Raw genomic sequence first — 56,080 nt, 5'->3', positions numbered from 1 at the left:
GGTCTTCAACGACACCCGCGTGATCAAGGCGCGCTTCTTCGGCCAGAAGCCGAGCGGCGGCAAGGTCGAGGTGCTGGTCGAGCGCGTGCTCGACACGCACACCGTGCTGGCCCAGGTACGCGCCTCGAAAACGCCTGCCGAGGGCAGCCTGCTGCACCTCGCCGAGGACGCCTTTGCCGTTACCGTCGGCCCGCGCGTCGACCAGTTCTTCACGCTGCGCTTCCCGGAGCCCGCGCTGGACCTGATCGAGCAGTACGGCCGCCTGCCGCTGCCGCCGTACATCACGCACGATCCCGACGCCTACGACGAAACCCGCTACCAGACCGTCTACGCGCGCAATCCCGGCGCCGTGGCCGCGCCGACCGCGGGCCTGCATTTCGACGATGCACTGTTTGCCCGGCTCGACGCCGCCGGCGTGCGCCGCGCGTTCCTGACGCTGCATGTCGGCGCGGGCACCTTCCAGCCGGTACGCACCGAGAACATCGCCGAACACAAGATGCACTCCGAGTGGTACGCGATCTCGCCGGAGCTGGCCAATGCCGTGCGCGAAACGCGCAAGCGCGGCGGCCGCGTCATTGCCGTAGGCACGACCTCGCTGCGAGCGCTGGAATCCGCCGCAAAGCCCGACGGCACGCTCGAGGCCGGCAATGGCGACACCGACATCTTCATCACGCCCGGCTACCAGTTCCGCCTCGTTGATGCCCTGATCACCAACTTCCACCTGCCCAAGTCGACGCTGCTGATGCTGGTATCGGCGCTGGCCGGCGTGGAAGCCATCCGCGCCGCCTACCGCCATGCAGTCGAGGCGCGCTATCGTTTCTTCAGCTATGGCGACGCGATGTTCCTGACCCGCCAGTAACGCCTGAAGCCCGCACCGAATTCCGCCATGCTCAATTTCGAACTCATCACCACTGACGGCAACGCACGACGCGGCCGGGTCACGCTGAACCACGGCGTGGTCGAAACGCCCATCTTCATGCCGGTCGGCACCTATGGCTCGGTCAAGGCCATGTCGCCGCTGGAACTCAACGAGATCGGCGCGGAGATCATCCTCGGCAACACCTTTCACCTGTGGCTGCGCCCGGGGCTCGATGTCGTGAATACGCACGAGGGGCTGCACCGCTTCATCGGCTGGGACAAGCCGATTCTGACCGATTCCGGCGGGTTCCAGGTGTTTTCGCTAGGCGATCTGCGCAAGATCACCGAAGATGGCGTCACGTTCGCGTCACCTGTGAATGGCGACAAGCTGTTTCTGTCGCCCGAGATCTCGATGCAGATCCAGCGCACGCTGAACTCCGACATCGTCATGCAGTTCGACGAATGCACCCCGTACGAGATCGAAGGCCGTCCCGCCACGCACGAAGAGGCAGCCAAGTCGATGCGCATGAGCCTGCGCTGGGCCAAGCGCTCGCGCGACGAGTTCGAGCGGCTGGCCAACCCGAACGCGCTGTTCGGCATCGTCCAGGGCGGCATGTTCGAGGACCTGCGCGATGAATCGCTGGCGGGCCTGTCCGAGCTGGATTTCCACGGCTTCGCGATCGGCGGCCTGTCGGTGGGCGAACCCAAGGAAGACATGATGCGCGTGCTCGAGCACGTGGCGCCGCGCCTGCCGGCCGACAAGCCGCATTACCTGATGGGCGTCGGCACCCCCGAAGACCTCGTGGCCGGCGTGGCCGCGGGCGTCGACATGTTCGACTGCGTGATGCCGACCCGCAACGCGCGCAACGGCTGGCTCTTTACGCGCTATGGCGACGTCAAGATCCGGAACGCCGCGCACCGCAATGACCCGCGCCCGCTCGACGAAAGCTGCGCGTGCTACACCTGCCGCAATTTCTCGCGCGCGTACCTGCATCACCTGCACCGTGTCGGCGAGATCCTGGGCGCGCGCCTGAACACGATCCACAACCTGCACTACTACCTGCAGCTCATGCGCGAGATGCGCGAGTCCATCGAAAAGCACCGCTTCAGCGACTTCCGGCGCCAGTTCGCCAGCGACCGCGCACGCGGCACGCGCTGAGCCGCGAACTTTCCGGCGTGGCGCGGTCGAATACCGGGGCGTCGCCGGTCTGGTAGGCATCTGCGCCAAGTCGCGCGCAACGCACCCCGAACAAACCCGGATTCCCGCCCTAGAATGCCAGGGCGGGCCTTGCACGGGTGATAGAATGGTCGATTACTTGAATGACTTTTGTGACGGAGAATCAACGTGCTGATTTCTAACGCATTCGCCCAGACCGCCGGTGTTGGCGGCGCAGCGGGTGGCCTGATGAGCTTCCTGCCCATCATCCTCATGTTCGCGGTGCTGTGGTTCATCATGATCCGCCCGCAGATGAAGCGCCAGAAGGAAGCCAAGGCGATGATGGAAGCACTGGCCAAGAACGACGAAGTCGTCACGGCCGGTGGCATTCTGGGCCGGGTCACCAAGGTGACCGACCAGTACGTCAGCCTGGAAATCGCCGCAGGCACCGAAATCACCGTGCAGAAGAACGCCGTGACCACGGTGCTGCCGAAGGGCTCGCTGAAGTCGCTCTGATTCTCGTTCGCGACACTGCCCTTTGTCTTGTTCCGGCGTGCCGACTTGCGCATGCCCTGGCAGCCGCCTGATCAGCCCGATGGCCTGTAAAGGACCTTCGCGGCGGCCAGGCGGCTGTTTGCCAACCGGTCCGGCCCTGACGGCGCCCTTCCCGGGCTCCCGACGGATCCGCTAACCGCAGAATGACTGGCCAGAGATGAATCGTTATCCGCTTTGGAAATATCTCGTGATCCTGGTGGCCCTGGCCATCGGCATCATCTATACCCTGCCGAACTTCTTCGGCGAGGCGCCTGCCGTACAGGTCTCCTCGGGCAAGGCCACGGTCAAGGTGGACCTCTCCATGCAGAAGCATGTGGAAGAGATCCTGGCCCAGAACCAGCTTCAGCCTGACGGCGTGTTCTTCGATGTTTCCGGCCAGTCCGGCTCCGTCAAGGCGCGCTTCCGCACCACCGACGACCAGCTCAAGGCCAAGGACGTGCTGTCGCGCGCGCTCAACCCGGACGCAGCCGACCCGACCTACGTGGTCGCGCTGAACCTGCTCTCGGGCTCGCCGCGCTGGCTGACCGCGATGCACGCGCTGCCGATGTACCTCGGCCTGGACCTGCGCGGCGGCGTGCACTTCCTGCTGCAGGTGGACATGAAGGGCGCCGTCGACAAGAAGCTGGACAGCCTGTCGGGCGATGCCCGCACCCTGCTGCGCGACAAGAACGTTCGCCACGGCGGCATCGACCGCGACGGCGACAAGCTGACCGTGCGCTTCAACAATGCCGACGACGCCAACCGCGCGCGCGGCATCCTGACCGAGAATCTGCGCGAACTGTCCTTTGCCATGGACGGCAACAACGTGGTCGGCACCTTCACCGAAGCCGCCCGCAAGGCCGTGCAGGATGCCGCGGTCAAGCAGAACATCACCACGCTGCACAACCGCGTGAACGAGCTCGGCGTGGCCGAGCCTGTGATCCAGCAGCAAGGCGCGGACCGCATCGTGGTCCAGTTGCCCGGCGTGCAAGACACCGCCAAGGCCAAGGACATCATCGGCCGCACCGCCACGCTGGAAGCCCGCCTGGCCGATCCGGACGCACCGCGCAACCCGCGCGCCGGCGACCCGGTTCCGTTCGGCAGCGAGCTGTTCACGCAAGGCAACGGCGCCCCGGTCGTGCTGAAGAAGCAGGTCATCTTCACCGGCGATCGCATCGAAAGCGCATCGGCCGGCTTCGACCAGAACCAGCGCCCGTCGGTCAACATCAAGCTCGACGCCCAGGGCGGCCGCGTGCTGCGCGACGTCTCGCGCGAGAACATCGGCAAGCCGATGGGCATCGTGCTGTTCGAAAAGGGCAAGGGCGAAGTGCTGACGGTCGCGACGATCCAGTCCGAACTCGGTTCGAGCTTCCAGATCACCGGCTCCTACTCGACCGAAGCCGCCAACGACCTCGCGCTGCTGCTGCGCGCCGGCTCGCTGGCCGCGCCGATGGAGATCATCGAGGAGCGCACGATCGGCCCGTCGCTCGGCGCGGACAACATCCAGAAGGGCTTTGACTCGGTAGCCTATGGCTTCGGTGCCATCGCCGTGTTCATGGTGCTGTACTACATGCTGTTCGGCGTGTTCTCGGTGGCGGCGCTGGGTATCAACCTGCTGCTGCTGATCGCGGTGCTGTCGATGCTGCAGGCCACGCTGACGCTGCCGGGCATTGCCGCTATCGCACTGGTGCTTGGTATGGCCATCGACGCGAACGTGCTGATCAACGAGCGTATCCGCGAGGAACTGCGCGCCGGTGCTTCGCCGCAGATGGCTATCGCCGTCGGCTTCGAACGCGCCTGGGCCACCATCCTTGACTCCAACGTCACCACGCTGATCGCGGGCCTGGCGCTGCTGGCCTTCGGCTCGGGCCCGGTGCGCGGCTTTGCCGTGGTGCACTGCCTGGGCATCCTGACCTCGATGTTCTCGGCGGTGTTCTTCAACCGCGGCCTGGTCAACCTCTGGTACGGCCGCAAGAAGAAGCTGCAGAGCGTGGCCATTGGCCAGATCTGGAAACCGGGTGCGGACACCCCGGTCGCCAAGTAAGCACGGATTCATCAGGACAACATCATGGAATTCTTCCGCATCCGGCGCGACATTCCGTTCATGAAGCACGCGTTGATCTTCAACGTGGTCTCCTTCCTGACGTTTGCCGCCGCCGTATTCTTCCTGTGGCACAAGGGCCTGCACCTGTCGATCGAGTTCACCGGCGGCACGGTGATGGAGGTCAACTACCAGCAGGCCGCCGATCTCGAAAAGATCCGCGGCCAGGTGGGCAAGCTCGGCTATACCGATGTGCAGGTGCAGAACTTCGGCACCTCGCGCGACGTCATGATCCGCCTGCCGCTGCAGAAGGGCCCGGACGGCAAGCAGGTGACTTCGGCCCAGCAGAGCGAGCAGGTCATGGGCGCGCTGCAGGCCGCCACGCCTGACGTGAAGCTGCAACGCGTCGAGTTCGTCGGCCCGCAGGTCGGCAAGGAACTGGCGACCGATGGCCTGCTGGCGCTGCTGTGCGTGGTCATCGGCATCGTGATCTACCTGTCGTTCCGCTTCGAGTGGAAGTTCGCGGTGGCGGGCATCATCGCCAACCTGCACGACGTGGTGATCATCCTGGGCTTCTTCGCGTTCTTCCAGTGGGAATTCTCGCTGTCGGTGCTGGCGGCCATCCTGGCGGTGCTCGGCTACTCGGTGAACGAGTCGGTCGTGATCTTCGACCGGATCCGCGAGGCCTTCCGCAAGTACCGCAAGATGACCACGCATGAAGTCATCGACCACGCGATCACGAGCACGATGTCGCGGACCATCATCACCCACGGCTCGACCGAAATGATGGTGCTGTCGATGTTCTTCTTCGGCGGCCCCACCCTGCACTACTTCGCCCTGGCACTGACGGTCGGTATCCTGTTCGGTATCTACTCGTCGGTGTTCGTCGCCGCGGCGCTGGCCATGTGGTTCGGCGTCAAGCGCGAGGACCTGGTCAAGGGTGACAAGAAGGCGGGTGGTACGGATCGCGATGATCCGAACTTTGGGGCGCAGGCCTAGACAGCCAGATAGCACCACACTCAATCGACGGGGGCAAATATGCCCCCGTTTTTTTTGCCCGCGAGCAGTCCACATCACCAACGGCAGTCACGTCCTGTCGCTGACTGGACGCCCTGGGGAGTCAGGGAGTAGGATTAAATCCTACCCGCGCACGGAGGCCACCATGCGAACCACCCAGCAACTAAGCGTCACACTACCCAATGAAATGGCAAACGCCGTGAAGGAAAAGGTGCGTAGCGGCGAGTACGCCAGTGAAAGCGAGGTGATTCGCGATGGCCTTCGCACGCTCTTCGCACGCGATCGAGCCGTCGAGAACTGGCTGCGCGAAGAGGTTGTGCCGGCCTATCAGGCCATCAAGGCCGATCCCTCCCGAGGCCGGACTGCCGAGGACCTCCGCGCCCGCCTGGCAGAAGAACTTGCCAGGAAGACTCACACTGGATGAGCGCCTGCCAGGTCGTCTTTACCCCTGAGTTCGAGGAGCAGCTGGCAGAGCTGTTCCACTACATTGCCGAAGAAGCCGGCTCGCCAGTGGTCGCGGCGCGGTACACCGATGCGATCGTCAGCTACTGCGAGAGCCTTGGCGCGTTTCCGTATCGAGGGACAATGCGCAATGACTTGCAGCCAGGCTTGCGCATCACCCACTACAAGGGTCGCGCCATGATTGCATTCGTCGTGGAGGAAGGCCGCGTACTCATTACCGGGCTTTTCTACGGTGGCCAGGACTATGAAGGGATCCTGGGAGACGCCGACTGATTCCGCGGCCGCGGAACATGGACTGAGGCGTACCAAAGAAAACGGGACCAGCCACCGGCTGATCCCGCAATTTCATCGCATCTCGTTTTGGCAGCGACTTCATCCGCCGCATGTTGTCGGCGGGCAGAAAGCCGCCACTCAAGCCAGTTCAAAAAACCGCTCGATCCAGATCGCCAATCGGTCCGTCGAAAAGCTGGCCGCACGTTCGCCGACACGGCACGCAATGGCATCGCCCTCGCGCGCGAAGCGCAGCGCCCCGCCGGCTTCTTCGAGCCACAGCAGGCATGCCAGCCATGTTGCATGCTGCGCCGACACGGCTTCGCCGACAGGCTTCGCCACGAACTCGCTGAGCGCAGACGGCGAGGTCCACACCACCGCTTCGCCGTCGCGGCGCACGGTGCCGTCGCCGAGCGACTCGGCAATGACCTGTACCGCATCCGCGGCGCCGCGCCCCGCATAGCTTGCGCGCAAGCCCGCAAGCTGCGTCCCTACCGCATGGCCGAAGCTGCCGCTGCGCTCGCTCTCGGCGCGCACCAGGTCGGCGTAGTCCATACGTTGCCAGTCAGGCTCGGCGTTACGCGCGCCAGCCAATTCGGTGGCTGCCAGGTAAGTTTCCACGGGCTGGAAGCGGCCGGGGCCGATCAGGCTTGCGCAAAGCGCATGGACCATGCCGATCCGCGTGGCCACGGTCTGTGTCTGCAGCACGCTCAACTTCTCGCGGACCAGCTGGTCGCGCTCCTTGCGCAGGCCGGCCATCTCCAGCGCCTGCTTCAGCTCCATGCGCAGCGCGGTGATGTCCCACGGCTTCTTGATGTAGCGGTGGATCTGGCCCTGGTTCACCGCTTCGACAGTCTGGTCAAGTTCGGAGTACGCCGTGGTCAGGATCCGCACGATATGCGGATAGCGCTCGCGCGCATGGCGCAGCAGCTCATTGCCGTACTCGCCGGGCATGCGCTGGTCCGACACCAGCACCGCGAGACTGTCGGCGTGCGCTTCCAGCAGCGTCTTGCCCTCCTCCACGGAGCCGGCGGTCACCACCGGAGCCAGTGCACCGATCGCGCGCTGGAAGTATTTGACGGCTGTCGCTTCGTCGTCGACGAACAGAATCGCCGGGGGTGGTGCCTGGGTGGCATTCGGTTCGCTCATCGGTCACTCCTGTGCATTCGATTCTTGAAATTTGGGAAGTCCAGCGTCACCGTCGTGCCGGCTCCGGACGCTGAGGCGATCCGGATGCCGCCGCCAAACGACTGCATGACGCGGTTGCAGAAAATCATGCCGAGGCCGCTGCCGCCGGCCCCGGCGTGAGTGGTGACAGGATCCACAAGCAGGCGGTCCATGACTTCGGGCGGAATCCCGGGGCCGTTGTCGCAGATGCGGATCTCCTGCCGCGGCTGTGCGACCACGACAAAGCGCAGGTTTGGCACAGCGGTGTCGCCAAGTGCGCGCAGCGCATTGCTCATCACCGACGACAGCACCAGCGCGACGCAGTTGGGCAAGGTCTGTACGGGAAAATCGCCGTGCATCTCGACCTGGACCCAGTTGCGCTGCTCGCCGGTGAACGGGTAAGTATCGATCAGCGATGCGACCAGCGCGCCCGCGCTCACCTCGGCGCCGGACTCCTGGCGCGTCGGCGCGCTGCCCGCGCTGCTGCGCACGGATTGCAGGAACGACGACAACACCGCGAGGCAATACTGCGCGTTGTCGTGCATCGCGCTGGCAGCCTGTCCGATCTCGCCCTGGCGCTGGGCACTGTATTCGCCGGCCACGCGGCCTTCGATACCGCGCGCGAAATTGGCGATGGCCGCCAGCGGCGTGTTCAGTTCGTGGGCCAGGAATGCCAGCGTCTCGTCGATGGCCATCAGGCGCTGCTGCCGCAGGGCCCGCTCGCGCGAGCGCTCCACGGCCAGACGCAGCACGTTGCGCACATCGCCGACGCTGAGCGGCTTCTCCAGGATGCGGAACACCTCGCCGGAATTGACAGTCTGCAGCAGCACGTCCTTGTCGGCATAAGCCGTGACGAGGATGCGCACGATCTGCGGGAATTCCTCCGCCACCTGGCGCAGCAGGTCACCGCCGTCGCGCCCGGGCATGCGGAAGTCGGTCACCAGGATGACCGTGCGCGTGCCGGCGGCACGCAGCATGCCGACTGCTTCATCGGCGCCGGCGGCGGTCAGCACTTCGTACTCGTTGCCGACGGCGCGCGCAAAGTACTTGCGCGCCATGTCTTCATCGTCGACGTAGAGCACGGTGGGCCGTGCCTGCTGGGCTTCTGTCATGGCCGTGTCACTCCGCGCGCGGCAGGTCGAAGCGGAAGGCGGCCCAGTGGCCGAAATCGCTTTCGGCAATGAGTTGGCCGCCATGCCGTTCGATCACCGCGTAGCTGATCGACAGGCCGAGGCCCAGTCCCTGCCCCACGTCGCGTGTCGTAAAGAACGGCTCGAACACCCGTGCGATATTCTCTGCCGCGATGCCCGGGCCGTTGTCCTGCACGCGCACATGCAGCCGGTTCTCCATCCACTTGACCGTGGTATGGATCGCTGGCGCCACCGTGCCTGCCTTGCGCATCGCCAGCGCGGCGTTGGAGAACAGGTTGATCAGCACGCCGATGACTGCGGCTTCGTCGCCGAGCACGAGGGTGTCGTCCGGCAGTTCGCGCGTCACCTTTACGCCGCGCAGTTCGTGGGCCGTGAGGCGGATCGACGAATCCAGCGCCTTCTCGAACAGGAACGGCGTACCTTCGACCTCGGCACCAGGCTTGCGGTACGCAAAAGTCTTCAGGTCGGACACGATATGCTGGATGCGCTGCATGCCCTGCTTGGCATCGACCAGGCACTCCTCGAGCGAGGGATTTTCCTTGGCTTGCGGCTCTTCCATGGCCACCTCGATCGCCATCAGGCAGAAGTTGACCGGGTTGTTGACCTCGTGCAGCAGGCCGGCCGCGAGCGTACCGATGGCAGCCATTTTCTCCTGCTGCAGCATCTGGCCCTTGATGTCGACGAGCTTGCGGTTGATGACTTCGAGCTCCGCGTTCTTCTCTGCCACCTCGGCCTTGAGCCGGAACAGCATGAAACGCGCGCGCTCGTTGAAAAAGGTATAGACCCCGCTGGCCGCCGCCGCAAACAGCAGGAACAGCGAATTGACGATGAAGGTACCGACCGGTTCGATGCCACCGTGGTGCAGCAGGCAGGCCGCCGCGTACAGCAGGTACGAAAGCAGGCCGAACACCAGGTTTTGCCATAGCCCGAACGGCAGCGCGATGCCCGAGGCGAAGATCGCGAGGTTGAGGCCCACGTAGTAAGGCGATTCCACGCCCTCGGTCTGCGAGATCATCCACGCGATCATGATCTGCGGCAGCAGCAGCCAGGTCAACGTGAGCCACGGCGCGAAACGCCGGCCCGCGGCGCTGTAGAGCATGACCACCACGCCGGCAATCAGCAGCGACACCACCACGCGGGCCAGGCCAAAGGCGAGCTGCTGCTGCGGATATTGTCCGTAGTCCAGCCCTACGCCGAGCAGGACGAGCGCGATGGCGGTGTAAGCCCCCCCGCGGCTGAACGCCAGCCGGAAATCCGCGAGTTCGGACTGGTAGCCTGCATATAGTTGGTTCGTACTCATGACCTGGTCCGTTGGTGCCCCACCGCGCCAGCCCGCTGGCGCGGAACATGCACGGTCAGTGCCTCATTGAATGGTCGCTTCGGCGAATACGTTGACGCCGGTGGCATCGACATAAATCCGATGGCCATGCGAATTCTCGGGCAACAGTGCCTCCATGCCCGCGTCGTCCCGATAGATCAGGTACCACTCGAGCAAGTGCTCCATGCCGAATTTCTCCGGGTTGTCCGCATGCACGTTGGTCACGAGGATCTGCCCGCCGGGCCGGGTGCGCGACGCGAAGTACGAAAGCAGGCGCGAGCACACTTTGTCCGACAGGTAGTCGAAGAGACCCGCGCAGTAGACGGCATCGAACTCCCTGGCTTCGATATCGTCCGGGGAGATGCGGCGCTTGAGCAGTTCGTGCACAGACTGGTGAACCATCTCCACCGAGACCTTGTGTCCAGCCTGCGCGGCGGCGCGTTCGATGGATCCCTTCGTGTAATCGAGCGTCTCTTCGCTGAAGTCGACGAGCTGGAACGACAGCATTTCCGGATGCTGGTACTCGTGGACAAAACGCTGGATCTCGAAAGCCGGGCCGCAGCCCACATTGAGCACGCGGAACGGGCGCCCGGCCTGGCGCGCGCGCTCGGCCTGCCGCGTCAGGAACTCGATCAGCAGGTCGATGCGGTTGCGGTGCGCCGTCGCCACCGCCGCCTTGAGGAAGGCGGTATTGACGATCTGGAAGTAGGTGGTCGGCCCCTGCTGCGGATCGCTCAGGATCTGGTTCACCATCTCGTAGTCGCCGGCGTAGCCAAGCGGCTTGGTGAAGGTCCGGTAGACGAACGGCGCGCGCAGCAGCAGCGGATGCAGGGCCGCCTGGGCATAGGTGCGGTGCACCGGGGCGATTTCCGGGTCGACGCTCTGGGCCTCGCCCTCGAGCCAGTCGAGGTAGCGCTTGGTGCGGCCCATGATCGGCGTGGCGAGTTCGTAGAACACGTCCTCGCGCAGGCGGCCTTCCACCTTGGGCAGCGTCTCGGTCAGGTCGACCTGCTCCACCCAGCGCGACACCTCGGACAGGAACGCGCGCATCTCGTTGACCACGATCTGGTAGTCGCGCCGGATATTGAAGCGGGCATCCCAGTCCTGCACGAACAGCTCGGCCTCGCGGGCCACCGACTTGGGCTCGTTGTTCAGGTCGGTCAGTTCGCGCCATTCGTCGATCAGCGTCAGCGACACCACCGCGGTCAGGCCGGTATTCACCAGGCTCATGACCACGGCCTTGCCAAGGTAGGCGTTCTTTGCCCCCATCCGGACACTGAGCTCGCTCAGCACCTCGCTGACCTGCACGATCGAATATGGATTGTAGATTTCCATCACCAGAGACTTTCTCTGGAGATTGATGATCGTGCCCCGCACCTGCTCACCCTGCGAGTTGCGGAAACTGACCACCGGATCGATTTGCGTTTTGGAATACACGGTATTGCGCCAGGGGAAATCCGAGAAACGCTGCGGCCATGCCGCCCGGGCAAATTGGCCGGGCAAGACACGCAGGGGCGAGTGGAACGCGGGAGTGGCTACCGGAACGGGCTACGACAGCGAATGCTCATAGTAATGCGCGATTGCCTGAGTTGGATGCGAGGACTGGCTCGCCCTCGCAGAGGGCGGGAAATGCCGCGGACCATTGTACTGTGGCTGCCGCATGCCGTACAACCAAGTGCATAGTACGCCCTCTTCGCGATGACCGCCCAAGAAAAAAGCCGGCGGATGCCGGCTTTTCGGGTGCAGCGGGGTGGCGGCGAAGATCAGCCGCGGCGCACGATGTTTACTCGGCGCGGATGCCTTCGACCTGGATCGCCAGCTTGACTTCGGGCTTGAAGCCCATCTTCACGCCGTAGTCGAGACCGAAATCGGCGCGATTGAACGTACCGACCGCGTCGGCACCGCAGGCCTCGCGCTTGAGCATCGGGTGCTGGATGCACTTGAAGTCGCGAATTTCCAGCTTCACGGGCTTGGACACGCCGCGCAGGGTCAGCACGCCTTCCACTTCGGTCGGGACGTCGCCCTGGAACTTGCTGAACTTGCCCTTGTAGCTGGCTTCGGGGAAGGCCTCGACGTCGAACATGTCAGGGCTCTTGGCATGCTGGTTCAGCTTGGCATTGCCGAAGTCGATCGACGCCGGATCGATCTTCACGTCCACCGTGCCGCTCTTGGCGGCGCGGTCCAGCGTGACGACGCCGGTGGACTTGTCGAACTTGCCGCGCCACTTCGACAGGCCGCCCAGGTGGTCGGCCTCGAAGCTCGGGTACGTATGGGTCGGATCGAGGTTATAGGTCACCGTGTTGGCCGAAGCCACGCCGAAGGCGGCGGTTGCGGCAATGGCTGCCACGGCGGTCATGAGGGTACGCAGTTTCATGGTATCTCCCGACAAAAGGTTGGAGAGGAACATCAATGGGAATGGCAGCAGCTGTTCAGCGCGTGAAATCCGGCAATGCGGACTTCACGTCTTTCACTTCTTTGCTGCCGTCACGATATGGAATTTGATCTGCACGTCGTCGGCCACCACGGAAGTGTCCTTCCATTCGCCATCGCCGATATTGAAGACCGTGCGCTTGATCGGCAGCACGCCGTCGAACACCTGGGCACCACCTTCCTGGCGATAGGTTGCCGGCACCACGACGTCCTGGGTCTTGCCCTTGATGGTCAGCTTGCCGGCGACTTCGTACTTGCCCGGCGTGCCGTTCTTGATGCCGGTGGACTGGAACACAGCCTTCGGATACTTCGCCGCATCGAACCAGTCCTTGCCCTTCACTTCCTTGGTGGTCTCGGCATCGGCAATCTCGAAGCTCGACACATCGATTTCGATCTTGGCCGACGACGTTGCCAGCTTGGCCGGGTCGAAGTCGACGTTGGCATCGAACTTCTTGAACTTGCCCTCCATGGGCACGCCGATCTGGCGCGCCACTGCGGTCACCGAGCTCTTCGCGGCGTCGATCTGCGCCCAGGCGAGGTTCGCGGCAAAACCGGTAGTGGCCAGCACGGCGGCCAGCAGCAGCGAACCGGGGCGGGGAATGCGTTTCATCAATGACTCCTGTCAGTGGGCGGCGCCCTGCGCCGCGCATCAGAACCGAAAAAGGGACTTCCCGAATAACGTCAACTGCCGCAGTGCGCGGCCTGGCGGACTAGCGCAGGAACGGCAGCATGCGGCCCAGCGTGCCGTCGCGATCGACCACCTGGTGCTTGATGGCCGCGGCCGCATGCACGGCCACCACGGACGCCATCAGGTAATTCAGCCAGACGTGCACAGCCTTGAAGACTTCCTTGAGTGCATCGTTGGGTTCGATCAGCACAGGCATCTTCCACAAGCCCAGGTAGACCACGGGTACACCCGCTGCCAGGCTGTACAGATAGCCGGTGATGGGGACCACGATAATCAGGACGTAAAGCAAGTGGTGAGCGCCCGCAGCCGCCTTCGCCTGCCACGCCGGCGTGCCGGCGGCCACCGGCGGCGCAGCGTGCGTGGCTCGCCAGAGCACGCGCAGCACGGCAATGCCGAACACGGTCACGCCGAGCCATTTGTGCCATGAAAACAGCTTGAGCTTGGTCGGCGTCAGACCCGGGATGCCGGTCATGTACCAGCCGAGCCCGAAGGCGGCAAAAATCAGCAAGGCAATGATCCAGTGCAGGCCGATGGCCGTGGCACCGTAGCCTGCAGCATTAGCGTTAGAACGCATCAAATTCCTCCGCCCGAGTCGCGGGCGTTTCACAATCTTTGGGTAAGTCCGCAACGGGTGATCTGGCCCCGCGCTTACGATTCTCGCATTATTGCGACGGATTGTGCGCAGATGAAGGACAGTCCTTAATTAAGTTATTCAAATGATTTGAAGCGACATTCTGCCGCACGGAAAAGCCTGGCCATCATTTCGATAGGCACAAAAAAAGCCACCCCTCGGGGTGGCTTTCTCATTGCCGGCTGGAACAGCGGCAGATCAGATCCGCTCGGCCAGCACCACTGCCTTGCCGATGTAGCTGGCCGGCGTCATCGCCAGCAGCAGGTCCTTGGCATCCTGCGGAATGGCCAGGCCGGTAATGAACGTCTGCAGCGCTTCGCGCGAAATGCCCTTGCCGCGGGTCAGCTCCTTGAGCTGCTCGTACGGGTTCGGCACGCCGAAGCGGCGCATCACGGTCTGCACCGGCTCGGCCAGCACTTCCCAGCAGTTGTCGAGGTCTTCGTTCAGGCGCTCGGGGTTGGTTTCCAGCTTGCCCAGGCCGCGCAGGCAGGCCTCGTAGGCCAGCAGGCTGTAGCCGAACGCCACGCCGATGTTGCGCAGTACGGTCGAGTCGGTCAGGTCACGCTGCCAGCGCGACACCGGCAGCTTCTCGGACAGGTGGCGCAGCACCGCGTTGGCCAGGCCCAGGTTGCCTTCCGAGTTCTCGAAGTCGATCGGGTTGACCTTGTGCGGCATGGTCGACGAACCGATCTCGCCGGCCTTGGTCTTCTGCTTGAAATAGCCCACCGAGATATAGCCCCAGATATCGCGGTTCAGGTCCAGCAGGATGGTGTTGGCGCGCGCCACGGCATCGAACAGCTCGGCCATGTAGTCGTGCGGCTCGATCTGGATGGTGTACGGGTTGAAGGTCAGGCCCAGGCGGGTTTCGATGACCTGCTTCGAGAACGCTTCCCAGTCGAACGTCGGGTAAGCCGACAGGTGGGCGTTGTAGTTGCCGACTGCGCCATTCATCTTGCCGAGCAGTTCCACGCGCTCGATACGTTCGATCGCACGGGCCAGGCGCGCGGCCACGTTGGCCATTTCCTTGCCGAGCGTGGTCGGGCTGGCCGGCTGGCCGTGGGTGCGCGACAGCATCGGCTGCGTGGCATTGAGCTTCGCCAGTTCGACCAGGCGGGCCTGCACACGCTTGAGCGCCGGCACGACGACACCCTCGCGCGCGCCCTTGAGCATCATGCCGTGCGAAGTGTTGTTGATGTCTTCCGAGGTGCAGGCGAAGTGGATGAATTCGCTCGCCGCTTCGAGTTCGGCGTTGCCCTTGACCTGCTCCTTGAGCCAGTACTCGACGGCCTTCACGTCATGGTTGGTGACGGCTTCGATTTCCTTGATGCGGGCGGCATCGGCCTCGCTGAACTTGTCCACGAGTGCCAGCAGTGCGGCTTCCGAGGCCGCCGAGAACTTCGGCATATCGGGCAGGCCAGCCTGGGCCAGCGCGATCAGCCAGTGCACCTCGACCTTGACGCGGTTACGCATGAAGGCCGCTTCGGACAGCCATTCGCGCAGCGCATCGGCCTTGGAGGCATAGCGACCATCGATGGGGGACAGGGCGGTGAGCGGCGAAAGCGAAGAGGTGGACATGCTGGCAACCGGGGAGAATGGGGGTACGGGATGGATCGCAGGCGCGCGCCATGCGCGGGGAGCGCCCCGCGGGCAGTTGGCAAGCGGCCGATACGCCGCACCGCGGATGTCCTGCGGCTGACGGCGCTGACGGGCCGGCGCCGCGCAACGGGCGATTTTACCACCCATGCCCCGATACCGGGGTAACGCTGCAGCATCGCCATGGGACATCCGTTCGGGAGGACTCATTCGCCATGCGGCGCGGGTATACTCGCGCTCGCCGTTCCGCTAGCCTGTTATGAAGTGCATCGGGCAAGCATGGCCCCGAGGCTCCTGCGCAGCTTGCCGCCGAGCGTCGATGCACTTCATAACAAGCTCGAGGGGAGAAAATGAAGCTGTTCGCGTCCCAAACCAGTCCCTACGCGCGCAAGGTGCGCGTAGTGATGGCGGAAAAGAAGATCGACTACCAGTTGATCGAAGAGAACGTCTGGTCAGCCGACACGGTGATCGGCCAATACAATCCGCTCGGCAAGGTGCCTTGCCTGGTCATGGAAGACGGCAGTTCGATCTATGACTCGCGCGTGATTGTCGAATACGTGGACACGCTGACCCCGGTCAGCCGCCTGATTCCGCAGGGCGGCCGGGAACGCCTCGAAGTGCGCTGCTGGGAAGCGCTGGCCGACGGCCTGCTCGATGCCGCGCTGCTCGCGCGCCTGGAGAACACCCAACGCGAACCGCACGAGCGCAGCGAGCGCTGGGTGCAGCGTCAGCTGGGCAAGATCAACGCCGCGCTGGTCGCCATGTCGAACAACCTGGCGGATCGTCAGTGGTGCAGCGGCAACCACTATTCGCTGGCCGATGTGGCCGTGGGCTGCGCGCTGTCCTATCTGGACTTCCGCTTCCCGGAAATCAACTGGCGCGAGCGCCATCCGAACCTGGCGACGTACCACGAAAAACTGGCCAAGCGCCAGTCGTTCATCGACACCGAACCACCGCAGGCCTGAGCCAGGCCCCGGAAGCAGAAACGCCCGCGAATGCGGGCGTTTCTGCTTTCTGACGGCACAACCTGCTTACTGCGCCGACTGGATGATGCCGCCACCGAGGCAGATATCGCCGTCGTACAGCACTGCCGACTGGCCCGGCGTGACGGCCCACTGCGCTTCAGCAAACGCAAGCTTCAGCGTATTGACATCGACCGCATCGACCACGCAGGGCGCATCGCTCTGGCGATAGCGCGTCTTGGCTGCCATCGATGCTCCGGCAATTGGCGGCTCGCCCGCCACCCATGACAGATCGGCGGCGACCAGCGTGGGCGTGAGCAGCCACGGATGGTCATGTCCCTGCACGACATAAAGCGTGTTCGCCGCCATGTCCTTGCGCGCCACGTACCACGCGTCGCCACTGCCCTCGCGGCTGCCGCCGAGGCCGATGCCCTTGCGCTGGCCCAGCGTGTAGAACGCCAGCCCGATGTGCTCGCCGACCACCTTGCCATCCGGCGTCTTCATCGGTCCCGGCTTGGTCGGCAGGTAGCGATTCAGGAAATCGCGGAATGGCCGCTCGCCGATGAAACAGATGCCGGTCGAGTCCTTTTTCTTCGCGTTTGGCAGGCCGATTTCCGCAGCGATCTCGCGCACGCGCGTCTTCGGAATCTCTCCGAGCGGGAACAGCGTGCGCGAGAGCTGCGCCTGATTCAGTCGATGCAGGAAGTAACTCTGATCCTTGGTGTGATCGAGCGCCTTGAGCAGCTCGAAACGGCCGGCCGCGTTCTGCCGCACGCGCGCATAGTGGCCCGTGGCGATGGTCTCTGCACCAAGCGACATGGCGTGGTCGAGGAACGCCTTGAATTTGATCTCGGCATTGCACAGCACGTCCGGGTTCGGCGTACGGCCCGCCGAATACTCGCGCAGGAAATCGGCGAACACGCGGTCCTTGTACTCGGCCGCGAAGTTGACCGCTTCGACGTCGACGCCGATCAGGTCGGCCACCGACACCACGTCGAGCCAGTCCTGTCGCGTGGAGCAGTACTCGCTGTCGTCATCGTCTTCCCAGTTCTTCATGAACAGGCCGATGACCTCGTAGCCCTGCTGCTTGAGCAGCCATGCGGTGACCGACGAATCGACCCCGCCCGACATGCCCACTACGACACGCTTGCCGCTCACGATGCCGCTCCGGTGGCGAGTACCGACGGGTGCGTGTAGAGCGCGTCGAGCGCAAAGCGCTTGCCGGCCAGATAGTCTTCCACGCAAGCGAGAACCAGCGGCGTGCGGTGGCGTTCCGGGCAGGCGCGAATTTCATCGGCGCTCATCCACACGGTGCGCACGATGCCGGTATCGAGCTGGCGGCCGGCGTCGAGCGAACCCAGGTCGCCCGTGAACGCGAAGCGCACATAGGTCACGTCCGTATCGGTGCGCGACGATAGCGCCCGGCCCATGTAGCAGCCGAGCAGCGCGCGCGGCTCGAACGTGTGCGCGGTCTCTTCCAGCGTTTCGCGGATGACGGCGCGGATCAGGCTTTCGCCGGGATCGAGATGGCCCGCCGGCTGGTTCAGCCGCAGGCCGTCACGGGTTTCTTCTTCCACCAGCAGAAAGCGGCCGCCGCGCTCGATGACCGCGGCAACCGTCACGCTGGCATTCCAGTCAGTGGGCATGGTGCACATTTTTTAGGCAATCCGGCATTTTACCGGTTGCACGGGCATTGTGCAGCGCGGCGACGGGCGCCGAGGCAGTCACGTGGCGCTTCGCCAAAACCCGACCGGTCGGTCACCAACAAACGTCAGATTCCTGTAAGCTGCGTGAAAAATTGTGCGCTGCGGCTGTCAACAGTTGGGAGCGTACAACGGGCCAGACGTCGGCTCGCCCACCAGATATGACGCCAGCAAAAGGAGAAATTGACGATGTACATCGGCATCCCGCAGGAGACGCGGGCCGGCGAGACTCGCGTCGCCGCCACCCCGGAGACCGTCAAGAAGTACGTTGCGCAAGGCCATAAGGTCGTGGTGCAGGCGGGCGCCGGCGTACGGGCCAGCCAGCCTGACAGCGCCTATGAGGCTGTCGGCGCGACCATCGGCACGGTGGCCGACGCATTCGGCGCCGATCTGGTTCTGAAAGTGCGCGCCCCGGAAGCCGCGGAGCTGGCGCTGATGAAGCCCGGCTCGGCACTGGTGGGCATGCTCAACCCGTTCGATGCGGAGAACAACGCGCGCATGGCCGCCGCTTCGGTCACCGCGTTCGCACTCGAAGCCGCGCCGCGCACCACGCGTGCGCAAAGCATGGACGTACTGTCCTCGCAGGCGAACATCGCCGGCTACAAGGCCGTGCTGGTCGCCGCGCATCACTACCAGCGCTTCATGCCGATGCTGATGACCGCTGCGGGTACGGTCAAGGCCGCACGCGTGCTGATCCTCGGCGCCGGTGTGGCGGGCTTGCAGGCCATCGCCACGGCCAAGCGCCTCGGTGCGGTGATCGAGGCCTCGGACGTGCGCCCGGCCGTGAAGGAGCAGATCGAATCGCTCGGCGGCAAGTTCCTGGACGTGCCGTTCGTCACCGACGAGGAGCGCGAGATCGCGCAGGGCGTGGGCGGCTATGCGCGCCCGATGCCGCCCGACTGGATGAAGCGCCAGGCCGAACTGGTGCACCAGCGCGCGATCCAGGCCGACATCATCATCACCACCGCACTGATTCCGGGCCGCAAGGCACCCGTGCTGCTGCAGGAAGAAACTGTGCGCCAGATGAAGCCGGGCTCGGTGGTGGTCGACCTTGCCGCCGCGCAAGGCGGCAATTGCCCGCTGACGGTGGCCGACGAAGTGGTCGAGCGCCATGGCGTGATCTTCGTGGGCCATACCAACCTCGCCAGCATGGTCGCGGCCGACGCCTCGGCGCTGTACGCACGCAACGTCCTGGACTTCCTCAAGCTGGTCATCGACAAGGACGGCCAGTTCACGCTCAACCTTGAAGACGACATCGTCGCTGCCTGCCTGATGTGCAACGGCGGCGAAGTCGTGCGCAAGGCGGCGTGAGACTTCCTGGCACCCAGGTCTAAGCGCATGGCGGCCAGCCTGTGTTGGGATTCCGCAGCGAAGGCGGCACCATGGGGTGCCCGCCTTGGCATGCGGTTCGCGCAGGCCGCCGGCATCGGACTGCTGGCGCTGTGCGCGGCCTGCAGTACATCTGGCGGCGGCAAGACCGATACCGCCAGCACTGCGGCCACCAGCGGCCCGAAGCTGCTTGACCCCCTGCCCGCCTGGCGCGACGGCGCCGCCAAGCAATCCGTCCTGAATTTCGTCAGCAAGACCACTACGCCGGGCAGCCCCGAATTCGTTGCGCCCGAGGACCGCATCGCCGTGTTCGATAACGACGGCACGCTGTGGCGCGAAGATCCGGTGGTCGAACTGCTGTTCGTGATCAACCGTGCGCAGGAGCGTGCGCGGGCCGAGCCGGCACTGGCCGGACGATCGCCCTACAAGGAATTCCTGGCCGACCCCGCGGCCTATTTCAAATCCACCGGGGAAGCGGGCGCCGTGCGCCTGCTCAACGAGCTTTACGGCAACACCTCCCTCGATAGCTTCCAGGAAGACGCGCGGCGCTACTTCGCCAATGCGCGTCACCCGAAAACGAAGGCCTCGCTGCGCGAAGGCACTTACCAGCCGATGCTGGAACTGCTGGCGCTGCTGCGCGCGCACGGCTACCAGACCTGGATCTGCTCGGGCGGCACGACGGACTTCATGCGCGTCGTCTCGCAGTCCTACTATGGTATCCCCCCGCAACAGGTCATCGGCTCACGGGTCGCCGCGCAGTTCCGTGAAAGCGGCCGCGACAACGAGATCTGGCGCGAACCGAAGATCGAAAGCTTCAACGACAAACAGATGAAGCCGGTGAACATTGCGCTGCAGATCGGCAAGCGGCCAGTGTTCGCGGCGGGCAATGTCGGCGGCAAGGGCGATATCGCCATGCTGTCGTACTCGCAGGCACGCAAGGGACCGTCGTTCCAGCTGCTGGTCAACCATGACGACGCCGAACGCGAATCGGCGTATGCGGAAAGCGACGGCGCGTCGCTGCGCGCGGCATCCGAGCGCGGCTGGACCGTAGTCAGCATGAAGCGCGACTGGGCCCGGGTGTTCCCGGCTCCGGGCGCGGCGGCGGCATTGCAGGGACCGGCGCTGGCACAGTCGCCGTAGCGGGGCGACGCCATCCCGGTCGTTCGCATTCCAGACAAAGAACACAAGCGGCATCCAGGATTCAATGCAAGGGAGGAGAAGTCGATGGAGATGGTGAACCACACGGTGATCAACCTGATCATCTTTGTGCTGGCGATCTACGTGGGTTACCACGTGGTGTGGACGGTAACGCCCGCGCTGCACACCCCGCTGATGGCCGTGACGAATGCGATCTCGGCCATCATCATCGTCGGCGCCATGCTGGCCGCCGGCCTGACCGAGGGCGCCACGGGCCGCATCATGGGCACGCTGGCAGTGGCCCTGGCTGCCGTCAACGTGTTCGGCGGCTTCCTGGTCACGCAGCGCATGCTGGAGATGTTCAAGAAGAAAGAGCCGAAGGCCAAGGCCGGCGCGAAGGGAGGTGCGTGATGACCGAACTCGTCAGCATGAACCTTGTCACCCTGCTCTACCTGATCGCCTCGGTCTGCTTCATCCAGGCGCTCAAGGGGCTTTCGCACCCGGCATCGGCCCGCAAAGGCAATGCCTTCGGCATGATCGGCATGGCCATTGCCGTGGTTACGACGCTGGTGCTGATCATCAAGCTCAAGAACGAATTCCTCGCGGCCGGCACGGCGCAGTCTTCGGTCGCTTCGGGCCTGGCGCTGATCTTCGGCGCGCTGGTGGTGGGCGGCGGCATCGGCGCCTACGTGGCGAAGAAGGTCGAGATGACCAAGATGCCCGAACTGGTCGCGGCAATGCACTCGCTGATCGGTCTCGCGGCGGTGTTCATCGCCGTGGCCGCGGTGGCCGAGCCTTCGGCCTTCGGCATCGCGCCCGCGGGGTCGCATGAGATCCCGCTGGGCAACCGCATCGAACTGTTCATCGGCTGCTTCGTCGGTGCGATTACGTTCTCCGGTTCGGTGATCGCCTTCGGCAAGCTGGCCGGGCGCTACAAGTTCCGCCTGTTCCAGGGCGCGCCGGTGGTGTTCGCGGGCCAGCACATGCTGAACCTGGCGCTGGCCGTCGCCATGGTCGGCTTCGGCATTGCGTTCTTCATGACGCAGGACTGGCTGCCGTTCCTGGTGATGCTGGCCATCGCCTTCGTGCTCGGCGTGCTGATCATCATCCCGATCGGCGGCGCCGATATGCCGGTGGTGGTCTCGATGCTGAACTCGTACTCGGGCTGGGCGGCGGCTGGCATCGGCTTCTCGCTGAACAACCCGATGCTGATCATCGCCGGCTCGCTGGTGGGTTCGTCCGGTGCCATCCTCTCGTACATCATGTGCAAGGCGATGAACCGCTCGTTCTTCAACGTGATCCTGGGCGGCTTCGGCGGCGAAGCGGCCGCGGCCGGCGCGGCCGGTGCGCAGGCCCAGCGCAACGTGAAGTCGGGCTCCGCCGACGATGCGGCCTTTCTGATGGGCAATGCCGAGACCGTGATCATCGTGCCGGGCTATGGCCTGGCGGTGGCACGCGCCCAGCATGCGCTCAAGGAACTGACCGAGAAGCTGACCGAGAAGGGCGTGACGGTGAAGTACGCGATCCACCCGGTGGCGGGCCGCATGCCGGGCCACATGAACGTGCTGCTGGCGGAAGCCGAAGTGCCGTACGACATGGTCTTCGAGATGGAAGACATCAACAGCGAGTTCGGCCAGGCCGACGTGGTGCTGGTGCTCGGCGCCAACGACGTGGTGAACCCGTCGGCCAAGACGGACCCGAAGTCGCCGATCGCGGGCATGCCGATCCTGGAAGCGTACAAGGCCAAGACCATCATCGTGAACAAGCGTTCGATGGCGGCCGGCTACGCGGGCCTGGACAACGAGCTGTTCTACATGGACAAGACCATGATGGTGTTCGGCGACGCCAAGAAGGTGGTCGAGGACATGTTCAAGGCCGTGGAATAACCACGGGCGCTACAGGCGAATCGCGAATTCGTGCCTGATGCGCCACGCTGCCGCCCTTCGGGGCGGCAGCGCGTTATACTGGCCTGCGCTGAATTCCCAGCGTTGCTGCATGGCCCGAACGCACCATGACATTCAACCCGCACGACAGGAACCTGTCGGTTTTCCATCACCCGATCCTGACCGTCCTGGTCGATGACAGCAAGTCGTTCATCGACAGCCTGGCGTTCCAGATGGACGCCTCGCGCGCGGTGGTTACCTTCACCGACCCGCGCGAAGCGCTGCAGTGGATCCGTGAAGCCTACGCCACGCGCTTTCCCGCCTTCCTGCCGGTCCGGGTCACTCACGACGACCTGACCTTCCTGACCGAGCGGCGCACCGTGCAGCTCGACATCGACCGCATCCACCGCCAGATCCACGATATCAACCGCTTCCTGCAGCCGGGCGTGATCGTGGTGGACTATTCGATGCCGCAGATGGACGGCCTGGAGTTCTGCCAGGCGCTGCAGGACCTGCCGTGCAAGACTATCCTGCTGACCGGCACCGCCGACGAAAGCATCGCCGTACAGGGCTTCAATCATGGCCTGATCGACCGCTACGTGAAGAAACACGAAGCCAATATGGTCGAGCGCCTGGGCCAGGAAATCGATTCCCTGCAGCAGCAGTACTTCACCACGCTGTCGCGCACCTTGCGCGAGCTGCTGACGCGGCATTCGTACTCGTTCCTGTCGGATCCGGCCATGACCGAACGCGTGCGCCAGATCACCGCGCGCTATGGCTTTGTCGAGTACTACCTGTACCCCAATCCGGTCGGCATCCTGATGCTGACGGCGCAGGGCCATGCCACGCTGATGGTGATCGAAACCCGCGCCGGGCTGATGAGCCAGGTCGAATCGGCCGAGGCCTACGACGCGCCGGCGGCGCTGATCGAAGGCCTGCGCGAAGGCCGCCTGGTGCCCTTCTTCTGGCCTGGCAATGGCATGTACACGCCGGCCTGCGTCGACTGGGAGCAATATTGCCTGCCGGCCGAACGCTGCGAGGGACGAGAGGAATATGTCTACGCCCTGTTTGACCTGCCGCGCCACCTGCTGGAGGAGCCTGTGGTCAGCCAGCAAACCTTCCTGGCCGACTTCGCGCGCAATCCCGAGACGCTGACGGGCCGCAAGCGGCCCTGACGTTCAGACGGCCGTCCTGCCGGCCGCTCAGGCCGGCTGCGGCCCGCGGTTGCCGCCCCGCACCATGTCAAAGCGGAACAGGCGGCACTCGATGTTGCCGTTGTAGAGCGGCGTGCGGCGCGACTCCTTGAGCCGCAGGCGCTTGGGCATCGACAGATCCCCCGTAAAGACCCAGGCCTGCCAGCCCGCGAAGTTTTGCTTGAGCGTGGTGGCAAATGCGCTGGCGAACTGGTTGGCAGCGGCCTCCTCGGCCTCGTCGCGCGGCATTTCGTCCTGGGCCATGCGGCGCTCGCCGCGCACCACGATCCGCTCGCCGTACGGCGGGTTCATCAGCATCAGGCCCGGCTCGGCAAACGGCGGCTGGGCGAAGCGCGCATCCACCTGCTTGGTACGTACTTCGTCGGGCAATCCGGCACGCGTCCAGTTGGCATGTGCCATGGCCAGCATGTCAGTGGAAATATCCGATCCGGCAATCTGCAGGCCATCCGTCGACGCGAGCATGCGCGCGCGCTGGGCGTCCGACTTGAGCTTCTGCCAGGCCTTGGTATCCGCACCCTTGAGCCATTCAAAGGCAAAGCTGCGGCTGCCGCCCGGCGCGATATCCAGCGCCACCTGCGCCGCTTCGATCAGAAACGTGCCGCTGCCGCACATCGGGTCATAGAACGGGCGGTTGGTCTGGCCCTTCACCCAGCCAGCCAGGCGCAGGATGCCCGCCGCCAGGTTCTCCTTCAGCGGGGCCTCGCCCTTCTCCATGCGCCAGCCGCGTTTGAACAGCGGCTCGCCAGTGGTATCGATGTACAGCGTGCAGTCGTGTTCCGTCAGGTGGGCATAAATGCGCACATCCGGGCTCACGGTGTCCACGCTGGGCCGCGCGCCCAGGCGTTCGCGCATGCCATCGCAAACGCCGTCCTTGATGCGCAGCGCCGTGAAATTCAAGCTGCGCAACTGGGACTTGGTGGAGGTCAGATCGACGCGGATCGACTCATCGGGCGAGAACCATTGCTCCCAGCGCTGGCTGCGCACCAGTGCGTAGATATCGTCCTCGTGCCGGTAGCCGCGCGCGGCCACGCGCATCAGCACGCGGCTGGCAATGCGCGAATGCAGGTTGACGGCGTACGCAGCCGCCAGTTCGCCCGAAAAACTGACGCCGCCCGGCACCTCGCGATGCACCTCAAACGGGGCCAGCGACGCCATTCCGGGCCGCGCGGCGATCTCGCGCAGTTCTTCGGCCAGCGCGCCCTCGAGGCCGCGCGGGCAGGGAGCAAAGAAAGCTTGGGTCATGGATTCAGGTTCCTGCAAACAAAAACGTCCGCCGTGGCGGACGGGAGATCAGATTAGCCTAGCCGACGGTTCAGCCTGCCGCCAGTGCCCGGTCAAGGAAGTCCAGCCGGTCCTGGCCCCAGAAGGGCTGGCCATCGTAAATAAACCACGGGGCGCCGAAGACGCCGGCGGAGATCGCATCTTGCGTGTTCTGCGCATAGGCGTCCTGCACGGCCTTCCCTTCGCTGGCCTTGAGCAGACTGGCGCCATCCAGGCCGGCTTCATCGGCAAGCTGGGCCAGCGTGGCGGCGTCGGCGATATTGCGCTGCTGCGCCCACACCGCCGCGCCGATGGCGCCGGTGAGTTGCATGGCCCGCGCGGTGCCGTGGGCAAGCTGGGCAGCGATGATCAGCTTGCTGGCCGCATCGCCGGACACCGGAAAATAGGTCGGATGGAGATTCAGCGGCAGCCCGAGGTATTCGCTCCAGCGCGCAAGCTCGACCAGACGGTAGGCCTGCCGCTGCGGCGGACGCTGCGCGAGCGGCAAACCGCCCGACACGGAGAACACCTTGCCGAGGTCGCACGGCTTCAGGTTGACCTGGACACCATGCCTGGCCGCGATGGCGGCAAAGCGCTCATGGCCGAGGTACACGAACGGGGACGGCGGCGTGAGATAGTAGTCGACCTGCTTGCTCATGTTGCACTCATCAAGGACATCCGGAGGAACCGGGGTTCAGAACGGCTTGACTACCACCAGGATCACCACTGCCAGCAGCACCAGCACAGGCAGTTCGTTGAACCAGCGGTAGAAGGTATGCGAGCGGGTATTGCTGCCCGCCTCGAACTTCTTGAGCAGCCGGCCGCAGCCATGGTGGTAGCCGATCAGCACCAGCACCAGCGCCAGCTTGGCATGCATCCAGCCCTGCCCCGGCCCGCGGCCAATGCCGTAGCCGAGGTACAGCCACAGCCCGAACACCACGGCCGGCACCGCCAGCATGGTCATGAAGCGGTACAGCTTGCGCGCCATCAGCAGCAGACGCTGCGTGCTCGCGGCCTCGGTCTCCATGGCCAGGTTGACGAAGATGCGCGGCAGGTAGAACAAGCCAGCGAACCAGGACACGACGAAGACGATGTGAAGCGCTTTGACCCAGAGCATTCAGCGAAGCGTTTGCGGCAGCAGTTGTTGTTGTTTGCGGCGGGCATGATCGCCCGCCGGCGCGTTCTCAGGTACGGATCTCGCCGTGGCCGAACACCACATACTTCAGCGACGTCAGCCCTTCCAGTCCGACCGGGCCACGTGCGTGCAGCTTGTCGTTGGAGATGCCAATCTCCGCGCCAAGGCCGTATTCGAAGCCATCGGCAAAGCGCGTCGACGCGTTGATCATCACGCTCGCCGAATCGACTTCGCGGATAAAGCGCATGCCGGTCGAGTAGTTCTCGGTGATGATCGAATCGGTATGGTGCGAGCCGTACTCGTTGATATGCGCGATGGCCTCGTCGAGTCCGGTCACCGTTTTGATGGCGAGGATCGGGGCCAGGTATTCCAGGCGCCAGTCTTCTTCGTGCGCATCGACGAGCCCGCTGAAACCCGCGGCTTCCAGCGTGGCGCGCGTAGCCGGGCAAACGCGCAGCTCGACGCCCTTCTCCTGGTAGATGCGGCACAGCGGCGGCAGCGCGCGCGCGGCGATGTCCTGCGACACCAGCAGCGTTTCCATCGTGTTGCACGGCGCGTAGCGCTGAGTCTTGGCGTTGTCGCAAACGCGCACGGCCTTGTCGAGGTCGGCGTCGGCGTCGATGAACACGTGGCAGATGCCGTCGAGATGCTTGATCATCGGCACGCGCGCCTCTTCCATCAGACGCGCGATCAGGCTCTTGCCGCCGCGCGGCACGATCACGTCGACGTACTCGGTCATCGTGATCAGTCGGCCAACCGCAGCGCGGTCCGTGGTTTCGATGACCTGCACGGCCTCGGGCGGCAGGCCGGCGGCTGCCAGGCCTTCAGCGACAAGCGCGGCCAGCGCGGTGTTCGATTCGATGGCCTCGGAGCCGCCGCGCAGGATCGTGGCATTGCCCGACTTCAGGCACAGCGCCGCCGCGTCGATGGTCACGTTCGGCCGCGACTCGTAGATGATGCCGATCACGCCGAGCGGCACGCGCATCTGGCCGACCTGGATGCCGGTCGGGCGGAACTTCATGTTCGAGATCTCGCCGATCGGATCGGCCAGCGCGGCGATCTGCTCGAGGCCTTCGGCCATGGTCTTGATCGCCTTGTCCGACAGGGTCAGGCGGTCGACGAAGGCGGCGTCCTGGCCGTTGGCGCGGGCGCGCTCGACGTCACGCGCGTTGACAGCCTTGAGCTTGTCGGCATCGCGGCGGATCGCCGTGGCAATGGTCAGCAGCGCGCGGTTCTTGTCCGCGGTGGAGGCACGCGCCATCGCGCGCGATGCCGCGCGTGCCTGGCGGCCGACGCGGTCCATGTATTGGTTGAGGTCGAGCTCGGTCATGTTCGTGGCCGGGAGGACGGCTGTCAGTATGTGTTCCTCCCCTCTCCCGAGCGCGGGAGAGGGGTTGGGGGAGAGGGCCGGAGCATCTCGTGGCGATATCGCCAGGACCACTGCCTGCCCTCTCCCCCGGCCCCTCTCCCGCAGGCGGGAGAGGGGAGCAAACCGTCGGGAGAGCAAACCCTCAGCGCGCAATCATCAGCGCCAACTGCTGCAAGCCATCCCATGGCTCTGCCGGCAGCGGCGCGCTGCCCGGTGGCGGCAGGTCGTGCAAACCCTTCACTTGCCGGTCCAGCCGTGCGGCCATTGCCAGCGCCGCATCGAGCTTACCCTGCGTGAGCCGCTGCGCGGCCTGCGGTACCAGCCGTTCGCGCGCGCCCCAGACCCGCAGTTCGCGCATCAGCACGGCGGCGGGCTTGCCGGCCGCAATCCCTTGCCGGACCTTGGATAATACGCGAATTTCCTCGGTCAGCGCCCACAGCACCAGCACCGTGGCCTCGCCCTCGCCGCGCAGCCCTTCGAGCATGCGCACCAGGCGCGGCACGTCGCTGCCGAGCATCGCTTCGGACAGCTTGAAGACGTCGTAGCGGGCGACATTGAGCACCGCATCGTGCACCTGGTCGAACGTCAGTTCGCCGGGCGGGTACAGCAAACCCAGCTTCTGGATTTCCTGGTGGGCAGCCAGCAGGTTGCCTTCGACCTTGTCGGCAATGAACTGCAGCGCACGCCGGCCAGGCTCGCCGCCTTCCACGCGCTGCTGCTGCAGAGCCAGGCGTTCGCCGACCCAGGCCGGCAGCCGGATACGGTCCACGGAGTCGACCTTGATCGATACGCCCGCGCCTTCCAGCGCCTGGAACCACGCGGACTTCGACGTCGCGAAATCCAGCCGCGGCAGCGTGACGAGCATCACCACGTCGGGCGACGGCTGAGCCGCCACGGCGCGCAGCGCCTCGCCGCCCTCCTTGCCCGGCTTGCCGGACGGAATGCGCAGTTCGACGATCTTGCGGTCGCCGAACAGCGACATCGACTGCTGCGCCTCGACGAGCTGGCTCCAGTGGAAATTGCGCTCGGCCACGAGCACGTCTCGCTCGGAGAAACCGGCCTCGCGCGCGGTCTGGCGCAGGCGGTCCACCGCTTCGAGCACCAGCAGGTGCTCGTCACCATGGACGACATAAAGCGGCGCCAGGCCCTTGGCCTTGGCCTGCCGCAAATGGGCGTCGAGTCCGTCGAGCTTGAGCTGCATGCCGGTGCGGGACGTCGAATCGCTCAGATGGCCTTGACCGCGGCCAGCCGGCGCATGAGCTGCTGCACGATATCGCGCTGCATGTCGCGATAAAGCTGCTGCTCTTCGTAGTCCTTGGCCAGCGTATTGGCTTCGTTGTACGTGAGGTCGCGCGTGAGGATCAGCTGCGACGGCGCGATCAGTTCCTTGCCCGCGGCATCGCGCAGGCGGAAGCTGAAGCGCTGCGTCAGGCGGTATTCGCGCACCACGCCTTCGGTCGTGATCGACAGGATGGTCTTGGTACGCGTGTCCTGCAGCACGTCCAGCAGCGCGTCGGCCTCTTTCTGGTCGGCCACGACCACGGTGTCCGAACCGCCGCGGATCGCGCGGCGCAGGTCCGAACCCATCAGCGTATTGGGCGGAATGCCGATATAGAGCCGCTTGAACGCAAAGTCGGCATTGCCGCGCATATGGAAGCCGCAGCCCGCCAGCAGGCCCGTGGCCAGCATCGCGGCGAGCAGCTTGCGGCGGCCCTTGTCCAGTCGATCCATTCTCGGCGATTCCTTCATCCGCTTATCGGTTCCGATCCCTGTGCTTACAGCACCACGTTGACCAGGCGGCCGGGCACGACCACGATCTTCTTCGGCGCCTTGCCCTCGGCAAACTTGGCCACGGTCTCGCTGGCGGCGGCCGCGGCCTCGATTGCGGCGCGGTCGGCATCGGCCGGCACGGTCACGCTGCCGCGCACCTTGCCGTTGATCTGCAGCACCATTTCGATCTCGGTGCGCACCAGCGCGCCTTCATCGACCTGCGGCCACGGGGCGTCGAGCAGGTCGCCGTACTGCGTGGCGTAGCCCAGCGCATCCCACAGGCCGTGCGTGATGTGCGGCACCACCGGGTACAGCACGCGCAGCAGAATGCCGAAGCACTCGCGGCGCGCGGCCGGCGAGGCGTTCTTGGCGTCTTCGAGCGCGTTCAGCATCTTCATCGTGGCGGACACCACGGTGTTGTACTGAATGCGCTGGTAGTCGTAGTTGGCCTGCTTGAGCACGCCGTGGATCTCGCGGCGCAGGTCCGCGTCGTCCGCGGTCGGTGCGGCACCGGCGCCATCACGTACGGCAGCGCCATTGGCAAAGCCGTAATTCCACACGCGGCGCAGGAAGCGCGACGCGCCTTCCACGCCCGAGCCGCTCCATTCGAGCTGCTGCTCCGGCGGCGCGGCGAACATCACGAACAGGCGCGCGGTGTCGGCGCCGTGCTGGTCGATCAGGGCCTGCGGGTCGATGCCGTTGTTCTTCGACTTCGACATCTTCTCGACGCCGCCGATCACCACCGGCTGGCCGTCGGCGATCAACGTGGCGCCCACCGGGCGGCCGCGCTCGTCGGTCTGCAAGTTGACCTCGGCCGGGTTGTACCAGTGCTTCTTGCCCGAAGCGTCTTCACGGTAGTAGGTCTCGTTGAGCACCATGCCCTGCGTCAGCAGGTTGGTGAACGGCTCGTCGAACTTGACCAGGCCCAGATCGCGCATGACCTTGGTCCAGAAGCGCGCGTACAGCAGGTGCAGGATCGCGTGCTCGATGCCACCGATGTACTGGTCCATCGGCATCCAGTAGTCGTTGCGCGCATCGACCATGGTGGCCGCGTCCGGGCACGTATAGCGCATGTAGTACCAGCACGAATCGATGAACGTATCCATCGTGTCGGTCTCACGGCGCGCGGGCTTGCCACAGGACGGGCAGGTGCACTGCAGGAAACGCGGGTCCTTGTTCAGCGGGTTGCCCGTGCCGTCCGGCACGAGATCCTCGGGCAGCACCACGGGCAGGTCCTGCTCGGGCACCGGCACCACGCCGCAGCTGTCGCAGTGGATCAGCGGGATCGGCGTGCCCCAGTAGCGCTGGCGCGAGATGCCCCAGTCGCGCAGGCGCCAGGTGATCTTCTTCTCGCCCAGGCCCATCGCGCCCAAGTCAGCGGCGATCGCCTCGACCGCGGCCTGGTAGCCGAGGCCGTTGTACTTGCCACTCTCGATGCAGACGCCGTTTTCCTTGTCGCCGTACCACTCCTGCCAGGCTTCGGTCGAATACGGCTGGCCCTTGACGTCGATGACCTGCCTGATCGGCAGCTTGTACTTGTTGGCGAACGCGAAGTCGCGCTCGTCGTGCGCGGGCACGCCCATCACGGCGCCGTCGCCATAGCTCATCAGCACGTAGTTGCCGACCCACACGTCGACCTGCTCGCCGGTCAGCGGGTGCGTGACCTGCAGGCCCGTCGGCATGCCCTTCTTCTCCATGGTCGCCATGTCGGCTTCCATGACCGAACCATGCTTGCATTCGTCGATGAAGGCGGCCAGTTCGGGGTTGTTCGCGGCGGCGTGCGTGGCCAGCGGGTGCTCGGCGGCGACCGCGCAGAAGGTCACGCCCATGATGGTGTCGGCGCGCGTGGTGAACACGTACAGCTTGCCATCGTTGATCGGCTGGCCGTCGTCGCCCTGGATGTCATGCTTGAACGCGAAGCGCACGCCCACGCTCTTGCCGATCCAGTTCTGCTGCATGATCTTGACGCGCTCGGGCCAGCCCAGGCCGTCCAGGTCACCCAGCAGTTCCTCTGCGTATTCGGTGATACGCAGGTAGTACATCGGGATCTCGCGCTTTTCAACGATCGCGCCCGAGCGCCAGCCGCGGCCGTCAATGACCTGCTCGTTGGCCAGCACGGTCTGGTCGACCGGGTCCCAGTTCACGGTGCCGGTCTTGCGGTAGGCAATGCCCTTCTCGAGCATCTTCAGGAACAGCCACTGATTCCAGCGGTAGTAGTCCGGGCTGCAGGTCGCGACTTCGCGCGACCAGTCGATCGCCAGGCCCATCGACTGCATCTGCTTCTTCATGTAAGCGATGTTGTCGTAGGTCCAGGCGGCCGGGGCCACGCCGTTGTTAAGCGCGGCGTTTTCCGCCGGCATGCCGAAGGCGTCCCAGCCCATCGGCATCAGCACGTTGTTGCCGTTCATGCGCAGGTAGCGCGCCATCACGTCATTGATGGTGTAGTTGCGCACGTGTCCCATGTGCAGCTTGCCCGACGGGTACGGCAGCATCGAGCAGGCGTAGAACTTGGGCTTTTCCTTGCCGTCGGGCCCAGTGGCATGCTCGGGCACGCGGTAGGCGTCGATCGCCTGCCAGTGTTGCTGGGCGGCTTGTTCAACGGCGGAAGGAAGATATTTGTCTTGCATGGTCGGGACAACGTTCAGGACAACGGTCTGCGCGGCGTCAGGCATGCCCGCATCCGGGGGACAGGAAGGCAGATGGCGGGCAACCACTGGTGCGGCGTCCGCCTGTCGTGCAATGCGAAAGAAGCTGATTATAACCGTGCGGCAAGGCCGTCACGGCCTTGCCCGCCCGGGGGCCGCCTTACTTCAGGCCCAGCACGTCCTGCATGTCGAACAGGCCGTTCGGCTTGTCGGCGAGGAAGCGGGCCGCGCGCACGGCGCCGTCGGCATACGACTGACGGCTCGACGACTTGTGGCTGATCTCGATGCGCTCGCCGATGCCGGCGAACATCACGGTGTGGTCGCCGACGATATCGCCGCCGCGCACGGTGGCAAAGCCGATCGAATTCGGATCGCGCTCGCCCGTGTGACCTTCGCGCGCATAGACGGCACAGGTCTTCAGGTCACGGCCCAGGGCCTCCGCCACCACTTCGCCCATCTTCAGTGCCGTACCCGACGGGGCATCGACCTTGAATCGGTGGTGGGCTTCGATGATTTCGATATCGTAGCCGGTGGAAAGCAGCTTTGCCGCCACTTCCAGCAGCTTGAAGGTCGCGTTGACGCCCACACTCATGTTCGCGGCGAAGACGATGCCGATCGACTTGGCCGCTTCGGCCAGCGCGGCCTTGCCCGCGTCGTCGAAGCCCGTGGTGCCGATCACCATCTTGACGCCCAGCCGCTTGGCCGCAGCCAGGTGAGCCAACGTGCCCTCGGGGCGCGTGAAATCGATCAGGCAGTCGGCGCCGGCCAGGCCGGCGTCCAGGTCAGCCGTGATCGCCACACCCGTCTGGCGGCCCAGCAGCAGGCCGGCATCCTGGCCCAGCGCCGGCGAGCCCGGCACGTCGAGCGCGCCTGACAGCGAGACGCCTTCGGTGGCGAGAATGTGTTCGATCAGCATGCGGCCCATGCGGCCGGAGGCGCCGGCAATGGCAATGTTCATGGTGTTTTACCTGGCGATATCGGAAAACGGCCGGTCGCAAAGCGCCGGCCGGGAATCATGGTGGCAGCCGATCCGGGCTGCCGCGGGGCGTCTGCAGCGCGCCTCAGTTGGACTGTGCAGCGGCTTCGGGCTGCGTACCGGCGGCGGGCGTAGCGGCGGAAGGCTCCGGTGTGGCTGCCTGCGGCTGCGCGGGTGCCGCCGGAGCGTCTTGCGCGGCTGCGGGCGCTGCGGCGGGCGCCGCTGCCGCTGCCTGGCTGCTCGAACTGCCGCCGATGCCCGGCTTCTGGTCTTTCAACGCCTTCTTCATGCCGTCGATTTCGGCAATCAGCTCATACTCGGACGGCAGTTCGTCGCCACCAAACTTCGTCAGCTTGTCGCCGTCAAAGTAAACAGTGAAGCGACGCTGCTGGACGACTGCGGCATTGCCGCGGCGGAACGAGAACACGTAGTCCCAGCGGTCCGCATGGAAGACGTCGGTCAGCAGCGGCGTGCCGAGCAGGAACTTGACCTGGTCGCGGGTCATGCCCTCGTGCAGTTGCGAAGCCGCCTCACGCGAGACGAAGTTGCCCTGCACGATATTGATCCGATACGGCGTAATGGCGTTTGTGAGCTTGCGCGAAGTGGAGTCGTAGGTCGAGCAAGCACCGGCCAGAAGCGCCACGGCCAGCAGGGAAAACACCAGCGTCGGACGCATGGCAGACGAACGGGATGAACGCATGTATCTCGCTTCCAGAGGGAAAGGAAAGTGCCGACAGGGACATTTCCGCCGCGCGGCGGCTGCCTGGACTGCCGTGGCATCCGGCGGGCAGAGGCCGCCTTCGCTGGCATTGGCACCGGGCGACTTTTGTCGCCAAAACCCTTATGATTCAACTATCCAGACATTGTACTCTAGGGAGTCACGCCCATGCCGAGTCCGGCAGACCTCAAGAATATCGGCCTGAAGGCGACCGTGCCGCGGCTGAAAATCCTTGAGATTTTTCAGACCAGTGAACAGCGCCACCTGAGCGCTGAAGACGTCTACCGAATCCTGCTCAACGAGCATATGGATATCGGCCTGGCGACCGTTTACCGCGTGCTCACGCAATTCGAGCAAGCGGGCCTGCTGTCGCGCAACAACTTCGAATCCGGCAAAGCCATTTTCGAGCTCAACGAAGGCAAGCACCACGATCACCTGGTATGCCTCGATTGCGGCCGCGTGGAAGAGTTCTTCGACGGCGAGATCGAGCAACGCCAGCAAAGCATTGCGCGCGAACGCGGCTTTGCGCTGCAGGAACACGCATTGTCGCTGTACGGCAACTGCACCAAGACTGACTGTCCCCACAGACCAAAACGATAAGCCGCCCGCCGCCTGTGTGCGGCGGTACGGCAGCAAGAAAAGAAAAAACCGGCGCCTTTGCGCCGGTTTTTTCTTGGATCCGAATACCGAGTACGGGCAGCGATCAGGGCGTTTCGACGTCCTGCTCGGCGACTACGCGCAGCTGCCTTGCGGCGGGCATGCCAACAAATTCGCCCACCACCTGGCGGAACAGTCCACGCGCCCACACCAGCATCGGGTGTGTGTTGCGGCTGCGGTGCCAGAACATGTTCAGGCCAACCGTGGTATTGAGCTCCGCCGGCAGGGGGAACGCCTTGAGGCCATAGGTCTCGCAGGCCATGTCCTTGGTCAGCGCATTGACCGTGAAGATCATGTCGGTCTGCGCCGCCAGCTCGGCCTGCGCGCGCCATGAATGCACGGTCAGCGTGGCGTTGCGCTTGAGCCCCCGCTGCTGCAGCGCGTAGTCGAGCGGGATCAGCGACGGCGCCGGCCGGCCGGCACCGCCTGAATGGGCCATGAAGATGTGGCCGCAGTCGAGATACTGCTCCAGCGTGCACTGGCCCTTCAGCACGGGATGGTTCTTGCGCGCGCACACCCAAAGGCTCAGCGACGTGACCATCTCCTCGACGATTTCCGGATGCCGCGTCGGGAAAGGTGAAAAAGCCAGGTCAAGCTCGTTCGCACGCATCGACGCGACGTCGGCTTCCCAGGAATGGGACTCGACCAGCTTGATGTGGAGTTCCGGCGCCAGTTGCTTGATGCGCAGCACGAAGCGGTTGAACACCGTGTCGCCAAGTTCCGCGGCAAAGCCAATGCTCAGCGTGCCTGTGGCGATCGCCGGATCGAAATTGTCGGCATCGCCTTCATTGATGGACGACCACAGGTCCAGCATGTCGCGGATCTTGGGGCCCAGTTCGAGCGCGCGCGGCGTCGGGGTCAGCCCGTGCGGCACGCGAATGAAAAGCGGATCGTCGAAGATCTCGCGCAGCCGGCCAAGCGAATGCGACACGGCCGGAGCCGTCATGTGCATTTTCTCCGCGACATAGGTCGCGTTCCGCTTGCTCAGCAGTTCGGTGAAAATCACAAGAAGCTTGGTGTCCACGTTCACCATGATCAGGCCCTGTTCCGATTTATTCCGATCTTAGATGGCCCCGCGACTTGCACTGGCTGCACATCAGATATCAACGGCTCGTTATTAGTGTAAGTGGAAAAAACGCCATCGGAAAGCAGATTCAGCATTTCACTCCGGGCAATGGTCTGCATTTTTCGCGACCGTATGAGGAAATTCAGGCCCATTTCGTGAAAATGGGCTCGCGCCGTCGGACAACAATCACATGAAGGTCGGCGTATAGTCGGGTTTCCCCCGATCCAACTTTTGCGCCTATGTCATCACACCGCCAAGCGGTCGAACTCGTGAAAGCCTACCGGTTGCTGAACCACGGCCCGACCGTACTGGTCAGCGCGGCCGCCGGCGGGCAACGCAACATCATGGCGGCCGCGTGGGCGATGCCGCTGGATTTCTCGCCGCCCAAGGTCGCGGTGGTGCTGGACAAGAGCACGTGGACCCGCCGGCTGCTCGAACAGAGCGGCGAATTCGTGCTCCAGGTGCCGACCGTGAGCCAGGTCGACCTGACCGAAGCGCTCGGGTCTAGCTCCGGACAATCGCTCGCCGAACAGCAAAGCACGGACAAGTTCGAAGCCTTCGGCCTTGCGACATTTGCCGGCGACGTCGTCGGCGCGCCACTGCTGGACGGCTGCGCCGCCTGGCTGGAATGCCGGCTGCTGCCCGAACCGCCGATCCAGCAGACCTACGACTTGTTCCTCGGCGAAGTAGTGGCGGCGCATGCCGACGCGCGCGTATTCAGCAACGGCCGGTGGCATTTCGAAGGACACGACGCCCTGCGCACGATCCACCACGTCGCCGGCGGCCATTTCCTCGTGGATGGCGCCGCCGTGGACGCGCGGCCGCTCGCGGCACGGCCCGCCAGCTGACGCGTAGCTTGACGCCCGCCCAAAGAAAAACGCGCCCGAAGGCGCGTTTTTCACGACAGGCAAGCCGGATTACTTGGCCACCACGCGTGCCATTTCCAGGCACTTGTTCGAGTAGCCCCACTCGTTGTCGTACCAGCTCACGACCTTGATGAAGGTGCCGTCCAGCGCGATGCCGGCTTCAGCGTCGAAGATCGAGGTGCGTGCATCGCCGCGGAAGTCTGTGGCGACAACCTTGTCTTCGGTGTAGCCCAGCACGCCCTTCAGCGCGCCCTGGCTCTGGGCCTTCATCTCGGCGCAGATTTCTTCGTACGACGCCGACTTTTCCAGTTCGACGGTCAGGTCGACCACGGACACGTCCGAGGTCGGCACGCGGAACGACATGCCGGTCAGCTTCTTGTTCAGCTGCGGAATCACCACGCCCACGGCCTTGGCGGCGCCCGTCGACGACGGGATGATGTTTTCCAGGATGCCGCGGCCGCCGCGCCAGTCCTTGTTGGACGGGCCGTCAACGGTCTTCTGCGTGGCGGTAGCTGCGTGCACGGTGGTCATCAGGCCGCGCTTGATGCCCCACTTGTCGTTCAGCACCTTGGCAACCGGTGCCAGGCAGTTCGTGGTGCACGAAGCGTTCGAGATGATCGCTTCGCCCTTGTACGTCTCGTGGTTCACGCCGTACACGAACATCGGGGTGTCGTCCTTCGACGGTGCCGACATGATCACCTTCTTGGCGCCCGCGTCGATGTGCTTCTGCGCGCCTTCCTTGGTCAGGAAGATGCCGGTCGATTCGATCACCACGTCGGCGCCGACTTCGCCCCACTTCAGCTCGGACGGATCCTTGACCGCGGTCAGGCGGATCTTCTTGCCGTTGACGACCAGCGTGTTGCCGTCGACCGACACTTCACCGTCGAAACGGCCGTGCACCGAGTCGTACTTCAGCATGTACGCGAGGTAGTCGGGCTCGAGCAGGTCGTTGATGGCAACAACTTCGATGTCCTTGAAGTTGGCGGCGGCTGCACGGAATACCATGCGCCCGATGCGGCCGAAGCCGTTGATGCCGATCTTGATGGTCATGTCTATCTCCTGAAATGCCTGATGCTAGAAAACTGGGGCGCCGGGTTGTCCGCCGCGAACCTTATTACAGCGTGTCCTTGACGGTCCGGACGACGTTCTCGACCGTGAAGCCGAAGTGCTTGAACAGCACGCCGGCCGGCGCCGATTCGCCGAAGGTGTCGATGCCCACAACAGCCTGGACCTGATATTTCCACCAGAAATCCGTCACACCGGCCTCGACCGCCACGCGCGGCACGCCTGCGGGCAACACGCTGGCCTTGTAGGCTGCGTCCTGCTTGTCGAACACGGAAGTCGACGGGATCGACACCACACGCACGTGCACGCCTTCGGCGGCGAGCTGGTCGGCGGCGCCGACCGCCAGGCCGACTTCAGAGCCAGTGGCCAGGATCGCGGCGTCAGGACGGCCGGTCTTCGGGTTGCTGCCGTCGCGCAGCACATAGCCGCCGCGCGCGATGTTGGCGCGGGTGGCGTCGTCACGCTGCTGGAACGGCAGGTTCTGGCGGCTGAAGATCAGGCAGCTCGGGCCGTTCTCGCGGCGGATCGCCTCGGCCCAGGCCACGGCGGTCTCGGTGGTGTCGGCAGTACGCCAGACGTCCATGTTCGGGATCAGGCGCAGGCTGGCGACGTGTTCGATCGACTGGTGCGTCGGGCCGTCTTCACCCAGGCCGATCGAGTCATGGGTGAACACGAACAGCGAGCGGATCTTCATCAGCGCTGCCATGCGCAGCGCGTTGCGGCTGTAGTCCGAGAAGGTCAGGAACGTGGCGCCGTAGGGAATGTAGCCGCCATGCAGCGTAATACCGTTCAGGATGGCGCTCATGCCGAACTCGCGCACACCGTAGTTGATGTGGTTGCCCCAGGCATCCACACGCACGGCCTGGCTGCCCGACCAGTTGGTCAGGTTCGAGCCGGTCAGGTCGGCCGAACCGCCGAGGAACTCGGGCAGCACCGGGCCGAAAGCCTCGATGGTGTTCTGGCTCGCCTTGCGGGTCGCGATGGTCTCGGCCTTTTCCTCGCACTTGGCAATGAAGGCGTCGACGGCGGCGTCGAAGCTGCCCGGCAGTTCGCCGCGCATGCGGCGCTGGAATTCACCAGCTTCATACGGGTGGCGGTCGGCGTAGCCTTCGAACAGCGCGTTCCAGGCCTTCTCCAGGGCCAGGCCGTTGGCCTTGGCATCCCAGGCGTCGTAGACATCGGCCGGCACTTCGAACGGGGCGTGGGCCCAGCCCAGCGCTTCGCGCGTGGCCAGCACTTCCGCGCCGCCCAGCGGGGCACCGTGCACGTCGTGGCCGCCTTCCTTGTTGGGCGCGCCCTTGCCGATCTTGGTGCGGCAGCAGATCAGGGTCGGCTTGTCGCTGGCCTTGGCCTGCGAAATGGCCAGGTCGATGGCGGTCACGTCATGGCCGTCGATGCCGCGGATCACGTTCCAGCCGTAGGCCTCGAAGCGCTTCGGCGTGTCATCGTTGAACCAGTGCACGACGTCGCCGTCGATCGAGATGCCGTTGTCGTCCCACAGCGCGATCAGCTTGTTCAGCTTCAGCGTGCCGGCCAGCGAGCAGGCCTCGTGGCTGATGCCTTCCATCAGGCAGCCATCGCCGAGGAACACATAGGTGTAGTGGTTGACGATGTCGAAGCCCGGGCGGTTGAATTCTTCGCCAAGCAGGCGTTCGGCCAGCGCCATGCCGACGGCGTTGGTAATGCCCTGGCCCAGCGGGCCGGTAGTGGTTTCCACACCGGGGGTGATGCCGTATTCCGGGTGGCCGGCGGTCTTGCTGTGGAGCTGGCGGAAGTTCTTCAGCTCTTCGACCGGCAGGTCATAGCCGGTCAGGTGCAGCAGCGCGTAAATCAGCATCGAGCCGTGGCCGTTCGACAGCACGAAGCGGTCGCGGTCCGCCCAGTGCGGATTGGCCGGGTTGTGCTTCAGGTGGCGGCCCCACAGTGCCACTGCGATATCGGCCATGCCCATCGGCGCGCCAGGATGACCGGAATTGGCTTGCTGGACGGCGTCCATGGCAAGCACGCGGATGGCATCGGCCATCAGCTTGGCAGGCTGGGAAGCAAAGGGACTTGTGGCGGGATGAGCAAGGGCGGACATGCGGGCGTAAGGGCGCTGGGCCTGGCGGCAGGAAAACAGCAATTTTAGCAGAAGCTAGGGGTAAATCCGGCTGTAACGGTGCCGGCGGACGGGTCAGGCGAGAGTCGGTAATCGCACAGGCACTTGGCCGGCGGCGGCCGCAGATTGCCGTTAATGCACTTTGGAACGCGGGGCGAGGGCTTCGACAGCGCCGGCGCGCACGCGTAAGATGCACACTCGCACCGCGCTCCCGCATCCTTAAGGAACGCGAGGTTTCCCCGACAGGAGACGACCATGACGAGACCGGCCAACACCCCGAGGCTCACTCCCTACCTGACCGTCAGCAACGGGCGCGCCGCCCTGGACTTCTACCAGCGCGCCTTCGGCTTCGCGGCCGGCCACGTGGTCGACGAAAACGGCGTGCCGACGCATGCCGAGATGTCCTATCAAGGCGAGCTGATCGTGATGTTTGCGCCCGAAGGCGCCTGGGGCAGCACCGCGCGCACGCCGCGCTCGCTCGGTGTGGAGTGCCCGCAAACGTTCTACGTCTATTGCGACGACGTCGACGCCATGCATGCGCAAGCCGTGGCGGCCGGCGCGGTCAGCCTGATGGAGCCAGCCGACCAGTTCTGGGGCGACCGCTACTGCATGGTCGAAGACCCGGACGGCTACCGCTGGGGTTTCGGCAAACCCGTAGCGGGCAACCAGGAAGACAAGACCAGCTGATGCCACCGCGTTTCTTTGTCGGCAGCGCCGACGCGGCACTTGCCGCCGGTACCGATTTCGACCTCCCCGAAGCCGTCGTCCGCCATGTGCAGGTGCTGCGCCTGGCGCCGGGCGACGCCATCACGCTGTTCGACGGCCGCGGCGGCAGCCACGCCGCGACGCTGCTCGACCTGGGCAAACGCCATGCGCTCGCGCGCGTGGGAGAGCGCAACACCACGGAAACGGAACCGCCATTCCGCGTCACGCTGGCCCAGGGCCTGGCCGGCGGCGACAAGATGGACTGGCTGATCGAAAAGGCCGTCGAACTGGGCGTGACTGGCATCCAGCCACTGCAGGCCGCGCGTTCGGTCGTACGGCTCAGCGGCGACCGCGCGCAGAAGCGCCAGAGCCACTGGCAGGCGCTCGTCGAAGCCGCCTGCGAGCAATGCGGACGCAATCGCTTGCCGGCCGTCGCGCCGGTAACTAACTTGGATATGTGGCTGCGTGCCTCGGGCGAAGGCAACCGGCTCCTGGTGTCGCCACGTGCCGACCAGTCGCTGCCGGCGTATGCCACGGCGAACAAGGAAAGCCTGCTGGCAAGCGGCGTCACGCTGCTGATCGGGCCGGAAGGCGGCCTGGCGCCGGAAGAGGAAGATGCCGCACTGCGCGCGGGCTTCACCGCCGTGTCACTCGGCCCACGCATCCTGCGCACCGAAACCGCCGGGCTTGCCTGCCTGGCAACGCTGAACGCCTTGCTGGGCGGATTCTGATGGCGGCGCACGCCATCCTTCATGACAAAGGAGTCGACCATGGGACTACTCGATAGCGTGCTGGGCGGGGTGCTCGGGCAACTCGGCGGCGCGCGCCAGGGGGAAGGTGAAGCCGCCGCAGGCGGGCTGAACCCGAAGCTGATGATGGCGCTGGGCCTGCTGGCGATGATGGCCATGCGCCACAAGAGCGGCGCTGCGGGAGATCCTGCGCCAGCCACCACGGACGACGGACTCGGCGGACTGGGCAGCCTTGGCGGCTTGCTGGGCGGCCTGACGGGCGGCTCGGGCGCGGCCCCCGGTGGTGGCCTGGACCTTGGCTCGCTGCTCGGCGGCTTGCTGGGCGGACAAGGTGGTGCCCCGGCGAACAGTCAGGCACTCGGCGCTGCGGCCGGCGGCATCGGCGCGCTGCGCAACGTGCTCGCGCAAGCAGGCCTCGGCGAGCAGGTAGATTCGTGGATCGGCTCCGGCGCCAACCAGCCGGTCACGCCTTCTGCCCTGAGCGATGCGCTGGGCAACACAGGCGCACTCGACTCGCTGGCCAGTTCCACGGGCATGTCGCAGGAAGACGTCGCAGCGCAGCTAAGCGAAGGCCTGCCCGAACTGATCGATCGCCTGACCCCGCACGGCCACGTGCCGTCACAATCCTGATCGGCCTGCCATCAAGCAAAAGCCCGCGCCGTCATGGACGGTCGCGGGCTGTTTGATTTCTGTCCCGTCAGGCATTCAGCCCGGCAGGCTGTCAGGAATTAGCCATCAACGATCAGGCAAACGAATAGAACACCCGGAACTGGACCTTGCGCTCGCCCCAGAATTCGGCGGCGTCGCGGAAGACGTCCAGCAGCACTTCGCGCCCTTCCTTGTCAAATTTCTGTGCGATCGGCAGGCCTTCGAGCACGATCACGAAGCCCGGCTGCTGGCCGGCCTTGTAGATCATGTCGGTCAGGCAGTCCGCCAGCGCATCGAAATTCTTGCCGAAATGCTTGGGGAACGTGAACGACGTGGCGATCGTTTCCAGAACTTCTGCCTTGCTCGCGCAATGGGCACAGTTTGCGTACAGGAAATGCTGGCCAAGGTCGGCCGCCGCCTGGGCAAGATCGGGCACGCGGAATGCGCGGATCGACTGGACAATGTTCGGTCGCACCGACTTGAACAGGTTCATGGCTCCCTCGGCCCCGTCGGCCCAGCTTGCGATAGCCGGCACGGCGGCCGGGGCAGCGGGCGGAAGTCTGTGCGTGAGCTCTTGGCGCGGCATCATCAGCACGTTGTCGTAAAGGTTCTGGGCCTGATGCTGCGCCCGCTGCCAGCCATCTCCGGCGCCGCGCTCTTCGCGGGCGGCAAGGGCGTCGCCCAATCCGAAAATGTCAGTCATCATTTGGTTATCCGTTTGAAGCTGTTGTAGTGGTCTTCTGTGTAGTAGCAGTCGTTCGCCGCGCGCTGGTCGCCACCGCAAACGATCCGCTTTGCTCCCCGGTTCCGGCTATTCTGGCTCTTGACCGTATATTCACGGTAGTAACCGCGTTGTTGTTGAGGGAGGGCGCGTTCATAGTTGCCGAACCGCGTACCGTCCTTCTCATAGGGAAACGGGCCGCCGGCCTCGATACGCTCCAGCGTCTGCCGTGCCTCATTGGGCAATTGCTGCACGGCAATGGTTCCCGCCAGTCCCTCGGCCTGTTGTTGCCTGGCCAGCGACGGCTGCATGAACGCCAATGCCAGGACCATGCCTGACAACGCCTGCGCCAGCAAGCGCCGGCCGCGCACGGGCAGCGGTTGCCGCTGCTGTATCACGGGAATCTGGAAACCCACGTTGGTCTGTCTTGGTTGAACCGGAAATCGAGCCTGCCGCCTGCTGGGTAGACAAGTATCCGGGCCACCCTGGCCGGCTTACCTGCCGCCGACCGCACCGGAGCGCCCGTGGCGAGCGCCTGTATCAAGGGCGTAAGGGTACGCGTATGCAAGCAATTAATCAATCCCGGCTCAGCGCCAGCGCGAAATCCTCAATTGTTTCAATGTGTTAATAGGATGTGTGCGCATACTAACGGCCAGCCGCAAAGCGAAAAAAAGCCGGGCAAGCCCGGCTTTTCCGCGACATGGAACCGTACTGCGGCTTAGCGCTTGGCAGCAGCGTCGACCACGACCAGCGACGTCATGTTGACGATGCGTCGCACCGTTGCCGACGGGGTCAGGATGTGCACCGGCGCCTTCACGCCGAGCAAAATCGGACCGATGGCGACGTTGTTGCCCGCCGCAACCTTCAGCAGGTTGTACGAGATATTGGCCGCGTCAATGTTCGGGCAGACCAGCAGGTTCGCCTCGCCCTTGAGCGTGCCGTCCGGCACCAGGGTATTGCGCAGCTTCTCGTCCAGCGCGCTGTCGCCGTGCATTTCACCGTCGACTTCGAGCTCCGGTGCGCGTTCGCGCAGGATCGCGAGCGTATCGCGCATCTTGCGGGCCGAAGGCGCTTCGGACGACCCGAAGTTCGAGTGCGACAGCAGCCCCACCTTGGGCTCGATGCCGAAGCGCTTGAGCTCTTCGGCCGCCATCAGCGTGATCTCGGCCAGTTCGTCGGCGGTCGGATCCACGTTCACGTGGGTATCCACCAGGAAAATCTGGCGGCCCGGCAGCACGAGGCCGTTCATGGCCGCGTAGACCTTGTTGGTCCCGCCCAGCACCTGGTCGATGTAGCGCAGGTGCGCCGCCGTATTGCTGACGGTGCCGCAGATCATGCCGTCGGCCTCGCCCTGCTTGACCAGCATGGCGCCGATCAGCGTGGTGCGGCGGCGCAGTTCGAGCTTGGCGTACTGCGGCGTAACGCCTTCGCGCGCCATCATGCGGTAATACGTATCCGAATAATCGCGGAAGCGCTCGTCGTGCTCGGGGTTGACCACGGCGAAGTCCACGCCCGGACGCAGGCGCAGGCCAAAGCGCTCGATGCGATGCTGCAGCACCGCCGGGCGGCCGATCAGGATCGGGTTGGCCAGCTTTTCATCGACGACCACCTGCACGGCGCGCAGCACGCGCTCTTCCTCGCCCTCGGCGAAGACGATGCGCTTCTTCGCCATCTCGACCTTGCGGGCGGCGGCGTAGATCGGCTTCATCAGCGTGCCCGAGTGGTACACGAACTGCTGCAGCTGCAGGCGGTACGCGTCCATGTCCTCGATCGGACGCGAGGCCACGCCGGACTTCATGGCGGCTTCCGCCACGGCCGGGGCCACCCACACGATCAGGCGCGGATCGAACGGCTTCGGGATCAGGTATTCCGGACCAAACGCCAGGTCCTGGATGCCGTAGGCCGTGGCCACGATATCGCTCTGCTCCTGGCGAGCCAGTTCGGCGATCGCATTCGCCGCGGCGATTTCCATCTCACGCGTGATAGTGGTCGCACCGCAATCGAGCGCACCGCGGAAGATGAACGGGAAGCACAGGACGTTGTTGACCTGGTTCGGGTAGTCGGTACGGCCGGTCGCCATAATGGCGTCCGGGCGGACTTCCTTGACCAGTTCCGGCGCGATTTCCGGGTTCGGGTTGGCCAGGGCCAGCACCAGCGGCTTCTCGCCCATGCGCTGGACCATGTCCTGCTTGAGCACGCCAGCAGCGGACAGGCCGAGGAAAATGTCGGCGCCGTCGATCACTTCACCGAGCTTGCGCTTGTCGGTCTTCTGGCAGAAGCGGGCCTTTTCGGGGTCCATCAGCTCGGTACGGCCTTCGTAGACCACGCCGGCCAGATCCGTCACCCAGACGTTCTCGATCGGCAGGCCCAGGTCGACCAGCAGGTCCAGGCAGGCCAGCGCGGCGGCGCCGGCGCCCGAAGCCACCAGCTTGACGCTCTTGATGTCCTTGCCGACGACCTTCAGGCCATTGATGACGGCGGCGGCCACGACGATGGCGGTACCGTGCTGGTCATCGTGGAAGACCGGGATCTTCATCTTCTCGCGCAGCTTGCGCTCGACGTAGAAGCATTCCGGTGCCTTGATGTCTTCGAGGTTGATGCCGCCGAAGGTCGGCTCCAGCGCAGCAATCACCTGCACGAGCTTTTCGGGGTCTTTTTCGTCGACTTCGATGTCAAAGACGTCGATGCCGGCGAACTTCTTGAACAGGCCGGCCTTGCCTTCCATGACCGGCTTGGACGCCGCGGCGCCAATGTCGCCCAGGCCCAGCACGGCGGTGCCGTTGGTGATCACGGCCACCAGGTTGCCGCGCGCGGTGTAGCGGAAGGAGTTGGCGGGGTCGGCGACGATCTCCTCGCAGGCAGCAGCCACGCCCGGCGAATAGGCCAGGGCCAGGTCGCGCTGGTTCGACAGCGGCTTGGTCGGCGTGACGGAGATCTTCCCGGGAGTCGGAAACTCGTGATACTCGAGCGCCGCTTTGCGCAGCGCCTCACGCTGCTGCTGTTTCAGATCGTCTTGGGACGGGGACTGCTGAGGGCTGGTCATCGGCGCATATTCCAATCGGTGGAACCGTCATTTGACAGGGCTTCGGATGATCGGCGGACCGGCTCCACGTGCCCACCCATCTCTTCCTCTGGACCCGGCATTTTATATTGTGAAATACTATTTCACAATAAGCATTTGACGAAGACCAGCATTGTGTTTCGGTACAATATGCCCCAAGCCGCTGGCCTTGAACAGCAAGCAACAGTCAATGCTGCCGCCCGCTGCAGTATCTTGCCGAGCCGCGAGCACGGCACCATCCTTGTCCCGATCCGCCTTTTTTGCGCCGGCGCCGCCCTGGCCCGGTTAGTCCCATGTCTACGATCCGCCGCGCGCAGCTCTCCGAGTTCGACCTGATCCGCCGTTTCTTTACGCGTCCGGTACGCAAAGCCGTGCTCGGCGTGGGCGACGATTGCGCGCTGATCGACCCGCGGCCCGGCCATCATCTGGCCATCAGCACCGACATGCTGGTCAGCGGCCGCCATTTCTTTGCCGATGTCCCGCCCCGCGCGCTCGGCCACAAGGCGCTGGCGGTCAACTTGTCGGACCTGGCGGCCATGGGCGCCGAGCCGCGCGCGTTCACGCTCGCGCTGGCCCTGCCCGAAGCCGATCCCGCATGGCTTGAAGAACTAGCCGCCGGCATGCTGGCGCTTGCCGACGAGCACGGGTGCGAACTGATCGGCGGCGACACCACGCGCGGCCCGCTCACGCTGAGCCTGACCGTATTCGGCGACGTGCCGACACGCGCCGCCCTGCGACGCGATGCCGCACGTCCCGGCGACGATATCTGGGTGTCGGGCACGCTCGGCGACGCGCGCCTCGCGCTCGGCGACTGCCGCGGCGAATGGCTCTTGCCTGAACCCGAATTCAGCCGCGTGCGCCCCCGCATGGAAATGCCGACGCCGCGCGTCGCGCTGGGCATGGCACTGCGTGGGGTAGCACATGCAGCACTCGACATTTCGGATGGCCTGATCGGCGATCTCGGCCATATCCTGGCCCGCTCGCAGGTGGGCGCACTGCTCGACGTGGACACGCTGCCGCGTTCGGCTGTGCTGGCGGCCCAGCCGGACTCCCTGCAACGCGAATGCGTGCTCGCCGGCGGCGACGACTACGAACTCTGCTTCACCGCGCCGATTGGCAACCGTGAAACTATTGCCGCGATCTCGGATCGCCTGGAACTGCCACTGACACGCGTCGGCACGATCACACCGGAGCCCGGCTTGCGACTGGTCGACCAACATGGCAGCCCCGTGACCTATGCCGGCGCAAGCTTCGACCACTTCGCGTCGCCCTGACAGCCTGCGCGCGGGCGTGTCATGATGCCGGCTTGCAGCGCCGGCATCATGACTTGACCGGGAGGGAACCCGGGAAACTGGCAGGCCGGGCGCCGCGGACATAAAACATAAGTACACGAGCCGAATCCGATGTCGACCTCTCCGCCCGCGGCCGCGCCGCGCGACCCCGCCATGACCCTCGAAGCCGGGCAGACCGTCAAGGTCACGCGCCCGACGGCCCGCTTCATGCTCGCGCACCCCGCGCACCTGATCGCCCTCGGCTTCGGTTCCGGCCTGTCGCCGGTCAGCCCGGGCACCGTAGGCACGCTCTATGGGTGGCTCTCGTTCGTCGTGATTTCCCTGTGGATCGAGCCGACGACGTGGCTGTGGATCATCGGCGCGGGCTTCCTGATCGGCATGTGGGCCTGTGGACGCACGGCGCGCGACATGGGCGTGGACGACCACGGCAGCATGGTGTGGGACGAGATCATTGCGTTCTGGCTGGTGCTGACCTTCGTCATGCCCACTGGCCTGTGGGGCCAGTTCGCGGCCTTCCTGTGGTTCCGGCTGTTCGATATCGCCAAGCCGGCACCGATCGCCTACTACGATCGCACGCTGAAAGGCCCGGGATTGCGCGGCGCATTCGGCGTGATGTTCGACGACATCTTCGCGGCGTTCTACACCTTGCTGGTGTTCGCGCTGTGGCGCTCGTTCTGACGCTTTCGCCACGCTTACCGCGACGTTCACCCGCCGAATTTCCTTAAACGCCACGCACTTTTCACCCATGTCCATCAGCCGCTTGCTCGACCAACTGGCCATCCAGGCCGGCGTAGCCCTCGCCGAAACATCGCTGATGCTGGCCACGGCCGAGTCCTGCACGGGCGGGCTCGTCGCTGCGGCCATCACCGATGTATCAGGCTCATCCGGATGGTTCGAGCGCGGCTTTGTCACGTACTCGAACGAGGCCAAGAGCACGATGCTCGGCGTGCCCGCCAAGATGATTCGCGACTACGGCGCGGTCAGCGAGGAAGTGGCCCGTGCCATGGCAGAGGGCGCGCTGCTCAACAGCCGCGCTCAGGTATCGCTGTCCATCACGGGTGTGGCCGGCCCCAACGGCGGCACGCCCGAGAAGCCGGTCGGCATGGTCTGCTTCGGCTGGAGCAACCGCATCACCACGCGCACCGAGACCCAGCGTTTCAAGGGCGACCGCGCACAGATCCGCCGCCAGGCGGCCGAGCATGCGATGCGCGGGCTGCTGGAACTGGTACGCAACGAGGCCTGAAACGACGAAGGCCGCACCCGGTCGGGCGCGGCCTCTTGCTATGCGGGCGCTATTTGCAGCGCCGGTACCGCTTAGCCGTGCCGGTAACGGTTGATGGTATCCCGCGTCTGCATCGCCACATGGCGCGCCGCGGTGGCGAAATCCTTCTCGCCGCTGGCATAGAGGATCGCGCGCGACGAGTTGATCATCATGCCGGTGCCGTCAGCGGTGCGGCCAGCCTTCACCGTTGCCTCGATATCGCCGCCCTGGGCGCCGATGCCCGGAATCAGCAGCGGCATGTCGCCGACGATCTGGCGCACCCGGGCAATCTCGTTCGGGAACGTGGCGCCGACTACCAAACCCATCTGCCCTGTGGTGTTCCAGCGTTCCTTCGCAGCCTCGGCCACGAGCTGGTAAAGCGGCTTGCCATCCACCTGCAGGAACTGCACATCCGATCCGCCCGGGTTGGACGTGCGGCACAGCACGATCACGCCGCGGTCCGGGTAGGCCAGGTACGGCTGCATCGAATCGAAGCCCATATAGGGGCTCACGGTCACCGCGTCGGCCTTGTAGCGCTCGAATGCCTCGGTCGCGTAGTGCTCGGCGGTCGAGCCGATGTCGCCGCGCTTCGCGTCCAGGATCACCGGAATACCCGGGTGGGCGTCATGGATATAGTGGATCAGCTGTTCGAGCTGGTCCTCGGCGCGCTGCGAATGGAAGTAGGCGATCTGCGGCTTGAACGCGCAGACCAGGTCGGCGGTGGCGTCGACGATCTCGCGGCAGAACGAAAAGATCGCGCCGCCCGCCCCGGTCAGGGACAGCGGCAGCTTCTGCGGATCCGGGTCGAGTCCGACGCAGAGTAGGGAATCGTTGCGCTGCCAGGCGGCAGACAGCTGCTCGATGAAGGTCATGGGTGACTCGATATCCTGGTTGCTCCGGCGCCGCCGGCGTATGGCGGGCGACCCGGTTGCTGCGGGCTGGGACGGATAGGCCCCCTCATATCGCAGCATATGTCGTTTCCGGCAATTTTACCCGCTGCGTGCTATCGTTTTGCGCTCAAAGTCAAAACAAAGAGCGGCGTAGTTCACAGCCGCCATCCACGACATGTCTCTCGATCGTCGCGGCCTCGTCCTGCTGGTCATCCTGACCATCGCATGGGGCATCAACTGGCCCATCATGAAAATCGGCGTGGCGCACTTCCCGGCCATGGGTTTCCGGCTGCTGTGCATGGCCGGCGGCGTCGCCGCACTGGGGATTGCGCTGACCGTGCGCGGCGAATCGCTGCGCGTGCCGCGCGCGCAATGGGCCACGGTGGTCAAGCTCGCCATCCCGAACATGGTGTTCTGGCACCTGCTGGCGATCTGCGCGGTCAAGATGCTGTCCTCGGGACGCGCCGCGATCCTCGGCTACACCATGCCGATCTGGGCTGTGGTGTGGGGCCTGGTGCTGTATCGCGACCGTATCGGCGTATCGGCCTGGATCGGCATCAGCTGCGCGCTGACCGGCACCGTCCTGCTGCTGTCGGGCGAGATCCGCGCGCTGACCGGCAGCCCGGCCGGCACGTTGCTGATGCTCGCGGCGGCCGCCGGATGGGGCTTTGGCACCCAGCTCATGAAGCGCACCCAGATCGACATCCCGATCGGCACGCTCACGTTCTGGATGCTGGCGGTCACCCTGCCCTTCCTGGCCGCCGGCACGCTGCTGCTCGAGACTGGCTGGCGCATGCCGAACGCCGCCGAATGGGGCGCGATCGTCTACAACGCCGTCGTGGTGTTCGCCTACTGCCACCTGGTCTGGTTCGCGCTCGCGCGCAACCTGCCGCCGGTGGTGTCGAGCCTGTCGGTCATGTTCATCCCCGTGGTCGGCGTGTTCTCGGGCATGTGGATGCTCGGCGAGCAGCCGCACTGGCAGGACTACGCGGCGATTGCGCTGATGTTCGCGGCGCTGTCCTCGGTAATGCTGGTGCCACTGTTGCGGCGGCGACTGCGGGCCGGCATGGCGCGTGGAGATTTCACTTAACAAGCCCCCCTGCGTTGGGCTACACTCGCGCCCATCACAATCCCGGAGAAACTACGTGGGCAGTAGCATCGGGTGTTCGAGTTGCCGCGATAACGTAGTTAGCGCAGCGTCGTCGGATGCCATGTCACTGCGGGCTGCGTAGACGAACCGCCGGAGCCGCCAAGCGCTCTCGCCTCGTCGCATCGCCCGCAGAATCCATGCGGGCGAGTGTTTTTCCGTATCGCCGACGGCCGCCGAAGCGCGTGCCGTGCCATTGCGGATCTTCCCTCTCCCGGCTTGCCAGCCACCCCAGGCAAACGCCATCGCCTTGCGCCCGTCGGCCCCGCCGCCGCCCGCAGCGCGATCACGCTTGCCCGTGATTCCGCACTGAATCGGTCCGGACCACCCTGGGATGCGGCGAGCCTGCCTGCGCTGGTCTTCGCGCTTGTCTTTGTTTTTCGTCGCAATCAGCATAGCAATAAGGAATCCCGGGGATGATCAACCTGTTCGTCCTGCAGAAAGGCCGGCTCGCCCAGGAGCAGGTCGACGAGCGCAACGAGCTGCTGCAGCACAAGCCGATCTGGATCGACGTCGTCAGCCCCGACGACGAGGAACTCGCCTGGATCAAGGAAGCGTACGGCGTCGCCCTGCCGGAACTCGAAGACCTCGGCGACCTGGAAGCGTCCGCGCGTTATTTCGAAGGCGAGGACGAGAACATCCACATCCGCACCGACTTCCTGCTCGATGAGGAAGAGGCTTCGCGCAACGTGCGCGTGGCCTTCGTGCTCACGCGCGACGTGCTGTTTTCCATCCACGACGAAGACCTGCCGGTGTTCCGCCTGGTGCGGCTGCGCGCGCGCATGCGCCCGGGCTCGGTGCGCAACGCCAAGGACGTACTGATGGACCTGTACGCGACCGACGCGGAATACTCGGCCGACTCCATCGAGGAAGTCTACGAACGCCTGGAAGAAGCAAGCCGCCGCGTGCTGGCCGAGAACGTCACCGATGCCGCCGCCGCCGACGTGCTGGAGACCATCGCGCGCGAGGAGGACTTGAACGGCCGCATCCGCCGCAACGTCATGGACACGCGCCGCGCGGTGTCGTTCCTGATGCGCAGCCAGCTGCTGTCGGCCGAGCAGCAGGACGAGGCGCGCCAGATTTTGCGCGACATCGACTCGATCGAGAACCACACCGCGTTCCTGTTCGACAAGATCAACTTCCTGATGGATGCGACCGTCGGTTTCATCAACATCAACCAGAACAAGATCATCAAGCTGTTCTCGGTGGTGTCGGTGGCATTGATGCCGCCTACGCTGATCGCGAGTATCTACGGCATGAACTTCAAGCTCATGCCTGAGCTGGACTGGGCCGCGGGATATCCGTGGGCGATCGCGTTGATGGCCGTGTCGGCGGCGATTCCGTTGGTGTATTTCAAGCGGAAGGGATGGTTGAGCTGAACGGTTGAGCCACGCCTGCCACGCACTGACTTGCCTGATCAGTATCTTCAGTGCGCTCCGTTGTAGGTGCCATGTCCGGCTGTGGCCGTTGTGGCATCAGCCGCGGTAGCCGCCTTGCCGGTCATAAAGACCCGCTGAGGTACCCTGAGGCCCAGCAAGGCCAGCATATCCAGCGCCCCCGGCCCCGCCTCGCTGCGGATCAGGAAGCGGATCTCAGGGGCTTTGGCCGCCTCTGGCCGGTCTGCCATGGCACCCGCGTCGGGCACCGCGCGCCACCCGATCTGGTAGGTGGCCCCGTCGACCTGCTCGATGTGCGCATGCGCCAGCATCCGCAGCAGCCCGAAGCGCCCGCCAAACTCATAGCCCTTGTTGGTCATGGCCGTTTCGGATTGCCACTGCAGGCGGGTGCCGGGGTCCTGCAAATTGCCGGCGGGCCAGGTCATCCGTTGCCAGGTTTCCCGCTGGTTGTAGTAGTGCAGCCTCTGACCGTCGATGATCAACACGGTGTCGGTCAGGCCGGGGGTGGCAACCGGCTTGATGTCGAAACGGAATTGCGGCTCGCCTGTCGCCATCATCCGGGCGCCAATGCGCTGCACGACGTTGATGAACTTGAGGAACTCCGGATCGAATCTGACATCTCGTGCGGCGGCCGTCGGCACCCATTGATCGCCCTGCAACTCCAGCATGCCGGCAAGCTGGGTTGACAGGAACATCTGGATCCGCCCGCCCTGGGGGCGCACAAACTGCGCAAACTCGGGCAACGAGGCATCGTTGACCGTATCGGCGAAGGGATAGCGTCCGGCGAAAAGCTGATTCCAGACCACGACGATGGAGCGCTCCCAACCCTCATTGAGGCTCGCCTGGGCCGGCTGCACGATGGTCTGCGTGGCCTGGGCAATGGGCCGCACGAATAGCGCTTCGCCCATGCTCGCCCATTCCGTGCCGAGGCTCGCCGCCATCAGTTGCGCGTAGGCCTGCGTGTCGGCCAGTTCCGAGCCCTTGCCCTGGAATAGCGCCTGAGCCATCTGCCGCGCGTGTTCATCAGCGTCGGGGCTGCCATTGACTTGCTGCAGGCGCAGCCGTAGTGCGGTGGCCCGGTCAAGGAAGCGCTGCAGGCTCAGGTCACTGTTGGCATTGCCTTGGCCGGACTGGCCCATCAGGCGCAGCACTGGCCCGAAAGCTGCGTCAAGGGGACCGGCCGGCTCTGCCTTGGCGGCTTGCCGGGCATCGCCCTGGCTGCTCAGCATGTCCTTCGCCTTGTTCACCAGTTTGTCCGAGAGGGACGCCCTCTGCACGCCCGCGCCACCCTGGTACTCCAGTGACTTCATCAGCGCGATCACGGGCGATTGGCGCGCATCGGCCAACAGCTTGAGCTGGCCGATTGCCGCAGGCAGGGTCGCCGATGGCTCCCACTGCAGCGCATTCATGAAATCTTGCCAGTGCTCGGCATAGTCGCCAAAGTACTGCTCCGTAAGCGCCGCGCGCAGTTCGTCTGCGGACAGGCTCGGCTGGTTGCTGCTGGCCTGAGCACCTGCAAGTACCCAGTCTGTACTGACGTCGCGGTGCTTCACAGCCTCTTCTATCGCATTCGCAATGTAACCCTCGTAAGCTTGACGGGTGAACACCCCTGGCACAATGGCCGAGGCATGCAACAGACCATGCGTGTCAGTGCCTGTGGTCAGCGACGCCAGTGACTGGTCCGGGTACTTGCTCCCCACGCCGTCGAGGATGTGCTGGTACACCGTATCCTGCGCGTTGCGCGCACCGACCACCGCCAGCAGCGTCTGCCGCGCGCCAGCGACGAGTTCGGAGCGGGCGTCGATTTTCCACTCGGGGTTCGCCCGCAGATGTTGCGCATAGAACCGGAAAAGGCGTTCGGCGAGGTCCTGCTTTTCGCCCGGCGTGATGCGAGCGTCGGTGGACCACGCCTGCACCAGTTGCGGAGCCAGGAAGCCGGGCTCCGAGCGCTCAGGATGGGCCAGCATCAGGTAGGCCTTGAGGCCATCGCGCCCGCCCATGGCCCGGCGGCTGGACTTGTCATCGAGCATCGTGGTCTGCAGTTGCCCGAGGTCGACAAGGGAGGCCTCCAGGTTTTGCTGCGCAGGCTCGATCAGCAATTGCCGGGCTGCCGGCGCGTACGGCTTTCGCAAAGCCGCCAGGACTTCAGCATCACGGTTCAGCCCGAAGCGGGTCAGCCATGGCGCGTGGTGCTGCGTGCGATATTCGTAGCGCTCGATCTGCTGCTGCAGCACCACCAGCGACCGCAGGCGCGCGGCGGCGTTGGGGGCCGTCTGGATGTCCTGGGCCGCCCGGCGTGCAATGCTCACATCCTGAGCGTTGCGCACACCGGAAATCAGCATGCCGGTTATCCACAGCGCAGCGGCACACAGTGCCAGCCCCGCCCCCCACGTCATCGGGTGCCGAGCGGTTCTGCGGCCCGGGCGACGCCGCGCGGCCTCGCCGAGGTATTGCCAGAGCGGCAGGTCGGCATCGTTGTCAGCCCTGTTTTCGAGGCCCGGCGTCATCGCGCGAGGGCCAAACACGACACCGCACACCGGGTGCCGCCGACGCAGCAGTTGCGCGATCCAGTCCGCCAGCGTGAGGCTGCGGCTGTCCAGATGCTGGGAGAGTTCTCCGAGGTAACGCGCGGACGCATCTCGGGTCGACGGCCTGACGCAACGGTACGCCAGATCGTGACGCAGGATTTGCAGGGCATCTTCAATGGCAGCTGCGTCACCAGAGGCAGGCACGTCACAAGCCACTACCGGGACCACGGCTGCCGGTACCGGCTTCGTTGGCGCGACATCGAGCAGGTAGACCGGCGCTGACCATCGCAGGACTTCTGTGATGCGAGCCAGGCAAAGCACAGTACTGTGGGTACCGTGACGTTCCGTGGGCAGCATCGCGTTGCCGTCCATCACGACCACGACCGCGTCAATCGGGCGCCGGCGCCGCAGGCTGTAGATTTCCTTGAGCCAGGCCGCATTCGGCTGCCCGTCCTTGCCGACCACGCACCACAACAGCACCGCATCGGGAGTTACCAGCCACCCTTGCGCAGCCAGATTGGGGAGGGATTGTTCAATGGCCGCCGCGTCGCCGGTCAACAACAGACGGGGCAAACGGCGATGGCTCGATTCCCGCAGTGCAAACCTGAGGTTCGAATATCGCCACGCAGACCAATTGCCGTCGGCAGCATGGCCTGTTCCATCTCGAGCAGCGGGATCACGCAGATGCCTCTTGCGCTCGCCGGATCGACGGGCCAGGAAGCTCCACGCTGACATGACGGGACCCCGTAGCAACAGCGCCATTGCGGCAATCAGTGCAATGGATAGGAGGCGCTCCGTTGGCTCGCCTGCCTTCCCGTATATATACAGCCACGCCACCGCCGCCACTGCGATGGCGGCCACCACGATGGTGTATCCCCACTGCCTTTGAATTTTCATCAGGTCACTTCCGTTTCATCCTGGCGTGCCACAGGCCGTACAACAGCCAGCCGCAGCCCGCCTTCCCGACACGCAATGCCTTGCGGCTCACTGCTCTGGCACGCGTTCTCTATCGCAAGCGTCACCGCCAACCATGGGGCGGCAACACCTGCGGCACCAAGCGCGGCGTCGATGTCATGCATGCCAGGCAAGTCATCCGCTTGCGCCGCAGCAAGGCCCACCTCCGATCCATCTTTCAGCACGGCAGACTTGTCCGCCTTCGTCAGCCCGGAGTACCACAGGTGATTCAGTTCTTCGGGCAAAGCACTCGCATACAGCGCGGCAGTCGAAATCGAGGTGGCGAGGTCCACCGTCTCGCAGGCGACAGGCCGATGCAGCATTGCGATGGACTTCAAGCCATGCCGCTGTGCCAGAGGCGCCCAGCCCAACAGCAATGCAACGGCTGCCTCAGCACTGTTCTCCGGTGGCTTGTCGTGCAACTGGACTGCCACAAACAGCGTGAATCGTTCCAGGTCAGGACCGCCGGGAACATCCAGCCAGGTATCGAGAGCCATCACCCCCTCATCGGCTGGAACGAGCGAGGCCTCTGCAGGGCGAAGCCCGCAACCGGCCCAACACTTCAACCATGCAGCAAGCAGATGCAACGGGTCGGCGCCATCGGGCAAGTGCAGTCGCACATCGAATGACACCCTCGCCGGCAGACTGCGCAACGTTGGTGCGAGCCTGTGAATCAGCACTCGGAAAGCTGATTCAAGTCGATCGGCGTCGCGTTCGACTTCAGCCAATTCGACCTGCGTATGACGAACGACCGGTCCAGGCGTGCGCGGCGCACGCGCCTGCAGGGCGGATTCTTTCTTCAGCACGCGTGCCGCCACACCATCTGTGCCCATGGCACAGGCATATGCGGAGCCCAGCACCGCCAATGGCTCCCTCGCAAAAGCAATCGCTTCCTCGTGGTCATCCTGTCGGCATTGCTCCCTTGCCGCCCAATAGTTGCGCGCCTCTTCATAGCGGTGCAAACGGAGGCCGAACGCAATGCACCATGCGACGGCTGGATACCCCAACATCCGCGTCCAGAACTGCGGGTTCCATGTCGACGCATTGCGGGGCCAGGTGAACAGGGTCCATGCGACGCCGACAGCAAGGACAACCACCAGAAGCGAAAGCCACACCGTTACGCCAGGCGGTGACGGCCGCTCTTCCTCAGGCACAGGGCCCGGTAGTTCAATGGGCATCGAACTCGCTCAAAGGAGACTGGATATCACCTGGCAGCCACACATTGCGCGACAGCCATGGCGGGCGATGGGTACGCCCTCGTCCAGCGTGGATTCATCGCCTTCAACGATGAGATTGGGCTGGACACGGGGATGTTTGGGGCATGACACCTGGTCACCCTTGCGAGCCACCGCCCGGCCGTCGTACTTCATCGTCGGCGATGCGGTGATCACCTTGCCACCGTGATTGGTGGCGTCGCCCAGGCGAACGAGATCAGGCATTGTTGTTTCCGTGCTTATCCGGTTGTCTCCCAAGACCTCTACCGATAGTATGTTGGGCATCTGTGCCAACTCGGGGCAACCATGGTTATTGACGTGCTTGACCGAGGCGATCTGCCGTT

Annotated in this window: 53 protein-coding genes (1 of these 53 cut by a window edge); 23 read left to right on the top strand and 30 right to left on the bottom strand. The window is 64.8% G+C overall.

Annotation, left to right across the window (positions count from 1 at the left end; translation table 11 throughout):
• The 7 genes from queA to KHO41_RS32440 form a co-directional block, all read left to right on the top strand.
• Positions 1-859, top strand: partial view of a tRNA preQ1(34) S-adenosylmethionine ribosyltransferase-isomerase QueA gene (gene queA, locus KHO41_RS32470; protein WP_211957341.1) — the 3' portion only. The gene continues 191 nt to the left of window position 1, outside the view; 859 of the gene's 1,050 nt are visible here — the last part of the coding sequence; the start codon falls outside the window, past its left edge; the stop codon is at positions 857-859.
• Positions 860-886: 27 nt separating this feature from the next.
• Positions 887-2,017: a tRNA guanosine(34) transglycosylase Tgt gene (tgt, locus tag KHO41_RS32465; protein WP_211957340.1), complete on the top strand. Its 1,131-nt coding sequence runs from the start codon at positions 887-889 to the stop codon at positions 2,015-2,017.
• Positions 2,018-2,203: 186 nt separating this feature from the next.
• Complete coding sequence (gene yajC, locus KHO41_RS32460) at positions 2,204-2,530, top strand: preprotein translocase subunit YajC (protein WP_211957339.1); 327 nt, start codon at positions 2,204-2,206, stop codon at positions 2,528-2,530.
• 196 nt (positions 2,531-2,726) lie between these two features.
• A complete protein-coding gene (gene secD / locus KHO41_RS32455) occupies positions 2,727-4,592 on the top strand; it encodes a protein translocase subunit SecD (RefSeq protein WP_211957338.1) in 1,866 nt (621 codons plus the stop codon).
• A gap of 24 nt (positions 4,593-4,616) precedes the next feature.
• The gene (secF, locus tag KHO41_RS32450) at positions 4,617-5,588 is read left to right on the top strand and encodes a protein translocase subunit SecF (RefSeq protein WP_211957337.1); all 972 of its coding nucleotides are present in this window, start codon (positions 4,617-4,619) and stop codon (positions 5,586-5,588) included.
• Between the two features lie 163 nt (positions 5,589-5,751).
• The gene (locus tag KHO41_RS32445) at positions 5,752-6,030 is read left to right on the top strand and encodes a ribbon-helix-helix domain-containing protein (RefSeq protein ID WP_211957336.1); all 279 of its coding nucleotides are present in this window, start codon (positions 5,752-5,754) and stop codon (positions 6,028-6,030) included.
• Positions 6,027-6,341: a type II toxin-antitoxin system RelE/ParE family toxin gene (locus KHO41_RS32440; RefSeq protein WP_211957335.1), complete on the top strand. Its 315-nt coding sequence runs from the start codon at positions 6,027-6,029 to the stop codon at positions 6,339-6,341. Before KHO41_RS32445 ends, KHO41_RS32440 begins: the two co-directional genes overlap by 4 nt.
• Before the next feature lie 138 nt (positions 6,342-6,479).
• Here KHO41_RS32440 and KHO41_RS32435 read toward each other — a convergent pair whose 3' ends face one another.
• The 8 genes from KHO41_RS32435 to purB form a co-directional block, all read right to left on the bottom strand.
• Positions 6,480-7,487 carry a response regulator gene (locus tag KHO41_RS32435; RefSeq protein ID WP_211957334.1) on the bottom strand — a complete coding sequence of 336 codons (1,008 nt, stop codon included), beginning with the start codon at positions 7,485-7,487 and terminating at the stop codon, positions 6,480-6,482.
• Positions 7,484-8,617, bottom strand: a complete 1,134-nt coding sequence (locus KHO41_RS32430) for a hybrid sensor histidine kinase/response regulator (RefSeq protein WP_211957333.1) — start codon at positions 8,615-8,617, stop codon at positions 7,484-7,486. The genes KHO41_RS32435 and KHO41_RS32430 overlap by 4 nt, the downstream gene beginning before the upstream one ends.
• Positions 8,618-8,624: 7 nt before the next feature.
• On the bottom strand, positions 8,625-9,956 hold the full coding sequence (locus KHO41_RS32425) for a sensor histidine kinase (protein WP_211957332.1): 1,332 nt from the start codon (positions 9,954-9,956) through the stop codon (positions 8,625-8,627).
• A gap of 63 nt (positions 9,957-10,019) precedes the next feature.
• Positions 10,020-11,411: a class I SAM-dependent methyltransferase gene (locus KHO41_RS32420; protein WP_211957331.1), complete on the bottom strand. Its 1,392-nt coding sequence runs from the start codon at positions 11,409-11,411 to the stop codon at positions 10,020-10,022.
• Between the two features lie 346 nt (positions 11,412-11,757).
• Positions 11,758-12,348 (bottom strand): YceI family protein, encoded by a 591-nt coding sequence (locus KHO41_RS32415; protein ID WP_211957330.1) that lies wholly within the window; start codon positions 12,346-12,348, stop codon positions 11,758-11,760.
• Between the two features lie 93 nt (positions 12,349-12,441).
• Positions 12,442-13,014 (bottom strand): YceI family protein, encoded by a 573-nt coding sequence (locus KHO41_RS32410; RefSeq protein WP_211957329.1) that lies wholly within the window; start codon positions 13,012-13,014, stop codon positions 12,442-12,444.
• A gap of 100 nt (positions 13,015-13,114) precedes the next feature.
• A complete protein-coding gene (locus KHO41_RS32405; protein ID WP_211957328.1) occupies positions 13,115-13,666 on the bottom strand; it encodes a cytochrome b in 552 nt (183 codons plus the stop codon).
• A 255-nt stretch (positions 13,667-13,921) separates the two neighbouring features.
• Positions 13,922-15,298 carry an adenylosuccinate lyase gene (gene purB, locus KHO41_RS32400; RefSeq protein ID WP_211957327.1) on the bottom strand — a complete coding sequence of 459 codons (1,377 nt, stop codon included), beginning with the start codon at positions 15,296-15,298 and terminating at the stop codon, positions 13,922-13,924.
• Positions 15,299-15,666: 368 nt separating this feature from the next.
• On the opposite strand from purB, the gene KHO41_RS32395 reads away from it, so the two are divergent.
• A complete protein-coding gene (locus tag KHO41_RS32395; RefSeq protein ID WP_211957326.1) occupies positions 15,667-16,281 on the top strand; it encodes a glutathione S-transferase C-terminal domain-containing protein in 615 nt (204 codons plus the stop codon).
• Between the two features lie 66 nt (positions 16,282-16,347).
• Here KHO41_RS32395 and mnmA read toward each other — a convergent pair whose 3' ends face one another.
• Positions 16,348-17,436, bottom strand: coding sequence for a tRNA 2-thiouridine(34) synthase MnmA (mnmA, locus tag KHO41_RS32390; RefSeq protein ID WP_211957325.1), 1,089 nt, complete (start codon positions 17,434-17,436; stop codon positions 16,348-16,350).
• The gene (locus tag KHO41_RS32385) at positions 17,433-17,924 is read right to left on the bottom strand and encodes an NUDIX hydrolase (protein WP_181184546.1); all 492 of its coding nucleotides are present in this window, start codon (positions 17,922-17,924) and stop codon (positions 17,433-17,435) included. The genes mnmA and KHO41_RS32385 overlap by 4 nt, the downstream gene beginning before the upstream one ends.
• 246 nt (positions 17,925-18,170) lie before the next feature.
• Between KHO41_RS32385 and KHO41_RS32380 the strand changes: the two genes are divergently transcribed.
• The 5 genes from KHO41_RS32380 (at position 18,171) to KHO41_RS32360 (ending at position 23,505) form a co-directional block, all read left to right on the top strand.
• Entirely contained in the window at positions 18,171-19,292 is a 1,122-nt protein-coding gene (locus KHO41_RS32380) for a Re/Si-specific NAD(P)(+) transhydrogenase subunit alpha (protein ID WP_211957324.1), read from the top strand.
• A 27-nt stretch (positions 19,293-19,319) separates the two neighbouring features.
• Entirely contained in the window at positions 19,320-20,450 is a 1,131-nt protein-coding gene (locus tag KHO41_RS32375; RefSeq protein ID WP_211957323.1) for an HAD family hydrolase, read from the top strand.
• 84 nt (positions 20,451-20,534) lie between these two features.
• A complete protein-coding gene (locus KHO41_RS32370; RefSeq protein WP_211945740.1) occupies positions 20,535-20,858 on the top strand; it encodes an NAD(P) transhydrogenase subunit alpha in 324 nt (107 codons plus the stop codon).
• Positions 20,858-22,333 carry an NAD(P)(+) transhydrogenase (Re/Si-specific) subunit beta gene (locus KHO41_RS32365; protein WP_211957322.1) on the top strand — a complete coding sequence of 492 codons (1,476 nt, stop codon included), beginning with the start codon at positions 20,858-20,860 and terminating at the stop codon, positions 22,331-22,333. Before KHO41_RS32370 ends, KHO41_RS32365 begins: the two co-directional genes overlap by 1 nt.
• Positions 22,334-22,458: 125 nt before the next feature.
• On the top strand, positions 22,459-23,505 hold the full coding sequence (locus KHO41_RS32360) for a response regulator (protein ID WP_211957321.1): 1,047 nt from the start codon (positions 22,459-22,461) through the stop codon (positions 23,503-23,505).
• Between the two features lie 27 nt (positions 23,506-23,532).
• On the opposite strand, the gene KHO41_RS32355 is transcribed toward KHO41_RS32360, so the two are convergent.
• The 9 genes from KHO41_RS32355 to KHO41_RS32315 all read right to left on the bottom strand — a co-directional run bounded on the left by KHO41_RS32355 (position 23,533) and on the right by KHO41_RS32315 (position 33,399).
• Positions 23,533-24,786 (bottom strand): THUMP domain-containing class I SAM-dependent RNA methyltransferase, encoded by a 1,254-nt coding sequence (locus tag KHO41_RS32355; RefSeq protein WP_211957320.1) that lies wholly within the window; start codon positions 24,784-24,786, stop codon positions 23,533-23,535.
• Positions 24,787-24,856: 70 nt separating this feature from the next.
• The gene (locus KHO41_RS32350; protein ID WP_211957319.1) at positions 24,857-25,462 is read right to left on the bottom strand and encodes a 2-hydroxychromene-2-carboxylate isomerase; all 606 of its coding nucleotides are present in this window, start codon (positions 25,460-25,462) and stop codon (positions 24,857-24,859) included.
• A gap of 36 nt (positions 25,463-25,498) precedes the next feature.
• A complete protein-coding gene (locus KHO41_RS32345; protein ID WP_211957318.1) occupies positions 25,499-25,921 on the bottom strand; it encodes a CopD family protein in 423 nt (140 codons plus the stop codon).
• 67 nt (positions 25,922-25,988) lie between these two features.
• A complete protein-coding gene (locus KHO41_RS32340) occupies positions 25,989-27,269 on the bottom strand; it encodes a glutamate-5-semialdehyde dehydrogenase (protein WP_211957317.1) in 1,281 nt (426 codons plus the stop codon).
• 181 nt (positions 27,270-27,450) lie between these two features.
• On the bottom strand, positions 27,451-28,509 hold the full coding sequence (gene holA, locus KHO41_RS32335) for a DNA polymerase III subunit delta (protein WP_211957316.1): 1,059 nt from the start codon (positions 28,507-28,509) through the stop codon (positions 27,451-27,453).
• 23 nt (positions 28,510-28,532) lie between these two features.
• Positions 28,533-29,039, bottom strand: coding sequence for an LPS-assembly lipoprotein LptE (locus KHO41_RS32330; protein ID WP_211957315.1), 507 nt, complete (start codon positions 29,037-29,039; stop codon positions 28,533-28,535).
• 44 nt (positions 29,040-29,083) lie between these two features.
• Positions 29,084-31,705 (bottom strand): leucine--tRNA ligase, encoded by a 2,622-nt coding sequence (leuS, locus tag KHO41_RS32325; protein ID WP_211957345.1) that lies wholly within the window; start codon positions 31,703-31,705, stop codon positions 29,084-29,086.
• A gap of 178 nt (positions 31,706-31,883) precedes the next feature.
• The gene (dapB, locus tag KHO41_RS32320; RefSeq protein ID WP_211957314.1) at positions 31,884-32,681 is read right to left on the bottom strand and encodes a 4-hydroxy-tetrahydrodipicolinate reductase; all 798 of its coding nucleotides are present in this window, start codon (positions 32,679-32,681) and stop codon (positions 31,884-31,886) included.
• A gap of 103 nt (positions 32,682-32,784) precedes the next feature.
• Complete coding sequence (locus KHO41_RS32315; RefSeq protein ID WP_211957313.1) at positions 32,785-33,399, bottom strand: outer membrane protein assembly factor BamE; 615 nt, start codon at positions 33,397-33,399, stop codon at positions 32,785-32,787.
• A gap of 186 nt (positions 33,400-33,585) precedes the next feature.
• Here KHO41_RS32315 and fur point away from each other — a divergent pair, with 186 nt between their 5' ends.
• The gene (fur, locus tag KHO41_RS32310; RefSeq protein WP_211945752.1) at positions 33,586-34,017 is read left to right on the top strand and encodes a ferric iron uptake transcriptional regulator; all 432 of its coding nucleotides are present in this window, start codon (positions 33,586-33,588) and stop codon (positions 34,015-34,017) included.
• A 103-nt stretch (positions 34,018-34,120) separates the two neighbouring features.
• Here the strand turns inward: fur and KHO41_RS32305 are convergent, their stop codons facing one another.
• Positions 34,121-35,107, bottom strand: coding sequence for a LysR family transcriptional regulator (locus tag KHO41_RS32305; protein WP_211957312.1), 987 nt, complete (start codon positions 35,105-35,107; stop codon positions 34,121-34,123).
• A 272-nt stretch (positions 35,108-35,379) separates the two neighbouring features.
• Between KHO41_RS32305 and KHO41_RS32300 the strand changes: the two genes are divergently transcribed.
• The gene (locus KHO41_RS32300) at positions 35,380-35,988 is read left to right on the top strand and encodes a flavin reductase family protein (protein ID WP_211957311.1); all 609 of its coding nucleotides are present in this window, start codon (positions 35,380-35,382) and stop codon (positions 35,986-35,988) included.
• Between the two features lie 69 nt (positions 35,989-36,057).
• Here KHO41_RS32300 and gap read toward each other — a convergent pair whose 3' ends face one another.
• Both gap and tkt read right to left on the bottom strand, forming a co-directional pair.
• Positions 36,058-37,056 carry a type I glyceraldehyde-3-phosphate dehydrogenase gene (gene gap / locus KHO41_RS32295; RefSeq protein ID WP_211957310.1) on the bottom strand — a complete coding sequence of 333 codons (999 nt, stop codon included), beginning with the start codon at positions 37,054-37,056 and terminating at the stop codon, positions 36,058-36,060.
• Positions 37,057-37,120: 64 nt separating this feature from the next.
• Positions 37,121-39,151 carry a transketolase gene (tkt, locus tag KHO41_RS32290; protein WP_211957309.1) on the bottom strand — a complete coding sequence of 677 codons (2,031 nt, stop codon included), beginning with the start codon at positions 39,149-39,151 and terminating at the stop codon, positions 37,121-37,123.
• Between the two features lie 273 nt (positions 39,152-39,424).
• Here tkt and KHO41_RS32285 point away from each other — a divergent pair, with 273 nt between their 5' ends.
• Genes KHO41_RS32285 through KHO41_RS32275 form a run of 3 tightly spaced genes read left to right on the top strand, consistent with a single transcriptional unit; the run spans position 39,425 to position 41,253 of the window.
• Positions 39,425-39,856: a VOC family protein gene (locus tag KHO41_RS32285; RefSeq protein WP_211957308.1), complete on the top strand. Its 432-nt coding sequence runs from the start codon at positions 39,425-39,427 to the stop codon at positions 39,854-39,856.
• Entirely contained in the window at positions 39,856-40,605 is a 750-nt protein-coding gene (locus KHO41_RS32280; RefSeq protein WP_211957307.1) for a 16S rRNA (uracil(1498)-N(3))-methyltransferase, read from the top strand. Before KHO41_RS32285 ends, KHO41_RS32280 begins: the two co-directional genes overlap by 1 nt.
• A gap of 39 nt (positions 40,606-40,644) precedes the next feature.
• On the top strand, positions 40,645-41,253 hold the full coding sequence (locus KHO41_RS32275; protein ID WP_211957306.1) for a YidB family protein: 609 nt from the start codon (positions 40,645-40,647) through the stop codon (positions 41,251-41,253).
• 112 nt (positions 41,254-41,365) lie between these two features.
• Here KHO41_RS32275 and KHO41_RS32270 read toward each other — a convergent pair whose 3' ends face one another.
• The 3 genes from KHO41_RS32270 to KHO41_RS32260 all read right to left on the bottom strand — a co-directional run bounded on the left by KHO41_RS32270 (position 41,366) and on the right by KHO41_RS32260 (position 45,035).
• On the bottom strand, positions 41,366-41,977 hold the full coding sequence (locus tag KHO41_RS32270) for a barstar family protein (RefSeq protein WP_211957305.1): 612 nt from the start codon (positions 41,975-41,977) through the stop codon (positions 41,366-41,368).
• The gene (locus KHO41_RS32265; RefSeq protein WP_181184515.1) at positions 41,974-42,324 is read right to left on the bottom strand and encodes a ribonuclease domain-containing protein; all 351 of its coding nucleotides are present in this window, start codon (positions 42,322-42,324) and stop codon (positions 41,974-41,976) included. Before KHO41_RS32265 ends, KHO41_RS32270 begins: the two co-directional genes overlap by 4 nt.
• A 386-nt stretch (positions 42,325-42,710) precedes the next feature.
• Positions 42,711-45,035, bottom strand: a complete 2,325-nt coding sequence (locus KHO41_RS32260) for an NADP-dependent malic enzyme (protein WP_211957304.1) — start codon at positions 45,033-45,035, stop codon at positions 42,711-42,713.
• A 311-nt stretch (positions 45,036-45,346) separates the two neighbouring features.
• On the opposite strand from KHO41_RS32260, the gene thiL reads away from it, so the two are divergent.
• The 3 genes from thiL (at position 45,347) to KHO41_RS32245 (ending at position 47,588) form a co-directional block, all read left to right on the top strand.
• Positions 45,347-46,327 (top strand): thiamine-phosphate kinase, encoded by a 981-nt coding sequence (gene thiL / locus KHO41_RS32255; RefSeq protein ID WP_211957303.1) that lies wholly within the window; start codon positions 45,347-45,349, stop codon positions 46,325-46,327.
• A gap of 129 nt (positions 46,328-46,456) precedes the next feature.
• Complete coding sequence (locus KHO41_RS32250) at positions 46,457-47,023, top strand: phosphatidylglycerophosphatase A family protein (protein ID WP_211957302.1); 567 nt, start codon at positions 46,457-46,459, stop codon at positions 47,021-47,023.
• Positions 47,024-47,090: 67 nt separating this feature from the next.
• Positions 47,091-47,588 (top strand): CinA family protein, encoded by a 498-nt coding sequence (locus KHO41_RS32245; protein WP_011298996.1) that lies wholly within the window; start codon positions 47,091-47,093, stop codon positions 47,586-47,588.
• A gap of 71 nt (positions 47,589-47,659) precedes the next feature.
• On the opposite strand, the gene pyrF is transcribed toward KHO41_RS32245, so the two are convergent.
• The gene (pyrF, locus tag KHO41_RS32240) at positions 47,660-48,478 is read right to left on the bottom strand and encodes an orotidine-5'-phosphate decarboxylase (protein ID WP_211957301.1); all 819 of its coding nucleotides are present in this window, start codon (positions 48,476-48,478) and stop codon (positions 47,660-47,662) included.
• A 193-nt stretch (positions 48,479-48,671) separates the two neighbouring features.
• Between pyrF and KHO41_RS32235 the strand changes: the two genes are divergently transcribed.
• Positions 48,672-49,586: a DMT family transporter gene (locus KHO41_RS32235; RefSeq protein WP_211957300.1), complete on the top strand. Its 915-nt coding sequence runs from the start codon at positions 48,672-48,674 to the stop codon at positions 49,584-49,586.
• 51 nt (positions 49,587-49,637) lie between these two features.
• Here the strand turns inward: KHO41_RS32235 and KHO41_RS32230 are convergent, their stop codons facing one another.
• Positions 49,638-50,039, bottom strand: a complete 402-nt coding sequence (locus KHO41_RS32230; protein ID WP_211957299.1) for a hypothetical protein — start codon at positions 50,037-50,039, stop codon at positions 49,638-49,640.
• Between the two features lie 20 nt (positions 50,040-50,059).
• On the opposite strand from KHO41_RS32230, the gene corA reads away from it, so the two are divergent.
• Entirely contained in the window at positions 50,060-51,022 is a 963-nt protein-coding gene (corA, locus tag KHO41_RS32225; protein WP_211957298.1) for a magnesium/cobalt transporter CorA, read from the top strand.
• Between the two features lie 47 nt (positions 51,023-51,069).
• Here corA and KHO41_RS32220 read toward each other — a convergent pair whose 3' ends face one another.
• Genes KHO41_RS32220 through KHO41_RS32210 form a run of 3 tightly spaced genes read right to left on the bottom strand, consistent with a single transcriptional unit; the run spans position 51,070 to position 55,961 of the window.
• Entirely contained in the window at positions 51,070-54,465 is a 3,396-nt protein-coding gene (locus KHO41_RS32220; RefSeq protein WP_211957297.1) for an ImcF-related family protein, read from the bottom strand.
• Positions 54,465-55,700, bottom strand: coding sequence for a hypothetical protein (locus KHO41_RS32215; RefSeq protein ID WP_211957296.1), 1,236 nt, complete (start codon positions 55,698-55,700; stop codon positions 54,465-54,467). The genes KHO41_RS32220 and KHO41_RS32215 overlap by 1 nt, the downstream gene beginning before the upstream one ends.
• 9 nt (positions 55,701-55,709) lie before the next feature.
• Positions 55,710-55,961: a PAAR domain-containing protein gene (locus KHO41_RS32210; protein WP_211957344.1), complete on the bottom strand. Its 252-nt coding sequence runs from the start codon at positions 55,959-55,961 to the stop codon at positions 55,710-55,712.
• Positions 55,962-56,080: the final 119 nt, after the last annotated feature.

Source organism: Cupriavidus numazuensis, assembly GCF_905397435.1.
Lineage (GTDB): Bacteria > Pseudomonadota > Gammaproteobacteria > Burkholderiales > Burkholderiaceae > Cupriavidus > Cupriavidus numazuensis.
Note: the sequence above shows the minus strand (reverse complement) of the source record. Positions and strands in the feature narration are given on the sequence as shown.

What these genes read in the sequence shown, in the direction of transcription:
- tgt (WP_211957340.1), top strand. Translation starts at nt 887, where the DNA reads ATGCTCAATTTCGAACTCATCACCACTGACGGCAACGCACGACGCGGC.
- secD (WP_211957338.1), top strand. Translation starts at nt 2,727, where the DNA reads ATGAATCGTTATCCGCTTTGGAAATATCTCGTGATCCTGGTGGCCCTG.
- secF (WP_211957337.1), top strand. Translation starts at nt 4,617, where the DNA reads ATGGAATTCTTCCGCATCCGGCGCGACATTCCGTTCATGAAGCACGCG.
- KHO41_RS32445 (WP_211957336.1), top strand. Translation starts at nt 5,752, where the DNA reads ATGCGAACCACCCAGCAACTAAGCGTCACACTACCCAATGAAATGGCA.
- KHO41_RS32440 (WP_211957335.1), top strand. Translation starts at nt 6,027, where the DNA reads ATGAGCGCCTGCCAGGTCGTCTTTACCCCTGAGTTCGAGGAGCAGCTG.
- KHO41_RS32435 (WP_211957334.1), bottom strand. Translation starts at nt 7,487, where the DNA reads ATGAGCGAACCGAATGCCACCCAGGCACCACCCCCGGCGATTCTGTTC.
- KHO41_RS32430 (WP_211957333.1), bottom strand. Translation starts at nt 8,617, where the DNA reads ATGACAGAAGCCCAGCAGGCACGGCCCACCGTGCTCTACGTCGACGAT.
- KHO41_RS32425 (WP_211957332.1), bottom strand. Translation starts at nt 9,956, where the DNA reads ATGAGTACGAACCAACTATATGCAGGCTACCAGTCCGAACTCGCGGAT.
- KHO41_RS32415 (WP_211957330.1), bottom strand. Translation starts at nt 12,348, where the DNA reads ATGAAACTGCGTACCCTCATGACCGCCGTGGCAGCCATTGCCGCAACC.
- KHO41_RS32410 (WP_211957329.1), bottom strand. Translation starts at nt 13,014, where the DNA reads ATGAAACGCATTCCCCGCCCCGGTTCGCTGCTGCTGGCCGCCGTGCTG.
- KHO41_RS32405 (WP_211957328.1), bottom strand. Translation starts at nt 13,666, where the DNA reads ATGCGTTCTAACGCTAATGCTGCAGGCTACGGTGCCACGGCCATCGGC.
- purB (WP_211957327.1), bottom strand. Translation starts at nt 15,298, where the DNA reads ATGTCCACCTCTTCGCTTTCGCCGCTCACCGCCCTGTCCCCCATCGAT.
- KHO41_RS32395 (WP_211957326.1), top strand. Translation starts at nt 15,667, where the DNA reads ATGAAGCTGTTCGCGTCCCAAACCAGTCCCTACGCGCGCAAGGTGCGC.
- KHO41_RS32385 (WP_181184546.1), bottom strand. Translation starts at nt 17,924, where the DNA reads ATGCCCACTGACTGGAATGCCAGCGTGACGGTTGCCGCGGTCATCGAG.
- KHO41_RS32380 (WP_211957324.1), top strand. Translation starts at nt 18,171, where the DNA reads ATGTACATCGGCATCCCGCAGGAGACGCGGGCCGGCGAGACTCGCGTC.
- KHO41_RS32375 (WP_211957323.1), top strand. Translation starts at nt 19,320, where the DNA reads ATGGCGGCCAGCCTGTGTTGGGATTCCGCAGCGAAGGCGGCACCATGG.
- KHO41_RS32370 (WP_211945740.1), top strand. Translation starts at nt 20,535, where the DNA reads ATGGAGATGGTGAACCACACGGTGATCAACCTGATCATCTTTGTGCTG.
- KHO41_RS32365 (WP_211957322.1), top strand. Translation starts at nt 20,858, where the DNA reads ATGACCGAACTCGTCAGCATGAACCTTGTCACCCTGCTCTACCTGATC.
- KHO41_RS32360 (WP_211957321.1), top strand. Translation starts at nt 22,459, where the DNA reads ATGACATTCAACCCGCACGACAGGAACCTGTCGGTTTTCCATCACCCG.
- KHO41_RS32355 (WP_211957320.1), bottom strand. Translation starts at nt 24,786, where the DNA reads ATGACCCAAGCTTTCTTTGCTCCCTGCCCGCGCGGCCTCGAGGGCGCG.
- KHO41_RS32350 (WP_211957319.1), bottom strand. Translation starts at nt 25,462, where the DNA reads ATGAGCAAGCAGGTCGACTACTATCTCACGCCGCCGTCCCCGTTCGTG.
- KHO41_RS32345 (WP_211957318.1), bottom strand. Translation starts at nt 25,921, where the DNA reads ATGCTCTGGGTCAAAGCGCTTCACATCGTCTTCGTCGTGTCCTGGTTC.
- KHO41_RS32340 (WP_211957317.1), bottom strand. Translation starts at nt 27,269, where the DNA reads ATGACCGAGCTCGACCTCAACCAATACATGGACCGCGTCGGCCGCCAG.
- holA (WP_211957316.1), bottom strand. Translation starts at nt 28,509, where the DNA reads ATGCAGCTCAAGCTCGACGGACTCGACGCCCATTTGCGGCAGGCCAAG.
- KHO41_RS32330 (WP_211957315.1), bottom strand. Translation starts at nt 29,039, where the DNA reads ATGGATCGACTGGACAAGGGCCGCCGCAAGCTGCTCGCCGCGATGCTG.
- leuS (WP_211957345.1), bottom strand. Translation starts at nt 31,705, where the DNA reads ATGCAAGACAAATATCTTCCTTCCGCCGTTGAACAAGCCGCCCAGCAA.
- dapB (WP_211957314.1), bottom strand. Translation starts at nt 32,681, where the DNA reads ATGAACATTGCCATTGCCGGCGCCTCCGGCCGCATGGGCCGCATGCTG.
- KHO41_RS32315 (WP_211957313.1), bottom strand. Translation starts at nt 33,399, where the DNA reads ATGCGTTCATCCCGTTCGTCTGCCATGCGTCCGACGCTGGTGTTTTCC.
- fur (WP_211945752.1), top strand. Translation starts at nt 33,586, where the DNA reads ATGCCGAGTCCGGCAGACCTCAAGAATATCGGCCTGAAGGCGACCGTG.
- KHO41_RS32305 (WP_211957312.1), bottom strand. Translation starts at nt 35,107, where the DNA reads ATGGTGAACGTGGACACCAAGCTTCTTGTGATTTTCACCGAACTGCTG.
- KHO41_RS32300 (WP_211957311.1), top strand. Translation starts at nt 35,380, where the DNA reads ATGTCATCACACCGCCAAGCGGTCGAACTCGTGAAAGCCTACCGGTTG.
- gap (WP_211957310.1), bottom strand. Translation starts at nt 37,056, where the DNA reads ATGACCATCAAGATCGGCATCAACGGCTTCGGCCGCATCGGGCGCATG.
- tkt (WP_211957309.1), bottom strand. Translation starts at nt 39,151, where the DNA reads ATGTCCGCCCTTGCTCATCCCGCCACAAGTCCCTTTGCTTCCCAGCCT.
- KHO41_RS32285 (WP_211957308.1), top strand. Translation starts at nt 39,425, where the DNA reads ATGACGAGACCGGCCAACACCCCGAGGCTCACTCCCTACCTGACCGTC.
- KHO41_RS32280 (WP_211957307.1), top strand. Translation starts at nt 39,856, where the DNA reads ATGCCACCGCGTTTCTTTGTCGGCAGCGCCGACGCGGCACTTGCCGCC.
- KHO41_RS32275 (WP_211957306.1), top strand. Translation starts at nt 40,645, where the DNA reads ATGGGACTACTCGATAGCGTGCTGGGCGGGGTGCTCGGGCAACTCGGC.
- KHO41_RS32270 (WP_211957305.1), bottom strand. Translation starts at nt 41,977, where the DNA reads ATGATGACTGACATTTTCGGATTGGGCGACGCCCTTGCCGCCCGCGAA.
- KHO41_RS32265 (WP_181184515.1), bottom strand. Translation starts at nt 42,324, where the DNA reads ATGGTCCTGGCATTGGCGTTCATGCAGCCGTCGCTGGCCAGGCAACAA.
- KHO41_RS32260 (WP_211957304.1), bottom strand. Translation starts at nt 45,035, where the DNA reads ATGACCAGCCCTCAGCAGTCCCCGTCCCAAGACGATCTGAAACAGCAG.
- thiL (WP_211957303.1), top strand. Translation starts at nt 45,347, where the DNA reads ATGTCTACGATCCGCCGCGCGCAGCTCTCCGAGTTCGACCTGATCCGC.
- KHO41_RS32250 (WP_211957302.1), top strand. Translation starts at nt 46,457, where the DNA reads ATGTCGACCTCTCCGCCCGCGGCCGCGCCGCGCGACCCCGCCATGACC.
- KHO41_RS32245 (WP_011298996.1), top strand. Translation starts at nt 47,091, where the DNA reads ATGTCCATCAGCCGCTTGCTCGACCAACTGGCCATCCAGGCCGGCGTA.
- pyrF (WP_211957301.1), bottom strand. Translation starts at nt 48,478, where the DNA reads ATGACCTTCATCGAGCAGCTGTCTGCCGCCTGGCAGCGCAACGATTCC.
- KHO41_RS32235 (WP_211957300.1), top strand. Translation starts at nt 48,672, where the DNA reads ATGTCTCTCGATCGTCGCGGCCTCGTCCTGCTGGTCATCCTGACCATC.
- KHO41_RS32230 (WP_211957299.1), bottom strand. Translation starts at nt 50,039, where the DNA reads ATGCTGATTGCGACGAAAAACAAAGACAAGCGCGAAGACCAGCGCAGG.
- corA (WP_211957298.1), top strand. Translation starts at nt 50,060, where the DNA reads ATGATCAACCTGTTCGTCCTGCAGAAAGGCCGGCTCGCCCAGGAGCAG.
- KHO41_RS32220 (WP_211957297.1), bottom strand. Translation starts at nt 54,465, where the DNA reads ATGAAAATTCAAAGGCAGTGGGGATACACCATCGTGGTGGCCGCCATC.
- KHO41_RS32215 (WP_211957296.1), bottom strand. Translation starts at nt 55,700, where the DNA reads ATGCCCATTGAACTACCGGGCCCTGTGCCTGAGGAAGAGCGGCCGTCA.
- KHO41_RS32210 (WP_211957344.1), bottom strand. Translation starts at nt 55,961, where the DNA reads ATGCCTGATCTCGTTCGCCTGGGCGACGCCACCAATCACGGTGGCAAG.